This window comes from Streptosporangium sp. NPDC000509, assembly GCF_042898365.1.
In the GTDB taxonomy this organism is placed as follows: Bacteria; Actinomycetota; Actinomycetes; order Streptosporangiales; family Streptosporangiaceae; genus Streptosporangium.
Map to the genome: position 1 here is coordinate 286,503 of NZ_JBIAYX010000003.1, position 55,450 is coordinate 341,952.

Annotated in this window: 62 protein-coding genes (2 of these 62 only partly in view); 10 read left to right on the forward strand and 52 right to left on the reverse strand. The window is 68.3% G+C overall.

Annotation, left to right across the window (positions count from 1 at the left end; all coding sequences use genetic code 11):
* The 7 genes from tsaE to glmS form a co-directional block, all read right to left on the reverse strand.
* Positions 1–238, reverse strand: partial view of a tRNA (adenosine(37)-N6)-threonylcarbamoyltransferase complex ATPase subunit type 1 TsaE gene (tsaE, locus tag ACFY3D_RS07475; RefSeq protein WP_389976138.1) — the 5' portion only. 215 nt of this gene lie to the left of the window's left edge; 238 of the gene's 453 nt are visible here — the first part of the coding sequence; its start codon is at positions 236–238; the stop codon falls past the left edge of the window.
* A gap of 133 nt (positions 239–371) precedes the next feature.
* A complete protein-coding gene (locus ACFY3D_RS07480; protein ID WP_389976141.1) occupies positions 372–1,445 on the reverse strand; it encodes an alpha/beta fold hydrolase in 1,074 nt (357 codons plus the stop codon).
* 20 nt (positions 1,446–1,465) lie between these two features.
* The gene (alr, locus tag ACFY3D_RS07485) at positions 1,466–2,593 is read right to left on the reverse strand and encodes an alanine racemase (RefSeq protein WP_389976144.1); all 1,128 of its coding nucleotides are present in this window, start codon (positions 2,591–2,593) and stop codon (positions 1,466–1,468) included.
* Positions 2,590–4,236, reverse strand: coding sequence for an NAD(P)H-hydrate dehydratase (locus ACFY3D_RS07490; RefSeq protein ID WP_389976147.1), 1,647 nt, complete (start codon positions 4,234–4,236; stop codon positions 2,590–2,592). The genes alr and ACFY3D_RS07490 overlap by 4 nt, the downstream gene beginning before the upstream one ends.
* A gap of 10 nt (positions 4,237–4,246) precedes the next feature.
* A complete protein-coding gene (locus tag ACFY3D_RS07495; protein WP_362502946.1) occupies positions 4,247–4,597 on the reverse strand; it encodes a holo-ACP synthase in 351 nt (116 codons plus the stop codon).
* A 46-nt stretch (positions 4,598–4,643) separates the two neighbouring features.
* On the reverse strand, positions 4,644–6,059 hold the full coding sequence (locus ACFY3D_RS07500; protein WP_389976150.1) for a PhoX family protein: 1,416 nt from the start codon (positions 6,057–6,059) through the stop codon (positions 4,644–4,646).
* Positions 6,060–6,236: 177 nt separating this feature from the next.
* On the reverse strand, positions 6,237–8,084 hold the full coding sequence (glmS, locus tag ACFY3D_RS07505; RefSeq protein WP_389976153.1) for a glutamine--fructose-6-phosphate transaminase (isomerizing): 1,848 nt from the start codon (positions 8,082–8,084) through the stop codon (positions 6,237–6,239).
* 310 nt (positions 8,085–8,394) lie between these two features.
* On the opposite strand from glmS, the gene coaA reads away from it, so the two are divergent.
* Entirely contained in the window at positions 8,395–9,330 is a 936-nt protein-coding gene (coaA, locus tag ACFY3D_RS07510) for a type I pantothenate kinase (RefSeq protein WP_389976157.1), read from the forward strand.
* Between the two features lie 66 nt (positions 9,331–9,396).
* Here coaA and ACFY3D_RS07515 read toward each other — a convergent pair whose 3' ends face one another.
* Both ACFY3D_RS07515 and ACFY3D_RS07520 read right to left on the reverse strand, forming a co-directional pair.
* Positions 9,397–10,176, reverse strand: a complete 780-nt coding sequence (locus ACFY3D_RS07515) for a class I SAM-dependent methyltransferase (RefSeq protein ID WP_350943311.1) — start codon at positions 10,174–10,176, stop codon at positions 9,397–9,399.
* Positions 10,177–10,355: 179 nt separating this feature from the next.
* Entirely contained in the window at positions 10,356–11,555 is a 1,200-nt protein-coding gene (locus ACFY3D_RS07520; protein ID WP_389976162.1) for a cytochrome P450, read from the reverse strand.
* Between the two features lie 552 nt (positions 11,556–12,107).
* Here ACFY3D_RS07520 and ACFY3D_RS07525 point away from each other — a divergent pair.
* The 6 genes from ACFY3D_RS07525 to ACFY3D_RS07550 all read left to right on the forward strand — a co-directional run bounded on the left by ACFY3D_RS07525 (position 12,108) and on the right by ACFY3D_RS07550 (position 17,255).
* Complete coding sequence (locus tag ACFY3D_RS07525; RefSeq protein WP_389976165.1) at positions 12,108–12,689, forward strand: hypothetical protein; 582 nt, start codon at positions 12,108–12,110, stop codon at positions 12,687–12,689.
* Between the two features lie 112 nt (positions 12,690–12,801).
* Positions 12,802–13,752, forward strand: a complete 951-nt coding sequence (locus tag ACFY3D_RS07530; protein ID WP_389976168.1) for a DUF389 domain-containing protein — start codon at positions 12,802–12,804, stop codon at positions 13,750–13,752.
* A gap of 84 nt (positions 13,753–13,836) precedes the next feature.
* Positions 13,837–14,742 carry an ABC transporter ATP-binding protein gene (locus tag ACFY3D_RS07535; RefSeq protein WP_389976171.1) on the forward strand — a complete coding sequence of 302 codons (906 nt, stop codon included), beginning with the start codon at positions 13,837–13,839 and terminating at the stop codon, positions 14,740–14,742.
* On the forward strand, positions 14,735–15,625 hold the full coding sequence (locus ACFY3D_RS07540; RefSeq protein ID WP_389976175.1) for an ABC transporter permease: 891 nt from the start codon (positions 14,735–14,737) through the stop codon (positions 15,623–15,625). Before ACFY3D_RS07535 ends, ACFY3D_RS07540 begins: the two co-directional genes overlap by 8 nt.
* The gene (locus ACFY3D_RS07545; protein WP_350943301.1) at positions 15,622–16,536 is read left to right on the forward strand and encodes an ABC transporter ATP-binding protein; all 915 of its coding nucleotides are present in this window, start codon (positions 15,622–15,624) and stop codon (positions 16,534–16,536) included. The genes ACFY3D_RS07540 and ACFY3D_RS07545 overlap by 4 nt, the downstream gene beginning before the upstream one ends.
* Positions 16,537–16,538: 2 nt before the next feature.
* Positions 16,539–17,255 carry an ABC transporter permease subunit gene (locus ACFY3D_RS07550; RefSeq protein ID WP_362896003.1) on the forward strand — a complete coding sequence of 239 codons (717 nt, stop codon included), beginning with the start codon at positions 16,539–16,541 and terminating at the stop codon, positions 17,253–17,255.
* 203 nt (positions 17,256–17,458) lie between these two features.
* Here the strand turns inward: ACFY3D_RS07550 and glmM are convergent, their stop codons facing one another.
* The 3 genes from glmM to rplM all read right to left on the reverse strand — a co-directional run bounded on the left by glmM (position 17,459) and on the right by rplM (position 19,853).
* On the reverse strand, positions 17,459–18,814 hold the full coding sequence (gene glmM / locus ACFY3D_RS07555) for a phosphoglucosamine mutase (RefSeq protein ID WP_389976178.1): 1,356 nt from the start codon (positions 18,812–18,814) through the stop codon (positions 17,459–17,461).
* Between the two features lie 3 nt (positions 18,815–18,817).
* The gene (gene rpsI / locus ACFY3D_RS07560) at positions 18,818–19,339 is read right to left on the reverse strand and encodes a 30S ribosomal protein S9 (RefSeq protein WP_350943295.1); all 522 of its coding nucleotides are present in this window, start codon (positions 19,337–19,339) and stop codon (positions 18,818–18,820) included.
* 70 nt (positions 19,340–19,409) lie between these two features.
* Positions 19,410–19,853 (reverse strand): 50S ribosomal protein L13, encoded by a 444-nt coding sequence (gene rplM / locus ACFY3D_RS07565; protein ID WP_344746717.1) that lies wholly within the window; start codon positions 19,851–19,853, stop codon positions 19,410–19,412.
* Between the two features lie 564 nt (positions 19,854–20,417).
* Between rplM and ACFY3D_RS07570 the strand changes: the two genes are divergently transcribed.
* From ACFY3D_RS07570 to ACFY3D_RS07580, 3 genes are all read left to right on the forward strand, one after another.
* Positions 20,418–21,167 carry a CAP domain-containing protein gene (locus ACFY3D_RS07570; RefSeq protein ID WP_350943294.1) on the forward strand — a complete coding sequence of 250 codons (750 nt, stop codon included), beginning with the start codon at positions 20,418–20,420 and terminating at the stop codon, positions 21,165–21,167.
* A 35-nt stretch (positions 21,168–21,202) separates the two neighbouring features.
* Positions 21,203–22,141: a hypothetical protein gene (locus ACFY3D_RS07575; RefSeq protein WP_389976183.1), complete on the forward strand. Its 939-nt coding sequence runs from the start codon at positions 21,203–21,205 to the stop codon at positions 22,139–22,141.
* Positions 22,142–22,235: 94 nt separating this feature from the next.
* Positions 22,236–24,776, forward strand: coding sequence for a hypothetical protein (locus ACFY3D_RS07580; protein WP_389976186.1), 2,541 nt, complete (start codon positions 22,236–22,238; stop codon positions 24,774–24,776).
* Here the strand turns inward: ACFY3D_RS07580 and truA are convergent.
* The 40 genes from truA to rpoB all read right to left on the reverse strand — a co-directional run.
* The gene (gene truA / locus ACFY3D_RS07585; RefSeq protein WP_389976189.1) at positions 24,766–25,686 is read right to left on the reverse strand and encodes a tRNA pseudouridine(38-40) synthase TruA; all 921 of its coding nucleotides are present in this window, start codon (positions 25,684–25,686) and stop codon (positions 24,766–24,768) included. The genes ACFY3D_RS07580 and truA overlap by 11 nt on opposite strands.
* A 275-nt stretch (positions 25,687–25,961) precedes the next feature.
* The gene (gene rplQ / locus ACFY3D_RS07590; RefSeq protein WP_362762924.1) at positions 25,962–26,501 is read right to left on the reverse strand and encodes a 50S ribosomal protein L17; all 540 of its coding nucleotides are present in this window, start codon (positions 26,499–26,501) and stop codon (positions 25,962–25,964) included.
* 152 nt (positions 26,502–26,653) lie between these two features.
* Positions 26,654–27,670, reverse strand: a complete 1,017-nt coding sequence (locus ACFY3D_RS07595) for a DNA-directed RNA polymerase subunit alpha (RefSeq protein ID WP_089210160.1) — start codon at positions 27,668–27,670, stop codon at positions 26,654–26,656.
* A 101-nt stretch (positions 27,671–27,771) separates the two neighbouring features.
* Positions 27,772–28,398, reverse strand: coding sequence for a 30S ribosomal protein S4 (gene rpsD / locus ACFY3D_RS07600; RefSeq protein WP_350943285.1), 627 nt, complete (start codon positions 28,396–28,398; stop codon positions 27,772–27,774).
* A gap of 20 nt (positions 28,399–28,418) precedes the next feature.
* A complete protein-coding gene (rpsK, locus tag ACFY3D_RS07605; RefSeq protein WP_012887860.1) occupies positions 28,419–28,823 on the reverse strand; it encodes a 30S ribosomal protein S11 in 405 nt (134 codons plus the stop codon).
* 45 nt (positions 28,824–28,868) lie between these two features.
* Positions 28,869–29,249 (reverse strand): 30S ribosomal protein S13, encoded by a 381-nt coding sequence (gene rpsM / locus ACFY3D_RS07610; RefSeq protein ID WP_306859572.1) that lies wholly within the window; start codon positions 29,247–29,249, stop codon positions 28,869–28,871.
* A 210-nt stretch (positions 29,250–29,459) separates the two neighbouring features.
* Positions 29,460–29,573 (reverse strand): 50S ribosomal protein L36, encoded by a 114-nt coding sequence (rpmJ, locus tag ACFY3D_RS07615; protein WP_003956441.1) that lies wholly within the window; start codon positions 29,571–29,573, stop codon positions 29,460–29,462.
* Between the two features lie 25 nt (positions 29,574–29,598).
* Positions 29,599–29,820: a translation initiation factor IF-1 gene (gene infA / locus ACFY3D_RS07620; protein ID WP_012887858.1), complete on the reverse strand. Its 222-nt coding sequence runs from the start codon at positions 29,818–29,820 to the stop codon at positions 29,599–29,601.
* Between the two features lie 597 nt (positions 29,821–30,417).
* Entirely contained in the window at positions 30,418–30,897 is a 480-nt protein-coding gene (locus ACFY3D_RS07625) for a hypothetical protein (protein WP_350943283.1), read from the reverse strand.
* Positions 30,898–31,008: 111 nt separating this feature from the next.
* A complete protein-coding gene (locus ACFY3D_RS07630) occupies positions 31,009–31,455 on the reverse strand; it encodes a DUF1707 domain-containing protein (RefSeq protein ID WP_389976192.1) in 447 nt (148 codons plus the stop codon).
* Positions 31,456–31,487: 32 nt separating this feature from the next.
* Positions 31,488–32,306, reverse strand: coding sequence for a type I methionyl aminopeptidase (gene map, locus ACFY3D_RS07635; protein ID WP_350943281.1), 819 nt, complete (start codon positions 32,304–32,306; stop codon positions 31,488–31,490).
* Positions 32,307–32,448: 142 nt separating this feature from the next.
* The gene (locus tag ACFY3D_RS07640; RefSeq protein ID WP_389976195.1) at positions 32,449–33,099 is read right to left on the reverse strand and encodes an adenylate kinase; all 651 of its coding nucleotides are present in this window, start codon (positions 33,097–33,099) and stop codon (positions 32,449–32,451) included.
* Positions 33,099–34,418, reverse strand: coding sequence for a preprotein translocase subunit SecY (secY, locus tag ACFY3D_RS07645; protein ID WP_350943279.1), 1,320 nt, complete (start codon positions 34,416–34,418; stop codon positions 33,099–33,101). Before secY ends, ACFY3D_RS07640 begins: the two co-directional genes overlap by 1 nt.
* A gap of 179 nt (positions 34,419–34,597) precedes the next feature.
* The gene (gene rplO / locus ACFY3D_RS07650; protein WP_350943278.1) at positions 34,598–35,053 is read right to left on the reverse strand and encodes a 50S ribosomal protein L15; all 456 of its coding nucleotides are present in this window, start codon (positions 35,051–35,053) and stop codon (positions 34,598–34,600) included.
* Between the two features lie 2 nt (positions 35,054–35,055).
* A complete protein-coding gene (gene rpmD, locus ACFY3D_RS07655) occupies positions 35,056–35,238 on the reverse strand; it encodes a 50S ribosomal protein L30 (protein WP_012887849.1) in 183 nt (60 codons plus the stop codon).
* 3 nt (positions 35,239–35,241) lie between these two features.
* On the reverse strand, positions 35,242–35,874 hold the full coding sequence (gene rpsE, locus ACFY3D_RS07660; protein ID WP_329089955.1) for a 30S ribosomal protein S5: 633 nt from the start codon (positions 35,872–35,874) through the stop codon (positions 35,242–35,244).
* 73 nt (positions 35,875–35,947) lie between these two features.
* Positions 35,948–36,331: a 50S ribosomal protein L18 gene (gene rplR / locus ACFY3D_RS07665; protein ID WP_344913778.1), complete on the reverse strand. Its 384-nt coding sequence runs from the start codon at positions 36,329–36,331 to the stop codon at positions 35,948–35,950.
* 2 nt (positions 36,332–36,333) lie between these two features.
* On the reverse strand, positions 36,334–36,876 hold the full coding sequence (gene rplF / locus ACFY3D_RS07670; RefSeq protein WP_362503034.1) for a 50S ribosomal protein L6: 543 nt from the start codon (positions 36,874–36,876) through the stop codon (positions 36,334–36,336).
* Positions 36,877–36,893: 17 nt separating this feature from the next.
* Positions 36,894–37,292, reverse strand: coding sequence for a 30S ribosomal protein S8 (gene rpsH / locus ACFY3D_RS07675; protein WP_350943276.1), 399 nt, complete (start codon positions 37,290–37,292; stop codon positions 36,894–36,896).
* 146 nt (positions 37,293–37,438) lie between these two features.
* A complete protein-coding gene (locus tag ACFY3D_RS07680; RefSeq protein WP_068896544.1) occupies positions 37,439–37,624 on the reverse strand; it encodes a type Z 30S ribosomal protein S14 in 186 nt (61 codons plus the stop codon).
* Positions 37,625–37,626: 2 nt separating this feature from the next.
* Entirely contained in the window at positions 37,627–38,205 is a 579-nt protein-coding gene (gene rplE, locus ACFY3D_RS07685; protein WP_350943275.1) for a 50S ribosomal protein L5, read from the reverse strand.
* A complete protein-coding gene (gene rplX, locus ACFY3D_RS07690) occupies positions 38,205–38,525 on the reverse strand; it encodes a 50S ribosomal protein L24 (protein WP_350943274.1) in 321 nt (106 codons plus the stop codon). Before rplX ends, rplE begins: the two co-directional genes overlap by 1 nt.
* Complete coding sequence (gene rplN, locus ACFY3D_RS07695) at positions 38,525–38,893, reverse strand: 50S ribosomal protein L14 (protein WP_012887841.1); 369 nt, start codon at positions 38,891–38,893, stop codon at positions 38,525–38,527. The genes rplX and rplN overlap by 1 nt, the downstream gene beginning before the upstream one ends.
* A 184-nt stretch (positions 38,894–39,077) precedes the next feature.
* The gene (rpsQ, locus tag ACFY3D_RS07700) at positions 39,078–39,359 is read right to left on the reverse strand and encodes a 30S ribosomal protein S17 (protein WP_326635528.1); all 282 of its coding nucleotides are present in this window, start codon (positions 39,357–39,359) and stop codon (positions 39,078–39,080) included.
* Complete coding sequence (rpmC, locus tag ACFY3D_RS07705; protein WP_030912909.1) at positions 39,352–39,588, reverse strand: 50S ribosomal protein L29; 237 nt, start codon at positions 39,586–39,588, stop codon at positions 39,352–39,354. Before rpmC ends, rpsQ begins: the two co-directional genes overlap by 8 nt.
* Positions 39,588–40,007 carry a 50S ribosomal protein L16 gene (gene rplP, locus ACFY3D_RS07710; RefSeq protein ID WP_350943270.1) on the reverse strand — a complete coding sequence of 140 codons (420 nt, stop codon included), beginning with the start codon at positions 40,005–40,007 and terminating at the stop codon, positions 39,588–39,590. The genes rpmC and rplP overlap by 1 nt, the downstream gene beginning before the upstream one ends.
* Before the next feature lie 2 nt (positions 40,008–40,009).
* Positions 40,010–40,885: a 30S ribosomal protein S3 gene (gene rpsC, locus ACFY3D_RS07715; protein WP_350943269.1), complete on the reverse strand. Its 876-nt coding sequence runs from the start codon at positions 40,883–40,885 to the stop codon at positions 40,010–40,012.
* The gene (rplV, locus tag ACFY3D_RS07720; RefSeq protein ID WP_030912916.1) at positions 40,885–41,238 is read right to left on the reverse strand and encodes a 50S ribosomal protein L22; all 354 of its coding nucleotides are present in this window, start codon (positions 41,236–41,238) and stop codon (positions 40,885–40,887) included. Before rplV ends, rpsC begins: the two co-directional genes overlap by 1 nt.
* Before the next feature lie 96 nt (positions 41,239–41,334).
* On the reverse strand, positions 41,335–41,613 hold the full coding sequence (gene rpsS / locus ACFY3D_RS07725; RefSeq protein WP_012887835.1) for a 30S ribosomal protein S19: 279 nt from the start codon (positions 41,611–41,613) through the stop codon (positions 41,335–41,337).
* 11 nt (positions 41,614–41,624) lie between these two features.
* Entirely contained in the window at positions 41,625–42,461 is an 837-nt protein-coding gene (rplB, locus tag ACFY3D_RS07730) for a 50S ribosomal protein L2 (RefSeq protein ID WP_350943268.1), read from the reverse strand.
* 91 nt (positions 42,462–42,552) lie between these two features.
* Positions 42,553–42,855 carry a 50S ribosomal protein L23 gene (gene rplW / locus ACFY3D_RS07735; protein ID WP_030912923.1) on the reverse strand — a complete coding sequence of 101 codons (303 nt, stop codon included), beginning with the start codon at positions 42,853–42,855 and terminating at the stop codon, positions 42,553–42,555.
* Positions 42,855–43,502 carry a 50S ribosomal protein L4 gene (rplD, locus tag ACFY3D_RS07740; protein ID WP_350943267.1) on the reverse strand — a complete coding sequence of 216 codons (648 nt, stop codon included), beginning with the start codon at positions 43,500–43,502 and terminating at the stop codon, positions 42,855–42,857. Before rplD ends, rplW begins: the two co-directional genes overlap by 1 nt.
* The gene (gene rplC / locus ACFY3D_RS07745) at positions 43,499–44,152 is read right to left on the reverse strand and encodes a 50S ribosomal protein L3 (RefSeq protein WP_329089937.1); all 654 of its coding nucleotides are present in this window, start codon (positions 44,150–44,152) and stop codon (positions 43,499–43,501) included. Before rplC ends, rplD begins: the two co-directional genes overlap by 4 nt.
* A gap of 14 nt (positions 44,153–44,166) precedes the next feature.
* Positions 44,167–44,475 (reverse strand): 30S ribosomal protein S10, encoded by a 309-nt coding sequence (gene rpsJ, locus ACFY3D_RS07750; protein WP_030912931.1) that lies wholly within the window; start codon positions 44,473–44,475, stop codon positions 44,167–44,169.
* 331 nt (positions 44,476–44,806) lie between these two features.
* The gene (gene tuf / locus ACFY3D_RS07755) at positions 44,807–46,000 is read right to left on the reverse strand and encodes an elongation factor Tu (RefSeq protein ID WP_389976198.1); all 1,194 of its coding nucleotides are present in this window, start codon (positions 45,998–46,000) and stop codon (positions 44,807–44,809) included.
* 161 nt (positions 46,001–46,161) lie between these two features.
* Positions 46,162–48,210 (reverse strand): elongation factor G, encoded by a 2,049-nt coding sequence (gene fusA, locus ACFY3D_RS07760; protein WP_389976605.1) that lies wholly within the window; start codon positions 48,208–48,210, stop codon positions 46,162–46,164.
* 87 nt (positions 48,211–48,297) lie between these two features.
* Positions 48,298–48,768 (reverse strand): 30S ribosomal protein S7, encoded by a 471-nt coding sequence (rpsG, locus tag ACFY3D_RS07765; protein WP_350943262.1) that lies wholly within the window; start codon positions 48,766–48,768, stop codon positions 48,298–48,300.
* 2 nt (positions 48,769–48,770) lie between these two features.
* Positions 48,771–49,142, reverse strand: a complete 372-nt coding sequence (rpsL, locus tag ACFY3D_RS07770; RefSeq protein ID WP_012887826.1) for a 30S ribosomal protein S12 — start codon at positions 49,140–49,142, stop codon at positions 48,771–48,773.
* A gap of 581 nt (positions 49,143–49,723) precedes the next feature.
* Positions 49,724–53,611, reverse strand: coding sequence for a DNA-directed RNA polymerase subunit beta' (locus ACFY3D_RS07775; RefSeq protein WP_350943261.1), 3,888 nt, complete (start codon positions 53,609–53,611; stop codon positions 49,724–49,726).
* A gap of 27 nt (positions 53,612–53,638) precedes the next feature.
* Positions 53,639–55,450, reverse strand: the 3' portion of a protein-coding gene (gene rpoB / locus ACFY3D_RS07780; RefSeq protein ID WP_350943260.1) for a DNA-directed RNA polymerase subunit beta. The gene runs 1,656 nt beyond the window's last position; the window shows 1,812 of its 3,468 coding nt (coding positions 1,657–3,468); its start codon lies beyond the right edge, outside the window — the gene reads right to left on this strand; the stop codon is at positions 53,639–53,641.

A 55,450-nucleotide genomic window follows, 5' to 3' on the forward strand; every position in this document is an offset into this window, starting at 1 on the left:
AGGCGTCGGCGTGGACCAGGGCCGGTCCACCCGAGAGCGAGGGGTGCACCCGGGCGATGACGAAGGTCGGCGAGGTGATCGGGCCGCGCACCTTGAGCCCTTCGGCGATCCCCTGTACCAGGGTCGTCTTGCCCGCGCCGAGCGGGCCCGAGAGCACCGCGAGGTCCCCCGGGCGCAACAGGGCCGCCAACTCCTCGCCCAGCTCCCGCATCTCCTCGGCGGTCGCCACGATTCTCACCGCTTCGTCACTCCTGTTCCATGCCTTCCTGGGCCTCACGAGGGCTTCCAGGACCTTCCAGGGCTCAGCACCGTCTCACGGCCCCAACGCCCCCTCCGGAGGGCTCACCGTACGCCGTACGTGCGCCTCCGGCTCACCGGTCCCCGTCATCGGTGTCGCCCGTGTCCACCCGCTTGAGCAGCTCGTGCAGGGCGTCGTTGACCACGGTAGGCCGCTCCAGCTGGACCAGGTGCGAACTTTCCGGAACCTCGGTGAACCGGGCGCTCGGCAGCGCCGCCGCCATCGCCCTGCTGTGCTCGACGGGCGTGAGCCAGTCCTTGTCGCCGACCATGATGGAGGTCGGGACCCCGTCCAGCACGCGCAGCGCGCTCAGCTTGTCGTGCGACATCAACGCCGGGTAGAACTCGGCGATCACCTCGAAGGGGGTGGAGCGGATCATCGACTCGGCGAAGTCGACGACCGTGGGGCTCACGTTCTTGGAATCGCCGAACCCGAGGTGGCGCAGGGCGAGGAAGGCCACGTCGTTGCCGACCTGGCGGCTCTTGTCGACCAGCGAGCCACCGCGTCTCAGGATCGACACCGTGCCCGGCGTGACCTTGTGCACCGCCTTCGACAGCAGCGCGGGCAGGCCCAGGGAGATCTCACCGAGCTTGCCGGTGGAGGTGGAGATCAGCGCCACCCCCCTGATCCTGTCGCCGAACAGCTCCGGGTGCCTGTCGGCCAGCGCCATGATCGTCATACCGCCCATGGAGTGGCCGACGAGCACGCACGGGCCGGGCACCAGCGCCTCGATCACCTCGGCCAGGTCGTCGCCGAGCCGGTCGATCGAACAGTCCTTCATCGGGATGCGCGGGGAACGCCCGTGGGAGCGCTGGTCCCACAGGACCAGGCGGTGCTCGCCGGCCAGGTCGCGCCGCTGGTAGTGCCAGGAGTCGAGGTTGAGCGTGTAGCCGTGGCAGAACACCACGGTGAGCGGAGCCTCCTCCTGCCCGTCGACCTCGGCGTACAGGGGAACACCGTCGGAGGTGGTGACCGTGGTGGGGCGGCCGCGCAGCTCTCCGAGCGGCTCGCTCGCCTCCAGGTCGGGGCGGAGCCTGATGCGTCCGACGGCGTACCGCTTGGCGAGGGCTCCCGCGGCCACTCCGGCCGACGCGACACCGACGACCGCGCCCGCGATACCGACTCTGCGCCGTCTGGTACTACTCATGCGCCCCCCTGAGCTTCCTTTCACCGGTAAACGCGCGGGACCCGCGAACCGATCCTGGTCACGATCTCATGCGTGATCGTGTCGAGGGAATCCGCCCACTCCTGAGCGGTGGGCTCGCCACGGGAACCGTCGCCGAACAGGATCACCTCGTCACCCTCCGTCAGCGGGTCGTCCCCTACGTCGATCATGAACTGGTCCATGCAGACCCTGCCCGCGATCCGCCGTCTGCGGCCACCGGCCATCACCTCCGCCACGTTGGTGGCGTGCCGTAGGACCCCGTCCGCATACCCGAGGGGGACGAGACCAAGCGTCGTCTCCCGATCCGTGACGTACAGGTGTCCGTAGGAGACGCCCGACCTGGCGGGCACCCGTTTGACCAGAGCGATCCGCGCGACGAGCGTCATCGCCGGATGCAGCCCGAAACCTCCGAGCCGGGGCACGGGGCTCAGGCCGAAGGTCGCGATGCCCGGACGGACCATGTCGTAGCGTGCCTGCGGCAGCGTCAGGATCGCCGCCGAGTTGGCGATGTGCCTGATGACGTGGGAGCCTCCGGCCCCGGCCTTCTCCGCGATGTGCAGCGCCTCGTCGAAGGCCGCCAGCTGGGCCGCGATGGACGGGTCTCCCGGTATGTCGGCGCAGGCGAAGTGGGACCAGAGCCCGACGATCTCGATCACGCCCTCGGCCTGGTGCCGCAACGCCCGCTGGACCAGGGCCGCCCACTCCGCCGCCGTCGCGCCGCCGCGTGACATGCCGGTGTCGACCTTCAGGTGCACCCTCGCCCCCCCACCGGCCTCCGCGGCGGCGTCGGCGATCGCGTCGATCATCGAGACGGAGCTCGCCGACAGCTCGATGTCGTGCCTGACTGCCTGCGCGAGCGGCTCTCCCGGCGGGATGATCCACGCCAGGATCGGCGCGGTGATCCCGGCGGCCCTCAGCTCCAGGGCCTCGCGGATGTAGGCGGTGCCCAGCCGTCCCGCGCCGGCCTCCAGGCAGGCGCGGGCCACGGGAACCAGCCCGTGCCCGTAGGCGTCGGCCTTGACCGCGACCATCATCTCGGCGCCGGGAGCGTGGCTCGCGAGCTGCCTCACGTTCTCACGAATCGCCGAGAGATCCACCCGTGCTTCGGCGGGAGTCATCGGGAAACTCATGACCCCAGTTTGGCAGGTGGGAGGCGATGCCGAGGCCCGTCGAGCAGGGAGCGCGCCACCTCCGGCAGGGCCTCGGCGACGTCCCAGGCGGTGAGAGGGCCCTGACGACCGGCGATTCCGTGCAGATACGCGGCGCAGGAGGCCGCGTCGTACCCGCTCAGTCCCGCGGCCAGCAGCGCGCCGGCCAGACCCGCCAGCACGTCGCCGGTGCCGCCGGTCGCGAGCCAGGGGCTGCCGGTGAGGTTGATCCCGACCGGCCGGTCCTCCTCGGCGACCAGCGTGGTCGAGCCCTTGAGCAGCACGGTCACCCCCAGTTCCGCCGCCGCCCGCCGTACACTCTCCAGGCGCCGCGCCTCGATCCGCTCCCTCGGCACGCCGATCAGGCGGGAGAGCTCGCCCGCGTGCGGGGTGATCAGGACCGGCGCGTCCCTGCGGAGCAGCGCCCTGTCCTGGGCCACCAGGGTGAGCGCGTCGGCGTCGACGAGCACGGGGACCTCGCTCGACAGCACGGAACGGGCGACGGCGCGGGCCTCGTCGCCGGTGCCGAGGCCGGGGCCGAGCACCCACGCCTGCACGCGGCCCACCCTCTCGACCCCCTCCCCGGGGGCGAGCGTGGTGATCACGGCCTCCGGCCAGCGGGCCCGCACCTGGGCCACCGGCTCCGCGCCCCCCGCGTAGCGGACCATGCCCACCCCGGCCCGCAGTGCCCCGCCCACGGCCAGCACCGCGGCGCCGGTGTAGAGCTCGCTGCCCGCCGCGATCCCGACGACGCCCCGGCGGTACTTGTCGGACGAGGCGTCGGGGCTGGGCAGCATCGCGGCCACGTCGGCGTCCGTCGGCGCGACCGCCTCGGGGTCGGGCAGGTAGGGGCCGAGGCCGATGTCCACGAGTTCCGTCCGGCCCGCGTGCCGGGAGCCGGGATCGACGAGCAACCCGATCTTCCACGCCCCGAACGTGACGGTGGCGTCCGCGACGACCGCGGGACCCTCCACCCGGCCGCTGCTCGCGTCCACGCCGCTGGGCACGTCCACCGCGACGACCTCGCCGGGCGCGTCGTTCGCGAGCCGGGCGAGGGTCGCGTACGGCTCCCTGAGTGCCCCGGCCCCGCCGATCCCGAGCATCCCGTCCACGATCAGGTCCGCCGCGTCGAGCAGGCCGCGAACGCGCGCACCCGCGGGATGATCCGCCGTGGCCACCGCGATACCGGGCCCGTTTCCCGCGCCGTGACCGGAACCGGAACCCTGACCGGAACCGAGGTCGGGACCGGAAACGGGATCAGGATCGCGGTCGGGACCGGAGCCGGGACCGTGATCGGGGCCGGGATCGGGGTTGAGCCGGGTGACGCGGCCGCCCGCGCGGCGCAGGGCCTCCAGACCCGCCGCGTGGACGCGCGTACCGGCGAGGAGCGCGTCGACCCTCGCCCCCCTGGCCGCGAGACGGGCCCCGGCGTAAAGGGCGTCACCGCCGTTGTCGCCACCGCCGACGAGCAGCACGACGCGGGAGCCGTACACGCCGCCGAGCATCCTGGCGCAGACCACCGCGAGCCCGGTGGCCGCCCTCTCCATCAGGGCGCCCTCGGGCAACGTCGCCATCAGTGCCGCCTCGGCCGCCCTGATCTGGTCGGAGGTGTACGCGGTCCGCATTCCACCGAATCTATCCCTCGGCGATCACGTAGGCGATCGCGACGCCCCCGTCGTGGGTGAGGGAGACGTGCCACCGGGCCACGCCCAGGGCCTCGGCGACGTCCGCCACCCGGCCGGTCACCCGCAGCTCGGGCCGCCCGTGCTCCCCGCTGAGCACCTCGGCGTCCAGGTGACGCAGCCCGGGAGGGGCGCCGAGGGCCTTCGCGACGGCCTCCTTCGCCGCGAACCTGGCGGCGAGGGACTCCGTGGCCAGCCCGCTCTCCCCCTCGGTGAACAGGCGTCCCCGCAGCGCGGGCGTCCGCACCAGCGTCGCCTCGAACCTCGCCACGTCCACGACGTCGACACCGATACCAACGATCACCCTCCCAGGCTAGTGGCGTCGCGCCGTCGGCCCGCGTTCCCGCCGGTCAGAAGCCGCCGCGCTGCCAGGGGCCCCAGATGGCGAAGCTCGTCCCCTTGGTGGACTGGACGTTGACATAGAGAGTGTGACCGCCGGGGCCGAAGGTCGAGCCGGCGAACTCGGCGCCGGAGTCGCCGCGGACGGGGGCGAGGCGGGAGAAGTCGAAGATCTCGCCCTGGCGGGTGAGGCCGCGCAGGTAGTTGTCACCCGCGCCGTCCTCGCACAGGACCAGGGTGCCTCTGGGGCTGGCGGTGACGTTGTCCGGCAGGTCGAGGGTGACCGCGCCCGGCGACTCGTAGACGAGTTTGAGCCGCCCGCTCCACGTCTCGTACGCCCACACCTGGCCGCGTCCCTTGCCGAAGCCGCCCGGCGGGGTGTCACCGGACGCGGTCGCGCCGCCCTGGGTGGAGACGAAGTAGATCGTGCCGTGGTGGTTGATCGCCCCCTCCAGCCGGGAGAAGAGCGCCGCGCCCTTCGCCCTGCCCTGGTTGCCGACGGCCTGGAGGGCGAGGCTGTTGGCGGGGGTGCCGATGAAGGTGGGGTCGGGGTCGTCGATGTCCACCCAGGTCGTCGAGTACGAAACTCCCCTGGGCTGGCCGAGGGAGAGGTTCTTGCCGGGCGCGCCCCGCACGGCCAGCATCTGGAGCCGGCCGCCGTCGAGGATGCGGCGGGCCGTCAGCGGGTTCTTCGGGGGCAGGTAGCGGTAGAAGCCGGAGGCGAAGCCGAAGTTGTCCTCGGTGAGGTAGAGCGCGCCGGTGAACCCGTCGAACGCGACCGACTCGTGGGCGAACCGCCCGGCGTTCCTGATCGGTCCTCCGGCCTGGCCGTCGAGCGGGACCTCGAAGATGTAGCCGTGCTTGCGCGTGAGCTTGCCGTTGTCCTGGCCGGTGAAGTCGTCGCCCACGTCCGGCCCGTTCACGGTCTCCTCGCAACTCACCCAGGCGCCCCAGGGCATCGGGCCGCCCGAGCAGTTCATCTGGGTGCCGGTCAGGCTGGGGGCGGAGGTGAGCACCTTGCCGTAGCGGGTGACCCTGAGCGTCGAGGTGCCGCCGCCGGCCGCCGGATCGTAGGCCTTGGCCGGGTTTCCGAACGCGCCGACCGGGCCGTTGACCTCGTGGTTGCGGATGAGGATCGCGCTGCCGCCCGGCCCGCGGAACGCGGCCATGCCGTCGTGCCTGGAGGGGACGGTGGATCCGTCGCTGTACTTGTCGCCGGCCGAGCTGAAGGACCGGTAGTGGAAGCCGTCGGGCAGGTGGAGGCGCACCACGCCGTCCCGCTCGTCCTTGACCGGCTTCAGCGGGCCGTACCCGGCCCCCGGGAGAAGCTCCCCGTTCGCCCCCGCCCGCGCGACCCCCGCGAACGGCCCGGCCACCCCCAGCGCGGCCAGTGCGCCACCTCGGGCGAGGAAACGACGACGGTCCATCTTGCGGCTCCCTTGGATCCGGTGGATTCACGCCACGTTGATGCGCCTCAGTAAACCGTTATATGGCATATATCGACACTTAATGGGACAAGAAGAAGGGCAGACCCTATACCCACTTACGGCTGTGGGTAATCCATAGACTTTATCCACAGGCTGTGGACAACGCGCGGGGAGGGCTTACTCCACCGTGACCGACTTGGCGAGGTTGCGGGGCTGGTCGACGTCGTGCCCCTTGGCCGTGGCCAGCTCGCAGGCGAAGACCTGGAGCGGCACCGCGGCGACCAGCGGCTGGAGCAGGGTCGGCACGACCGGGATGTGGATCAGCGTGTCGGCGTAGCGCCCGACCGCGACGTCCCCCTCCTCGGCGACGACGAGGGTCCTCGCGCCCCTCGCCCGGATCTCCTGGATGTTGGACACGATCTTGTCATGGATCATCCGCTGGCCCGACGGCGAGGGGACGACGACCACGACCGGGAGCCCCTTGTCGATCAGCGCGATCGGGCCGTGCTTCAGCTCGCCCGCCGCGAAGCCCTCCGCGTGCATGTACGCCAGTTCCTTGAGCTTCAGCGCCCCCTCCAGCGCGACGGGAAAGCCCACATGCCGCCCGAGGAAGAGCACACACCGCTCGTCGGCGAGCGACCTGGCCAGCGCGCGGACCGGCTCGACGGTCGAGAGGACCTCGCTCACCTTCGACGGCGCCTCCGCCAGCCGGTCGACGATCTGGGTGATCTCGTCGCCGTACTTCGTCCCCCTGACCTGGGCGAGATAGAGCGCCACCAGGTAGCACGCCACCAACTGGGTGAGGAACGCCTTGGTGGAGGCCACCGCGACCTCCGGGCCCGCGTGCGTGTAGAGGACGGCGTCGGACTCGCGGGAGATCGTGGAACCGTTCACGTTGCAGACCGCCAGCACCCGCGACCGCTGCCCGCGCGCGTGCCGTACCGCCATGAGGGTGTCCATGGTCTCGCCCGACTGGCTGATCACGATCACCAGCGTGTCCCGGGTGAGGATCGGGTCGCGGTAGCGGAACTCGCTCGCCACCTCGACCTCGCAGGGCAGCCTCGCCCAGTGCTCGATGGCGTACTTCGCGATGAGCCCGGCGTGGTAGGAGGTCCCACAGGCGACCAGAATGATCTTGTTGATGTCACGTAGCTCCTGGTCGGACAGTCGCATCTCGTCCAGCACCAGCCGGCCGTCCTCGCCGACCCTGCCGAGCAGCGTGTCGGCGACGGCCCGGGGCTGCTCGGCGATCTCCTTGAGCATGAAGTGGTCGTAGCCGTCCTTCTCCGCGGCCGAGGCGTCCCAGTCGACGTGATAGTCGCGCGTCACGGCCGGGAGGCCCTGGAAGTCGGTGACCGTGATCTTCGAGGGACGCAGCTCGACCACCTGGTCCTGGCCCAGTTCCACCGCCTCGCGCGTGTACGCGATGAACGCCGCCACGTCCGAGCCGAGGAAGTTCTCCCCCTCGCCCCTGCCGATGACCAGCGGTGAGTTTCGCCGCGCGCCCACCACCACGTCGGGCTCGTCGGCCGAGATCGCGAGGAGGGTGAACGCCCCCTCCAGCCGCAGACAGACCCGGCGCATCGCCTCCATGAGCCCTCCGGCGGCGAACCGCTCCAGCAGGTGCGCCACCACCTCCGTGTCGGTCTCGGAGACGATCCTGTGCCCCGCGTTCTCCATCTCGGCCCTGAGCGCGGCGAAGTTCTCGATGATCCCGTTGTGGATGACCGCGATCCGTCCCTCGCAGTCGGTGTGCGGATGGGCGTTGCGGTCGGTGGGGGCCCCGTGGGTGGCCCACCGGGTGTGCCCGATCCCCGTCGTCGCCGCGGCCGGCGGTGTGGGACGTGAGACCAGCGCCGAGCGCAGGTTGGCCAGCTTCCCCGCCCGCTTCTCCACGACCAGGCCGTCCGCCCCGACCAAGGCGATCCCCGCCGAGTCGTATCCCCGGTACTCCAGGCGGCCCAGCCCCTCGACCGCGACCTCGATCGCCTGGCGCTGTCCCGTATATCCCACTATTCCGCACATTGTCATACCCCCTCCCTGAGAAGTCGTCCGGCGCGGCTATGGAGAACCCCCAGGACAGACCAAGAATCCCGCCCGGTACCCGTCGGGAACCGCTCCCGACGCACCATGCCCCCGCCGGGAACCGCTGCCGGCACACCATCCCCCCGCCGGGAACCGCTGCCGGCACACCAGCACCCACCGGGAAGCGCTCCGGGCACACCAACGCCCACCGGGAGGCCGCCCCCGGCACAGCGACACCCGCCAGAACCCCGTCCCACGGACCAACACCCGCCAGGAACCCGCTCCCGACGGATCAGTAGGCTCTCTGAACATGGCCCACGGTTTGGACACCGCGACACCGTACGTGCAGCTCAGCCGGGCTCAGTGGAGCGAACTCCGCAAGAACACGCCCCTCACGCTCACCGAGGACGAGCTGAAGGAACTGCGCGGCGTCGACGACCCGATCGACCTGGCCGAGGTCACCGACATCTACCTGCCGCTCACCCGGCTGCTCAACCTCCACTTCACCGGGGCCAGGCAGCGCAGCGCGGCGCTCAACACCTTCCTCGGCGGCGGGCGCAGGACGGCCCCGTACGTCCTGGGCATCGCGGGGAGCGTCGCGGTCGGCAAGTCGACCACGGCCCGGCTGCTGCACACCCTGCTGGCCCGCTGGCCCGAGCACCCCCGGGTGGACCTGATCACCACCGACAGCTTCCTCTTCCCCAACGAGGTCCTCACCGCGAGGGACATCATGCACAGGAAGGGCTTTCCCGAGAGCTACGACCGGCGGGCCCTGGTCAGGTTCGTCGCCGACGTCAAGGCGGGCCTTCCGGAGGTGACGGCCCCGGTCTACAGCCACCTGGAGTACGACATCGTGCCCGGCGCGACCCAGACCGTGCGCCGACCCGACATCCTCATCGTCGAGGGCCTCAACGTCCTGCAGCCCGCACCGCCCACCGCCCTCGCGATCAACGACTACTTCGACTTCTCGATCTACGTGGACGCCAAGGTCGAACACATCCGCGACTGGTACGTGGATCGCTTCCACAAGCTCCGGCGTACGGCCTTCGAGGACCCGAAGTCCTACTTCAAACATCTCGCCGGCCTGTCGGAGGAGGAGGCGACCGACTTCGCCAGAAATATCTGGCGCGACATCAACGAGCGCAACCTCGTCGAGAACATCGCCCCCACCAGAGGCCGGGCCGATCTCGTCCTCCACAAGGACGCCAATCACTCCATCCAGCGCGTCCGCCTCCGCCGCATCTGATCGGAAACGTAGGAAACGACGACCGAGCGGCTCGGACGCGGTGCCGGTTCGGGGTCCGGGGGAGACTCAGTCGGCCCGGCGGGCGACGTACAGGATCCGGTCGTGGTCGTCCTCGTCGGCCGGCTCCCGCGCCGACGTCCCCACCAGCCCGCGGGTGGCCACGACGCGCAGCCCGGCCCGCTCGGCCACCCGGCGCACCGTCCGGTCGGAGCGGTGCCGCTGCACGTGCCGCATCGACACCCGCTCCCAGCCCGCGCCGGCCCGCTCGAACAGGTCGAACTGGGTGACCACGACCGCGTCGGCCTCGATCCGCGGTGACGCCGCGAACCACGCCACGTACCGGTCCCCGCGGTCGGCGACCGTTGGGACGCCGAACGTACGCCGGTAGTAGCCGATGGTGCTCAGGTCGAAGATCAGCACCCCGCCGTCCGCGAGCTGGTCGCGCGCCGACGCCAGCGCCCACCGCAGCTCGTCCGTGCCGGTCAGGTACGCCATCGGCAGGTCCACGCAGGCGACCACGTCGAAGCCGGTCAGCCCCGGCGGGGGCTCCTGCAGCCGTCCCACCAGGAACCGGACGTCCTCGGCTCCGGGTCTGCTCCCGGCCATCGCCACCATCGCCGGCGACAGGTCGTAGCCGGTCACCTCGAACCCCCGCTCGCGGAAGGCCACGCTGCTGCGGCCGGTCCCGCACCCGGCGTCCAGCAGCCGCCGCCCGCCCGTACCGTACAGGCCCGCCATCTCCACGTAGCGGTCCACCAGGGCGGCGGTGTCCATCCGCGCGTTCAGCTCGTCGTACCGTGCCGCGACGCTCTCGTACGCCGCCAGCGTCTCGTCCACATGCGTCATGAGCGCCTCCCTGAGCGCGGACCCGTCGGGGCCGCGCCGGGCCGTCGGAGGCCAGGCGCGGCCGGAGGGGGAGAGAGTCTTACCAGACGAACCATGCCTGCCGGTTGACCCGGCGGCCGGTAACACGGCGCAGCAACTTCCTCATGGAGTTCACCTCCCTTCCTGGTGGCCGCTGGCGGTCAGGGTCTGATGGGGGTCCGGCGCAGTTGGAACGAGGGCGGGGTGATGATGCCCGCGACGTGGGGGCGCCCGTGGCCGCCGCGCACCTCCAGGCGGGCGCCGTCGCTCACGGCGGCGAGCAGGCCGGTGGCCAGGGTCTGCGCGACAGCGGCCCCGGCACAGGTGAACGGGCCGCCGCCGAAGGGCAGGTAGGCCCCGCGAGGGCCGGGGCCGTCGTCCCACCGTCCTGGCCGGAACCGGGCGGCCTGCGACCAGTACCGCTCGTCGCGGTGCAGCAGATAGACGCAGACCGACACGCTCTCCCCCGGCTCCAGCCGCACGCCGCCGATCCGGTGGGCGCGGTGTACCGGGCGGCCCAGCAGCCACGCCACCGGCCACAGCCGCAGCGACTCCCGTACGGCCGATTCCGCGGGCACGTCCGCCAGGTCGACGCCGTGGGCGGCGGCCGCCAGCAGCGCCCAGCCGACCACGTGGCCGACCGGCGCCACCGAGGTACGGAACAGCAGGAGATACACCTGGGCGACCTGCGCGGCGGGCGTGTCGGGCGGGGTGGACCCGAGCACGGCGTCCAGCAGGTCGCCGGGGCGACCGGGCTCCTGACCGGCCGGACCGGTCAGACCGGCCCGGCCGGCCCGGCGGGCGCGCACCTCGCCGGCGACCGCCCGCACCACGCGCGCCCACAGCGCCGCCCGCGCCACGCGTGCCGGCCGGCCGCCGGGACGGATCAGGACGTCACGCTCCACCACCCGCGTCATCAGCTCCCGCAGCGCCGGCGGGCTGTCCGGGCGCAGCAGCGCCTCGGCCAGGAACCGGTGCGCGGCGGTGCGCCCGGCCGACGGCCACTCGCTGACCTCCCCCAGCCCCGCCACGACGGCGGGCAGCCGCTCGCGGTGGGCGGCCAGGTGGGCGCGCACCGTCGCCCGCGCCGCACGCCCGATGGCGACCTGCGTCTCCCGCGGTCCCAGCCGCCCGCCGCGGACATGGAAGAAGTCGGACACCTCGTCGTAGTGACCCTCCTCGTTGTGCAGCACCCGCAGGGCCTCGACCGGGTCGGCCACGCACAGCGACCCGTCGTCGGGCAGCCGGAACACCGGGCCGTGCTCGCGGGCCGCCCACTCGACGAACCCCAGCGGGTCACGGCGGTACCGGCGCGCCGCTCCGCCGGAAGCGGTCCGATCCGACTCACCGGCCGTCGCCATCCCACCCCCATGCCGTCCGTGACCTCGGGTGCACGCGCGGGTGGTGCCGCCCGCGCGCCCCGCCGGGAGAGGGCGCCGCCCGCCACCTTCGCCGGGCGGGCGACCGGATCGTGAGCCCGCCGGCAGGCGGCGACGACGAAAAAGGCCGACACCACACCAGGAACAGCGGAAGCCTATACCTGCGAGTCATTCTCGATGGTCATTGAGTGAACGATGGGGAATATCAGTGTTTTATTGACAGAATTGGTTGAATAAACGCCGCGGAGGTATCCCGTGAATAGGTCGTCCGTTCCCGCTCCGGCGCGGCGAGAACGTACACCCGCCCCTTCCCCGAAACCGTGAACCAAGACGCGACCGGTAACCGTCCGACTACAAATCCGCATGTCAGAGCCATGATCATGACGTAGCGAACCTCCGGCGTCACACCTCGTTACCTTTCCGGGCCCCGTTTCGGCCACTCACCCATCGGAGGTAAAAAACTTCCCCGCCTGCGGTTATGCATGCCGTGACAGCACCAAGCCCTCGCCAGAAGAGGGGATTAGTATCTTATGTGTGAGCATCTCATCTCATGGTCCGCTGAAGCTGAGCGTCGGCGCGAGCACCGGCATGAAGATCGCTGCCATACTCCTCGCCGTCCCCTTCGTCGGTTTCCCGCTGTTCGCGATCTCGGAGATCGGGCGGGCCGTCGAGCTCTCCCTCGACGACCCCTCTCTGATCCTGACGCTGCCCCTCGCCCTGGTCATGGTGGTCTTCCTCATCGTCCTCCTCGGCGTCCTCCGCTTCCGCGCGGAGATGGAGGGAAGCGTCGTGGAGGTCCACGGCGCGTTCACGACGCGCAGGGTGGATCTCGCGCGGGCCCGCGTCTGGCTGGACTCCTTCCCCGAGTGCTCAAGAGCCCGTGACCTGACCGGCCACCGGCTCCCCTACCTGTACCTGTACGCCCAGGAGCCGGGCGGCCGCAAAATCCTGCTGCGGCTGCGCGCGGCGCACGCCTTCCTGCCGCCGCGGGAGCTGGGCGCCCTCGCGGACGCCATCGAGTCGGACCACCGGACCGGCCAGGACGCCGAGCGGGCCTCCCGCACGGCCGACCTGCTCCGGCGCCTGAGCGCCGACCCCGCCCTCAAGGTTCCCTGACGGGCTCCGCTCCCGCACCGGCCCGGGCAGTCGGGAAGCAGGAAAGGGGCGGACGACGACCGTGCGGCTCCCGGGCTTCAGCCGGCCGGGATCCAGGTCCTAGGGTTGGCCCGTGCTGCATCTACGTGTGATCACTCCGGCGGAGCTGACGGACGAGGTGCTGAAGGTGCTCGACGAGTGCGTCGGCGTCCTCAACATCGTCCTGTTCCCCGGTGTCGCGCGCTCCCCGGCAGGGGACCTCGTCCAGTTCGACATCGCCCGTGAGGCCGCCAACCAGGTGATCGAGCGACTCCAGGAGCTCGGCCTCCACACGGAGGGGTCGATCGCGGCCGAGCAGATCGACCTGTCGATCTCACAGGCGGCCGAGCGCGCCCAGGAGGAGGCACCCGGCGACAGCGAGGACGCCGTGGTCTGGGCGGAGTTCGCCCAGCGGGTCGACGAGGACACCCGGCTCACCTGGGCCTTCCTCGCGTTCCTCACGATCGCCACGCTGCTCGCGGCGATCGGCGTGATCGTCAACTCACCGATCCTCATCATCGGCGCGATGGTGCTGGGGCCCGAGTTCGGCGCGATCGCGGCCATCTGCTTCGGCCTGCTCCGCACCGACGGGAACCTCATCGGCCGGGCGGCCGGGACCCTCGTCCTGGGCTTCGCCGCCGCCCTCACGATCACCTTCGTCTGCGCGCTGGCCGCGCGGGGGCTCGGCTGGATCGGCGTGGGCACGCTCGCGACCGGGCACGAGGAGATCGAGTTCATCGTGAAGCCCGACAGGTGGTCGTTCATCGTCGCGCTGCTCGCGGGGGCCGCCGGGGTGCTCTCGGTCACCGCGGGCAAGTCCTCGGCCCTGGTCGGCGTCTTCATCTCGGTCACCACGGTCCCCGCCGCCGGATACTTCGCGATCGCCGCCGCGCTCGCCCGCTGGGGCGACATGGCCGCCTCGGCCGTCCAGCTCGGGGTGAACGTCGCGGGCATGGTGATCTCCGGTGTGGTGACGCTGCTCGTCCAGAGGGCCTACTGGTCCCGGTTCGGCATGCGGCTGCCGGCGCGCCCGGGTGGGAGATAGCGCCTGAGAATTGACCTTTTGGACGAGGGGAGACTCCTTCGCATGACGGAGGTGCGCACCTGCGGCGACGGATAGTGTCCGAGCATGACTATCCTCGCCACCGAGGGACTAACCAGACGTTTCCCCCGGGTGACGGCGCTCGACCAGCTCACCGTCACCGTCGGCTCCGGTGTGACCGGCCTGGTCGGCGCCAACGGCGCGGGCAAGTCCACGCTGATCAAGATCCTCCTCGGCCTCCTCGAACCCAGCGCGGGCGGTGCCCAGGTGCTGGGCATGGACGTGACGACCAAGGGCGCGGAGATCCGCCGGATCGTGGGCTACATGCCCGAGCACGACTGCCTGCCACCCGACCTGTCCGCCACCGAGTTCACCGTGCACATGGCCCAGATGTCCGGCCTGCCGCGCACCGCGGCCCGCGAGCGCGCCGCCGACGTCCTGCGCCACGTCGGGCTGTACGAGGAGCGCTACCGGGCGATGGGCGGCTACTCCACCGGCATGAAGCAGCGCGTCAAGCTCGCCCAGGCCCTGGTGCACGACCCGCGCCTCGTCCTGCTCGACGAGCCCACCAACGGCCTCGACCCTCGGGGCCGCGACGAGATGCTCGCGCTCATCCGCAGGATCGGCTCGGAGTTCGGCATCAGCGTGCTCGTCACCTCCCACCTGCTGGGCGAGCTGGAGCGGGTCTGCGACCACGTCATCGTGATCGACGGCGGCAAGCTGCTGCGTTCCTCCTCCATCGGGGACTTCACCCAGAGCACCCAGACGGTGACCGTCGAGGTCGAGGAGGGCCAGGGCGCGCTGGCGGCCCGCCTCACCGAGCTGGGCGAGACCGTCACCCCGCACGGCAGGATGCTGCTCGTCCACGTCCGCGCGCCGGAGACCTTCGACGTGCTCCGCGACGCCGTCTGCGAGCTCGACCTCTCCCTCGTACGCGTGGAGCAGGGCCGCCAGCGCATCGAGGACGTCTTCAGGGAGCCCGCCAATGTCTGAGTCCGTCTCCGGACCCACGGGTGTCATCCACGACATCGGATACCGCCACTACGAGGGGGCACGGCTCGGTCGACGCCAGGCCGCCGTCGCACTCACCGTGCACAGCCTGCGCGGGATCTTCGGGCTCGGCCGCACCGCCCGCTCGAAGATCATCCCGTTCGTGCTCCTGGGCGTGATGCTCCTGCCCGCGGTCGTCTCCATCGCGGCCATGGCGCTGATCAAGCAGGAGGGGATGCGCTACAGCGAGTACGCCATCGTCATGCAGGCCGTGCTCGCGATCTTCCTCGCCTCGCAGTCGCCGTACACCGTCGCGCCCGACCTGCGCTTCCGGGTGCTGCCGCTCTACCTGTCGCGCCCGGTGACGATCTGGGACTACGTCGGGGCGAAGCTCGCGGCGATGGCGAGCGCGATGTTCCTGCTGCTCGCGGTGCCGCTCACCGTGCTCTACATCGGCGAGGTGGTCATCGACCTGCCCGGCGACACGCACACCTTCGAATACCTCACCGCCATGGTCGGCGCGGTCGGCTACGCGCTGCTGCTCGCCTGCCTCGGCGTGGCCATCGCCTCGTTCACCCCCAGGCGCGGCCTGGGCGTGGCCTCCGTCATCGCCTTCTACCTGCTCGCCTCGGCCGTGTCGACCGTGCTGTTCGCGACGCTGGAGTCGATGGGCGACGACGGCGCCGCCGCGTGGGCCTGGCTGATCAACCCCTTCTTCCTGGTGGACGCCGCCGTCCACGTCGGGATCTTCGGGGCCGAGCCCAGCGCGGGCGTCATCTACCCCGCGAGCGGCGGAACCCTGGTCGCGGGAGCGATCATGGTCGCACTCATCGCCCTGTCCCTCACGGCCCTGATCGCGCGCTACCGTAAGGCGGCCTCCCGATGAAGATCGAACTGGCCCAGGTGTCCCGGTGGTACGGCAACGTGGTCGCCGTCAACGACATCACCATGACCGTCGGCCCCGGCGTCACCGGACTGCTCGGCCCGAACGGCGCGGGCAAGTCCACGCTGCTGCACATGATGGCCGGCTTCCTGCCCCCCTCGAACGGCACCGTCACCCTCGACGGCGACCGCATCTGGCGCAACCACCAGATCTACCGCTCCATCGGCCTGGTCCCCGAGCGCGAGGCCGTCTACGGCTTCCTCACCGGCTGGCAGTTCGTGCTGTCCAGCGCCAGGCTGCACCGCCTGCCCAACCCCGACGACGCGGCGCGCAAGGCCCTCGCCCTGGTCGAGATGGAGAGCGCCAAGGACCGCAGGATCGAGACGTACTCCAAGGGCATGCGCCAGCGCGTCAAGGTGGCCGCGGCCCTCGTCCACGACCCGCAGGTCCTGCTGCTCGACGAGCCGTTCAACGGCATGGACCCGCGCCAGCGCCTGCACCTGATGGACCTGGTCCGCTCCATGGGCACCGCGGGCAAGACCATCCTGTTCAGCTCGCACATCCTGGAGGAGGTGGAGCGGGTCGCCCAGCACATCGAGGTCCTCGTCGCCGGACGCCACGCCGCCTCAGGGGACTTCCGCGAGATCCGCCGCCGGATGACCGACCGCCCCCACCTGTTCAAGGTCCGCTCCAGCGACGACCGCCGCCTCGCGTCCGCGCTGATCGCCGACGCCTCCTCGGGCTCCGTCTCGCTGACCGAGACGGGCCTGGAGGTGCACGCCGTCGACTTCCGGCGCTTCACCTGGCTGCTGCCCAGGGTCGCCAGGGACGCGAACGTCCGGATCATGCAGGTCTCCCCCGCCGACGAAGACCTGGAGAGTGTCTTCTCCTACCTGATCAACAGGAGCAGCTGACCATGAACGGTGTCATCGCCGGAATCTCCTACCGGGCGCTCCTCGGCCGCCGCCGGATCTGGCTGCTGATCATGCTGCCCGTCGTGCTGATCGCCATGGCCGCGCTGATGAGGTTCATCGGCGCCGCCGACGAGCGGACCGCCGTCGCTCTCATGCAGACCTTCGCCATCGGCACCATGCTGCCGCTGCTCGGCCTGATCGCGGGGACCGGGGTGATCGCCCCCGAGATCGACGACGGCACGATCATCCACCTGCTGTCCAAGCCGATCTCCCGCTCGGTGATCGCCCAGACCAAGTTCGTGGTCGCCGCCTCGATGCTCGCGCTCTTCGCCGCCGTACCGACCTTCGTCGCGGCCTATCTCCTGGTCAACCTCGAATCCGGCATCGCGTACGGCTTCGCGCTCGGCTCCCTCATCGGCGGGATCGCGTACGCGGCGGTGTTCATGCTGCTGGGCGTGCTGACCCGGCACGCGGTCACGATCGGCATCGTCTACGCGCTCGTCTGGGAGGGCGTGGTCGGCAACTTCGTCCCCGGCGCCCGCAGGTTCTCCATCCAGCAGTGGGCCCAGACGATCGCCGACCAGCTGTCGTCCTCCGCGTTCTTCTCCACCGAGATCACCCTCGGCTTCGCCGTTCCCGCCCTGATCGTCGTCACCGTCGGCGCGGTCGTCTGGGCGGGCATCCGCCTGCGGAGCTTCTCCCTCACCGGCGACGAGTGACCGGGCGCGTTCCCTGTCGCCGGCGCTGTCACCGGTGGGCGACGGAGGGACGTACGCGCTCCGACCAGGGGTGGAGGCGTGGACGGGGTCGTCGGTGGTTCCGTCTCCACGACATGACAAAAAAGCACGGCCCGCACCGGAGTGCGGGCCGTGCTTTCGTCGTTCCCACCGAGAGCGGTCACTCTCGGACGGTCACCGGCCCCTCAGACGCAGGCCGTACGGACGACCTCGGCGAGGCGACCGGCCAGTTGCTCGGCCTGTTCCGCCGAGGCGGCCTCGACCATGACGCGGATCATCGGCTCGGTGCCGCTGGGCCGGATCAGCACGCGCCCGGTCTCGCCCAGCTCCGCCTCCGCGGCGCCGACCGCGGCGGCCAGCTCGGGAGCCGATGCCTTGGACCGGTCGACGTCCTTCACGTTGACCAGGACCTGCGGCAGGCGCGTCATCACCGAGGCGAGCTCGGCGAGCGGCTTCTTCTCCCGCGCCATGACCGCGAGCAGGTGCAGCGAGGTGAGCAGGCCGTCCCCGGTGGTGGCGTGGTCGAGCATCAGGACGTGGCCGGACTGCTCGCCGCCGAGGTTGTAGCCCCCGGCCCGCATCGCCTCCAGGACGTAGCGGTCGCCCACGGCGGTCTCGACGACGTCGACACCGGCGTTCTTGAGCGCGATCTTGAAGCCCAGGTTGGACATCACCGTGGCCACCACGGTGTCGCCGATCAGCTTGCCCTCGGCGTGCATCGCCATGGCGAGCACGGCCATGATCTGGTCGCCGTCGACGATCTCACCGGTGTGCGAGACGGCGAGGCAGCGGTCCGCGTCACCGTCGTAGGCGATGCCCACGTCCGCGTTCCGGGAGACCACGATCTGCTGGAGCCGATCCAGGTGGGTGGAGCCGACCCCCGCGTTGATGTTGAGACCGTCGGGGCGCGCCCCGATCGTCTCCACGGTGGCCCCGGCCCGCAGCAACGCCTCGGGAGCCACCATGTGGGCGGCGCCGTGGGCGCAGTCGAGGACCACGTTCAGGCCGTCGAGACGACCCTCCACAGTGGACAGCACGTGGGACACGTAGCGGTCGGCCTCACCGTACGCCTCGCGTACACGGCCGACCGAGGCACCGACAGGACGCTCCCACTTCTCGCCGAGCCGCTGCTCGATCTCGTTCTCCACCGTGTCGGGCAGCTTGTAGCCGCCCCGGGTGAGGAACTTGATCCCGTTGTCGGGCGCGGGATTGTGGGAGGCGGAGATCATCACGCCCATGTCGGCTCTGAGAGCCGTCGTCAGATAAGCGACCGCCGGGGTGGGCAGCACGCCGAGCCGGAGAACGTCCACACCAGACGACGCGAGGCCGGCGACCACCGCGGCCTCCAGGAATTCTCCTGAAGCCCGGGGGTCCCGGCCCACGACGGCGACGGGACGGCCTCGCCGCCCGACGCTGGCGTTGAACGCCCCGGCATCGCCGAGGACATGAGCCGCGGCCACGGACAGGTCCATGGCGAGCTCGGCCGTGAGGTCGCGTCCGGCGACCCCACGTACCCCGTCGGTGCCGAAGAGGCGCCCCAACGCTTAACGCTTGCTGTACTGCGGAGCCTTACGGGCCTTCTTGAGGCCGTACTTCTTGCGCTCGGTGGCGCGGGCGTCACGGGTCAGGAAGCCGGCCTTCTTCAGCGGCGGGCGGTTGACCTCGACGTCCAGGGCGGTGAGCGCGCGGGAGAGACCCATGCGCAGGGCACCGGCCTGGCCGGTGACGCCACCACCGTTGATGCGGGCGATGACGTCGAACTGGTCCTCGGCGCCGAGCACCACGAAGGGCTCGTTCACGATCTGCTGGTGGACCTTGTTCGGGAAGTAGTTCTCAAGCGTACGGCCGTTGATCGTCCACTTGCCGGTGCCCGGAACGATGCGCACGCGGGCCACGGACTCCTTGCGACGGCCGGTGCCGTACGAGTTGCCGGTGGTGATGGGCTTGCGGACGGCGGCGTCGCCGCTGGCAGTGGACTCGGAGGTGTACTCGGAGGGGAACTCCTCCGCGGAGTACGCTTCCTGAGCGCCCTCGACGGGCGTCTCGACACCGGTGGGCTCAGCCACGGTTCTCCTCTTAACTTTCCTACTCGGCGTCGGCCGTCGGCCAACGCTGCTGGCGACAAGCAGCTAGTGACTACTGGGCGATCTGGGTGAGCTCGAAAGACACCGGCTGCTGCGCCTGGTGCGGGTGCTCGGAACCGGCGTAGACCTTGAGCTTCTTGATCATCTTCCGGCCGAGGGCGTTCTTGGGAAGCATGCCCTTCACGGCCTTCTCGACGGCGCGGTCGGGACGCTTGTCCATGAGCTCGCCGTAGGTCATGGAGCGCAGACCGCCCGGGTAGCCCGAGTGGCGGTAGGCCTTCTTCTGCTCAAGCTTGTTACCGGTCAGCGCGACCTTGTCGGCGTTGATGACGATGACGAAGTCACCGGTGTCGACGTGGTTGGCGAAGGTCGGCTTGTGCTTACCGCGAAGCAGGATCGCGACGTGGCTGGCCAGCCGGCCAAGCACGATGTCGGTGGCGTCGATGATGTGCCACTGACGCTCGACTTCGGCAGGCTTGGGTGTGTACGTGCGCACGGTCGTATGCCTTCTTTGGTCGCGTCTTCGGCGCTGTCGGAGAGGACAGCAACATGGTCGGTAGGTGCGGGCACACGACAGCCCGGACCTTCCGTCTCCAGATAAAGAGGAGATGACGCCGGACGCGCCGCGTATCGGTCTGCTAGAGGAGACCAATTCGCACACAACGAACTAGCAGGATACCGGCGCGGAGGAGCGCATGCAAAACGACATGACTCTCCGGCGGTTCCCCCGGCAGTCTACCCGCCACCGGCCGGTGCCAGGAAACCGTCACACACCGGGCGCCGAGATGATGATTTATCCCGATGTACAGCGCTATATGCCGAATATCCAAGGTCGCCGCGAGCGGGGCGCCGAGACCCGGACGACCGCGGAAAGGGGCCGGTCACCGCGTCGGAACCTCTCCGGGAGCGGGCCTGAAACCGGGCGGCGCGACGTTCCCCGAGAGGGGGCGCCGAACGACGAGTCAAGGACGATCGCGCCGGAACCTTCACAGAACGGTTCCAACATGTTCTCAGCATTCCCTTCTTCCTCACCGCAAACATCTCTATCTTTGATAGCGGTATGTGGCAGCTTCCTCACCCCGGGCATACCCAGCGAGCGCGCCTGCGCCGCATGGGGGTGTTCGTGTGCCTGCTCGCGGTTCTGCTCGTCGGCTTCATCATCGGCCGGGGCAGCCGCGACGAGAAGGCCGCCGACCAGATCTACCTGAACGACACCGGGCCCGTACGCCCCACACCCAGCGGCGCACTCGCCGGCCAAGTCGAGCGCGCCCCGCTCTCCCGGGTCGCCCGCTCCACCCCCGCCCCCGAGGACCGGCGCCCGCGCCCCACCCCGACCCCCGGCACGTCACTCGGCGACTCCGGCGGCTCCGGCGAGGACGGCCCCTCCCGCCTCCTCCTCAACGGCGACGACGGCGGCGCCACCTCCGCCCTCGGCGCGATGGAGCGCGAGGTCGTCCGGCTCGTCAACATCGAGCGCAGGCGGGCCGGATGCGTACCGCTGCGGATCGACAGGAGGCTCACCGTCTCGGCCAGGAGGCACTCGGCCGGAATGGCGGCCACGGGCCGCCTCTCCCACAACTCCGCCGACGGCACCTCCCCCTGGGAGCGGATGGAGGCGACCGGCTACCGCGACGGCGGCGCGGAGAACATCGGGCGCGGCTACACCTCCCCCGACGACGCGGTGCGCAGCTGGATGGGGACGAGCGGCCACCGGCGCAACATCCTCAACTGCGAGCTCAGGGCCACCGGCGTCGGAGCCGTGCGAGGGTCCGACGGCCCCTGGTGGACCCAGGACTTCGGATACTCCTGAGCCAAGCGGCCCCGATACCGGGCTACGCTCGGCGCATGGGTTTTCCCGTGGAGCCGCCGCGCCGCCAGCCTTACAACCGGCCTGACGCGTCGCCGCCCGCACAGGGCCAGCACTGGTTCGACGCCTCGCAGAACAACCGCCCCCCCGACTCCCCCTCCCAGGCCCCACAGACCCCCCGGCCGCAGGGGCGGCCCATCGAGGCGCCCAATGAGCGGCCTCGCAAGGAGATGTGGAGCCCGTACGACGAGGGGCCTCGCTCACGCCGCCCGATCTACATCGCGGCCGGGGCGTTCGCGGCGCTGGTCGCCGCGGGCATCGGCCTCGCCGTGCTGGCCAACTCCGACCCCGACCCGGTGCCCGGCGCGACGGAGCCCACCGTCGCGGCCCCCCTCATCCCGCCCGCGAACACCGCGAAGGGCAAGTTCGGCTTCGCCTCCTCCCGCGCCAGCGACCCGCACCCTCTCACCCTGAACGAGGTGTTCAAGAACAAGAAGATACGGATCGGCGGGCAGACCTACCTGATGACCACCCGCAGGACCGACAAGAAGTGCGACAAGGCCGTGGTCGGGGAGAAGCTCCAGAAGGCCCTCACCTCGGCGCGGTGCAACCAGCTCCTGCGCGCCAGCTTCCGCGACGCCTCGGGGAAGATCATCGGCACCGTGGGGGTCGCCAACCTCAAGACGTCGGCGGGAGCGTCCAAGGTCGTCTCGGCGAGCACCGGCAAGGAGCGGGAGGAATACATCAAACCGCTGCCAGGTAAGGATAAGGTCACCAAACTTCTCGGCACCGGCGAGGCATTCGTCGGCGAATGGCGCCACGGCCACTACGTGGTAATGGTCTGGTTCCAGTACAAAGACGGCCACATGCCGAAGAAAACCGAGGTCAAGAAGCTGAACCAGGCGGCCTTCGGCGCGGCGGACGCGACCGTCACCCCCGCCCTGGAGTCACGGACACTGACCGGAAAACGTCCCTGACCATGGGGTCATATCCCCACTTCGAGGCATGAATCCGACAGACGATACGGCCATACTCGCATGACGATCTCCGGCTGTCGCTAGGCTGCGTCGTATGCGTGGGCAGGAATCCGGGTCCGAGCACCAACGTGAAGCCGAGGGTTCGGCGACACCGGCGACGCCGCCGCCGAGTTTCGGCCAGCCCTCGCCCCACGTGCTGCGGACCGATCTCACAGACGACGAGCAACCCCCCGGCCCTTCCGGGTGGCCGGAGACGGCCCCGGGCGCGGCTCAGCCGTGGACGGTCCCCGGCGACGGCGCCCCCTACGACTGGTACGCCCAGCCGGAGGACGATCCGCCCGCCCCCTGGCCCGGCCCCGCGCACCCCGCGCCCCAGCCGGGACCGCTCTCATACCCGGAACCCTCCGGCCCCACGCGGCCCGAGTTCTCCTCCGACTCCGCGGGTCCCACCAGGCCCGAGTTCCCGCCCGGCCCCTCGCGGGACCCCCGACCGGATCTCCCCGGCCCGCCCGGCTTCCCCTCCGGCCCGCCGCCCGGGTTCCTCCGGGGTCCCTCGCAGGCCCCCCGGCCGGAGTTCCCCCGCGACCCCTCGGGCCCGCCGCCCGGGTTGCACCCACAGGCATCGGAATCCCTTCCCCGCGATCCCTCCGGACCGCCGGGATCTCCCTCCGGCCCCTCGCAGGCCCCCCGGCCCGAGTTCTCCCAGGACTCGGGTCCGCGACCCGAGTTCTCCCGCGATCCCTCGGGTCCGCGGCCCGAGTTCCCCGCGGGTTCCTCGGGTCCGCGGCCGGAGTCCTCCCCCGGCTCCTCGGGCCCCACCTGGTCCGAGTTCTCCCGGCCGGAACCGGCCCCTCCGGCGTGGATCAACTCCCCCACCCCGCCGGAACCCTCACCTCCCGCCTGGCCCACCCCGGAGAACCCGAACGTCTCACCGCGGCCCGGCGGGACGCACGAGGGCGAGCGCCACGAGCACGGGGTTTCCTCGCCACGGGTCGACCAGCCGCTGTCCACCGCGCCCATCGTGCCGGGGGCACCCCCCTGGCAGCCGCCGCCCGCCTTCACGGCGGCGGCCGCGGGCATGCAGGTCTGGCCCTCCTCAGGTCAAGAGACCCCCTGGCCCGCCGCGACCGGCGAGCCGGTGTGGACCGACCCCGAGGAGAGCACCGCTCGCCCGGGAGAGCCCGGCGACATCGCCGTCTGGCCGCCGGACGCCACTCCCTCGAAGGAGCCGGACGAGAGCGACGACACCACGGCCGACGTCCGCGCCGCCGTGGCCGGCGCGCCCGGACACCCCGAGGAGGGAGACCTTCTCGCCTCCGGTCCTCTCCCCCCGACTCGGCAGAACCCTCAGCAGAGTCCGCCCCGCCAGGAGCCTGCCCAGCAGGCCCTCGCGCAGCCCTCTCCCGGACAGGCCACCCATCAGGTCTCCGTGCCCTCACCGGCCACCGGTCCACGAGACGAGAGCCCTCCCGCCCCGTCCGGTTCCGCCCCGTCCGGTCTCACTCCGTCCGGTCCCGCCCCATCAGGTTCCGCCCCGTCCGGCCCCGCCCCGGGGGCTCCGCCCCCCATGGCCGCGCCCACCACCGCGTCCATGACCCAGCCCTTCACACGCCAGGAACCGGAACCGATCTCACAGGTGCCCGTGCCTCCCTTCGGACAGGACACCCGCGACCGGACACCGTCCGAGGCCGCGCAGCCCTTCCCCCTGTCGGACCACACCCCACCGGGCGGCATCCCCGTCGTGACCGGCATCGCCCCCTCGTTCCCCGTTCTCCCGCCCCCGCCGGTGACCTCCTCACCGGTGGACGAGACCGCGGCGCTCCCCGAGAGCGGACCGGCGACGATGCGCGGGGCGTTCACCCCTCTCTCGGAGTTCACCCCCGAACCACCGCCCTCTCCCCCCGAGCCGACCCGCAGCAGGGCGAGTACGACCCTGCTCGCCGCCGTCGTCGCGGTCGTGGTGGTCGGCATCGGCACCGGGGCCTTCTTCGCCTACCAGTCGTTCAGCGCCAAGCAGTCGGCGAACGCGACGGATCCGATTCCCAGGTCGGGGACCCTCGACCCCACCGACGACCTGGACATCACCGGCGAGCCGGAGCCGATCAACACCACGATGCTCAACTCCGAGAAGACCGACCCCGGCACGATGACCGTGGCCGACGCCTTCGGCCAGAAGGTGTCCGTGGCCGGGACGACGTTCAAGCGGGTCAAGACCGACGTCACCGAGCAGTGTCAGAAGGCCGCGTCCGGCAGGTTCGGCGGGACCCTGCGCAGCCAGGACTGCCGCCGCGTGCTACGGGCGACGTACGTGGACAGCAAGCGGAAGTACGCCGTGACCACGGGGATCGCCGTGCTCCCCACCCGCGAGTCCGCGGTGGCGGCCGACAAGGCCAAGGATCTGGACAGCAACCTCTGGTTCCGCGGCCTTCCCTCCGCCGCCGGTACGGGAGGCGAGCGGGTGCACATCGCGGGCGGCTACGCGGCCGGGATGGTGTGGGGCCGCTACATCGTGTTCAGCTACGCCACCTTCAGCGACGGCCACACGCCGACCGCCAAGGAGAAGTCCCTGGGCAAGGTGAGCGGCGCCTTCCGCGACCAGACCGCGAAGGTCGTGGAGCGCCGCGTCACGAACTGATCGTCCGCACCCGGCGGGTCTCCGCGGCCCGCCGGGCGAGCTCGCCCGGCGCGGGGTAGCGCACCTCCTCCAGGCAGAGCCCGTGCGCGGGCGCGACGTGCACCCCCGAGTCCCGTACGGCCCGCGACAGCACCTCTCCCGGCCAGTCGACCGGGAGCCGGCCCTCACCGACGGGCAGCAGCGATCCGACGAGCGCCCGGACCATGGAGTGGCAGAACGCGTCGGCCATCACCGTCGCCACGACGAGGTCGTCCTCACGAACCCAGTCGAGCCGCTTGAGCTCCCGGATCGTGGTCGCGCCCTCGCGTCTCCGGCAGAACGCGGCGAAGTCGTGCTCACCGAGGAGAGCGGCGGCGGCCGCGTTCAACCTGTCCACGTCGAGGGGCCTGTTGTACCAGACGACCTCGCGGCGGCGGAGCGGGTCGACACCTCCGGGGGCGTCGGACAACCGGTAGGCGTAGCGCCTCGACAGCGCCGAGAACCGCGCGTCGAAGCCCTCAGGAGCCACCGTGACGTGATGGACACGGACATCGGGGGGCAGGACTCCGGCGAGTCTCCTGCGCATGGCAGAGAGCCTCTCGCCGAGCTCCCCCTCGGATCCCGGCTCGGGGTCCTCGCCCGCGGCCCCCCTTCGGCGCCCACGGCCGTCCAGCGCGCCGAGCGCGCCGGGATCCAGGTCGACATGGGCCACCTGGCCTCGGGCGTGCACGCCGGCGTCGGTCCGCCCGGCCACGGTCAGCGACGGAGGCTCGGGAAGCCGCAGGATCCTGCCGAGTGCCCCCTCGATCTCCCCCTGGACCGTACGCCGTCCGGGCTGCTTGGCCCAGCCGGAGAAGTCGGTGCCCTCGTAGGCGAGATCCAGTCTCAGCCGTACCACGATGGTTCCCCATGAGACTTGGCGAGCCGCCATCCGGCGGACTCGGGAAGTGTTGACGTGCTCTTCGGCTCGCCGCGGGCCGGTGGTTGTCCGGCATCGGACGATCAGGTCGCGGGACCCGTAGCCGAAACGGGCGGCGGAGCCGTGAACACCGAGCGTTCCGCCCCCGCCACCGCCGCGACGGATGGAAAAGGCCCGGCGCTCACCGGCGCCGCGATCCTTCGCGGTGGCGGCGCCCGCGACGGACGGAAAAGGGCCCGGCGCTCCCTGTGGAGGGAGTGCCGGGCCCTTTCACGGGGCCTGAGAGATCAGGCGTTGTCCTTCTTGGCCTCGGTCTCCTCGGCGGGAGCCTCGGTCGTCTCCTCGGAGGCCTTCGTCTCCTCGGTGGTCTCGGCCTTGGTCTCCTCGACCTCGGCCTCCTTGGCCTCTTCCGCCTTGGGCTCGGCGGCCTTGGCGGCGGCCGGGGTCCGGCTGGTCGTGACCTTGTTCAGCGGCTCGGACACCAGCTCGATCACGGCCATGGGGGCGGCGTCGCCCTTGCGGAGGCCGATCTTGGTGATCCGGGTGTAGCCACCGGGACGCTCGGCGAAGGTCGGGGCGATCTCGGTGAAGAGGTGGTGGACGACACCCTTGTCCCTGACGATCGTCAGCACCTGGCGACGGTTGTGCATGTCGCCCTTCTTCGCCTTGGTGATCAGCTTCTCCGCCACCGGACGCAGACGCTTCGCCTTGGCCTCGGTGGTCTTGATCCGGCCGTGCTGGAACAGCTGGGTGGCGAGGTTCGCCAGGATGAGCCGCTCGTGGGCCGGGCTGCCGCCGAGACGGGCACCCTTGGTGGGCCTAGGCATAACGTTCTCCTTGGGAGTAAACCCGCCCCGGCCGTACGAGGTACCGGGGTCGGGCCGAGGGCCGCGAGGCCCTCGTCATCGTGAAACGCGGTGACACCCGAGGTGACGGGAGGCCACCCGGTGTCGCGGAGCGCCGTGAGGCGCCCCTGGACTCAGTACTGCTCGGTCTCGACGTAGGCGCTGTCGTCGTCGTCGTAGCCGCCGCCGGCCACCGCGCTCGGGTCGAACCCGGGCGGGGAGTCCTTGAGCGCCAGCGTCATCTCGTGCAGCTTCTGCTTGACCTCTTCGATGGACTTGGCGCCGAAATTCCTTATATCGAGAAGGTCCTGCTCGCTGCGGGCCACGAGCTCACCCACGGTGTGGATGCCCTCGCGCTTGAGGCAGTTGTAGGAGCGGACCGTGAGGTTCAGCTCCTCGATCGGCAGCGCGAGGTCGGCGGCGAGGGCCGCGTCCGTCGGCGACGGGCCGATGTCGATGCCCTCGGCCTCGACGTTCAGCTCGCGGGCGAGACCGAACAGCTCGACGAGGGTCTTACCGGCGGAGGCCACCGCGTCGCGGGGCTTCATGCACGGCTTGGTCTCGACGTCCAGGATCAGACGGTCGAAGTCGGTGCGCTGCTCGACTCGGGTCGCCTCGACCTTGTAGGTGACCTTGAGCACCGGGGAGTAGATGGAGTCGATCGGGATGCGACCGATCTCCTGGCCCGGCTGCTTGTTCTGCGCGGCGGAGACGTAGCCGCGACCGCGCTCGACGGTCAGCTCCATCTCCAGCTTCGCCTTGCCGTTCAGGGTGGCGATGCGCAGCTCGGGGTTGTGCACCTCGACACCGGCCGGCGGCGCGATGTCGGCGGCGGTGACGTCACCGGGGCCCTGCTTGCGCAGGTACATCACCACGGGCTCGTCGTGCTCGGAGGAGACGACCAGGTCCTTGAGGTTCAGGATGATGTCGGTGACATCCTCCTTGACGCCCGGCACGGTGGTGAACTCGTGCAGCACGCCCTCGATGCGGATGCTCGTCACGGCCGCGCCCGGGATGGACGACAGCAACGTGCGACGCAGCGAGTTGCCGATGGTGTAGCCGAAACCCGGCTCCAGCGGCTCGATGATGAACTTGGACCGGGTCTCCTCAAGGGATTCCTCAAGGAGGGAGGGACGCTGAGCGATCAGCATGTGCAAATCTCCCTTGCATGGCGACGCCCGCTATTTGACGCCGCTCGAACAACAGCGTAGGTGCCGTACGGCGAATCGCCGTACGGCACCGACAGGAGCCGCTACTTGGAGTAGAGCTCGACGATCAACTGCTCCTGGACCTGGGTGTCGATCTGCTGACGGACCGGGAGCTGGTGAACCAGGACGCGCAGCGCGTCCGGGATGACGCCGAGCCACGCCGGGTACGTCTTGTCACCGGCGGTGGCGCGGGCCACCTCGTAGGGCAGGAGGTTGCGCGACTTCTCGCGGACCTCGACGATGTCGTGCTCGCGCACCCGGTACGACGGGATGTCGACCTTCTTGCCGTTCACCAGGATGTGTCCGTGACGGACCTGCTGGCGGGCGGCGTCGCGCGACTCCGCGAAACCGGCGCGGTAGACCACGTTGTCGAGACGGCTCTCCAGGATCTGGAGGAGGTTCTCGCCGGTCTTGCCGGTCTTGCGGTTGGCTTCCTCGTAGTAGTTGTGGAACTGCTTCTCGAGGACGCCGTAAATGCGGCGGGTCTTCTGCTTCTCACGAAGCTGGAGCTGGTACTCAGACTCCTTGGGACGGCCGCGGCCGTGCTCACCCGGCGGGTAAGGACGGATCTCGATGGGGCACTTCGCGGACTCACACTTCTTGCCCTTGAGGAAGAGCTTGGTCTTCTCCCTGCGGCAGAGCTTGCAGTCCGCACCCGTGTAACGAGCCATTTTCTATCTTCTCCTGGGCGTCAGACGCGGCGGCGCTTGGGCGGGCGGCAGCCGTTGTGCGGCACGGGGGTGACGTCCTGGATGGACCCGACCTCGAGTCCGGTCGCCTGAAGCGAGCGGATCGCGGTCTCACGGCCGGAGCCGGGGCCCTTGACGAAGACGTCGACCTTGCGCATGCCGTGCTCCATGGCGCGGCGGGCGGCGTTCTCCGCGGCCATCTGCGCCGCGAACGGGGTGGACTTACGGGAGCCCTTGAACCCGACGTGGCCGGCGCTGGCCCAGGAGATCACGTTCCCACTCGGGTCGGTGATCGAAACGATCGTGTTGTTGAACGTGCTCTTGATGTGGGCGTGCCCGTGAGCGACGTTCTTCTTTTCCTTGCGGCGCACCTTCTTGGGTGCACCCTGGCGGCTCTTAGGAGGCATTCTTTGCCTTCACTCCTGAGGTCTTCGGTCCTGCGGCTACGCGGACTACTTCTTACCGGGCTTCTTCTTGCCGGCCACGGTCTTCTTCTTGCCCTTACGGGTGCGCGCGTTGGTCTGCGTACGCTGACCGTGCACGGGAAGGCCACGGCGGTGCCGAATGCCCTGGTAGCACTGAATCTCGATCTTGCGACGGATGTCGGCCTGAACTTCGCGACGGAGGTCACCCTCGATCTTGAAGTTGGCCTCGATGTAGTCGCGCAGCGGCACCAGCTCTTCGTCGGTCAGCTGGTGAACCCGCAGGTCGCCGTTGACGCCGGTGGCCTTGAGGGTTTCGAGCGCACGAGTGCGGCCGATTCCGAAAATGTAGGTGAGAGCGATCTCCAGCCGCTTGTCGCGGGGGAGGTCTACACCAACCAGGCGAGCCATGGTCGGGCATTCTCCTTCGTTATGGCGGAGGTCCTGCGCCTCACTTCCCCTCCCCATGCCCGGGGTGAGGGCCCCGGCCTCCGACCGGGGGTCTCCTGCGGGGTACGGCGTGAGCCGCCTGCGCAGGTGTGAGACGCGATTACGTGAAAGCCCCACATGAATCGAGTCCGCCTCTTGGAGCGGACTCTCATGGGGCCTTGTCTGGAGCGACTAGCCCTGACGCTGCTTGTGGCGCAGGTTGTCGCAGATCACCATGACGCGACCGTGCCGGCGAATCACCTTGCACTTGTCACAGATCTTCTTGACGCTCGGCTTGACCTTCATAGTCCTATTCGTCCCTCAGACGCGCTTACTTGTATCGGTAGACGATCCGCCCACGACTGAGGTCGTAGGGGCTCAGTTCGACGACAACCCTGTCGTCAGGAAGGATTCGGATGTAGTGCATCCGCATCCGCCCGCTGATGTGGGCCAGGACCTTATGGCCGTTATCGAGCTGCACCCGGAACATCGCGTTCGGGAGCGACTCAACCACAGTGCCCTCGATCTCGATGGCGCCGTCTTTCTTGGCCATGTCCCTCGCGTTTCACTGATCGGTCGTCTGAGGCTTCGGAACACTAAGCAGCCGCGACCCAGCGCTTCGATGAGAGCGGCGGTTGCGACACCGCCGATGCGCAATGGTCATAGTGAACCGAAAAAGGAGTGTACGGCACCGGGCGAGGAAATGCGAAACACACGGCCGGTGCCTTGACACAACTGCTACGAAGGATACCGCAGATCCTGAGCGGGCTGGACGACACGACTCGGCACGCGAAACACTCGCGCCCTCATTGTGGCACGTCCGACCAGGTCAGGCCAGCATCCCGGCGACCGGACCGAGCCGAGCGGCCCGACGTCCCGGCGACCGAGCCGGGTAAGCCCGGCCGGTATCCCGTCGGCCGGACCGTGCGGGCGACACGGGAAGGCCCCCGGCGACGCCGCGCCGGGGGCCCGTTCGGCCGACCCTGTCGATCAACGTTCCTCGACCGGTTCTCCTTGATCAAGGCTTCTCGGTCGACGCTCCTCGATCACGTCCCGCTGAAAGGCCCCCCGCCCTCACCGGGCGCCCCCGAGGACCGCCCCCGCGGAAGGCCCCCGAGGGCCACCTCCGCGGAAGGCGCCGGAAGACGCCTCAGAAGGCGTCACCCCAGCGGCCGCAGTCGTCGAACTTGTCGCGGCCCTCGCAGACCCTGATCTTGAAGTCGTCGAAGCCGCTGCTCTTCTTGAACCCGCCGAACTTGGTGAAGCCGGAGCGGCCGAAGGTGCTGAACACCTTGGTGTGCGAGCCGAACCTGTCGTGCCACTTGAACCACACGTAGCTGCGCTCACGATCACGGTCACGGTCGAACAGGTCGCCGTAGAACCAGTAGCGGCCGCCGCTGCTGGTCCAGTAGCCCTTGAAGTACGAGCGCCTGCCGAAGCTCTCGCCACCGCCGAAGCCCGAGTAGTACGGACCGAAGAAGTGCTTGCTCGACGCCTGGGTCTCCTGGGCCGCGACGGCGGACCCCGCGGAGGCCTGCGTGGCGGCCGTCGCCGACGGGGCGGCGACCACACCCGCGGCCAGCGAACCTGCCAGCGCCGCTCCGACCAGGGCTGTACGGATCTTGCTCATTGGATCTTCCTCCTGCGAACCGGGGTCCTGTCGTTCGGACACCGCTCACGTTAGGAAGATTCAACGCCATCATCTGTGGAGGAATGCACACTCAACGCCCAGAGTGCACTATTACCGCTTCCTGTCCCGCCCCTGGCCGCCGGCGATCGTGGCCACCAGCAACACCACGCCCCACGGGCCCATCACCCACAGGGGCCACGGGTAGGGGAAGTCTCCGGTCACCCCGATGATGAGCCAGATCACCCAGTTGATGCCGCTCGCCGTCGCCCAGACGGCCCAGGCCTCCGCCATGCCCTTGCCCTGCTTGTTCTTCCCCTCGACCGCCTTGGAGCGCTCAGGGGCGCGTGAGGGGACCTCGGGGAGCCGGCGCAGGTCGACGTCCGGAAGGTCGGAGGTGAGGACGGCGAGCTCACCGTACGTCTTGCTCGTGTAGAGCTGCTCAAGGCGCTCGTCGAACTCCTCCGTGGTCAGCCGGCCCTGCGCGTAGTGCTCCCTCAGGACCGAGGCGACCTTGTCACGGTCTCCGTCGGAGGCTCGCATCTCCGGACCAGCCGCCATCTCAACCCCATCCGCTCGCCGACGGGCCGAAACTAGCCCGCGTTTCCCAACAGGTCGGCAAGCCGCTCTTTCCCCCCGTCAAGGGCGGTCAATACCCAAGGACCATTATGTGTCACGGCGACGCTGTGTTCGAAGTGCGCGGAGACCTTCCCGTCGATCGTGACCACGGTCCAGTCGTCGGCGAGCACCTTGGTCCTGTCCGTCCCGAGGTTCACCATCGGCTCGACGGCGAAGCACATGCCGGGCTCGAACTTCGGGCCCCGGCCCGGCTTGCCGTGGTTGGCCACCCACGGGTCCATGTGCATCTCGGTGCCGATGCCGTGACCGCCGTACTCCTGCGGGATGCCGTAGCGCCCCTGGGAGCGGATGTACTTCTCCACCTCGTGCCCGATGTCGGACAGGTGACGGCCCACGGTGAGCGCGGCGATCCCGCGCCACATGGCCTCCTCGGTGACCCTCATCAGCTCGGTCAGCTTGGGATCGACCTCGCCGACCGGGACCGTGACGGCCGAGTCGCCGTGCCAGCCGTCCAGGATGGCTCCGCAGTCGATCGAGATGATGTCGCCCTCCCGCAGCGGACGGCGGTCACTCGGGATGCCGTGGACGACCTCGTGGTTGACCGAGGCGCAGATCGTCGCGGGAAATCCCTGGTAGCCCTTGAAGGAGGGGATCGCCCCCTCGTCCCTGATCGCCTTCTCCGCGATCGCGTCGAGGTCCAGGGGTGTCATACCCGGTCGGACGCTCTCCCTGAGCAGCTGCAGGGTACGGCCGACCACGAGGCCTGCCGCCCGCATCTTGTCCACCTGCTCGGGCGTCTTCAGCTGGATTCCGTGCTTGTTCTTCTTGAACACCTGCGCACCCCCTGGGGTGGTTCAACGGGCGGTCCGGGACCCCAATTCCCCCGATTCTGCCCTAAATGACAGCACACCACCCATGGGAAACCCATGGGTGGTGTGCACCGTGTCGTCGTTCGGCCGGCCAGCGAAGGGGTCGCTAGCCGATGAAGGGCCTCAGGGCCTCCATCGCGCGCTGGGTGATCTCTTCCACCGGCCCCGTGGCGTCGACCCCGACCAGGATGCCCTCGTCGGCGTAGAAGGAGACCAGGGGCGCCGTCTGCTCCTGGTAGACCTCCAGGCGGTGCCTGACGGTCTCCTCCTTGTCGTCGTCCCGCTGGTACAGCCGGCCCTCACAGGCGTCGCAGATGTCGTCCTTCTTGTCATCGAAGTCGACGTGCCAGATGCGGCCGCACTGGCTGCAGGTCCGGCGGCCCGCGAGCCTGCGGACGACCTCCTCGTCGTCGACCACGAGCTCCAGGACGATGTCCAGACCGACCTGGAACTCGGCGAGCATCTTCTTCAGGATCTCGGCCTGGGGCACGTTCCTGGGGAAGCCGTCGAGCAGGAAGCCGTCCTGCGCGTCGTTCTCGGCGAGGCGGTCGCGGACCATCGCGATGGTGACCTCGTCGGGCACGAGGTCACCGCGGTCCATGTATTCCTTGGCAAGCTTGCCGAGCTCCGTGCCGCCCGAGACATTGGCGCGGAAGATGTCACCTGTCGAAATCTTCGGGATCGACAGGTTCGATGCGACGAACTGGGCCTGTGTCCCCTTACCCGCTCCGGGGGGCCCGACCAGGACGAGGCGCACTACTTCAGGAAGCCTTCATAATTACGCTGCTGCAACTGGCTCTCGATCTGCTTCACGGTGTCGAGGCCGACACCAACCATGATCAGAATGCTCGTTCCTCCGAACGGGAAGTTCTGACTCGCACCGACGAGCGCCAGCGCGACGATCGGCACCATGGAGATCAGGCCCAGATACAGCGCGCCTGGAGCGGTGAGTCGCGTGAGCACGTAGTTCAAGTACTCGGCCGTCGGGCGACCCGGGCGGATACCCGGGATGAACCCACCGTACTTCTTCATGTTGTCGGCGACTTCAACGGGGTTGAAGGTAATCGACACGTAGAAGTACGTGAAGAAGACGATAAGCAGGAAGAAGGTGATCATGTACGTCGGGGTGGTCCCGCCACCGCCGAACTCCTGCGAGATCCACTGGATGATCGGGTGCGGCTCTTCCTGGGTGTTCGAGAAGAGCGTGGTGATCAGCTGCGGGAGGTAGAGCAGCGAGGAGGCGAAGATGACCGGGATGATGCCGGCCTGGTTGACCTTGAGCGGGATGTAGGTCGACGTCCCGCCGTACATTCTGCGGCCGACCATGCGCTTGGCGTACTGCACCGGGATCCGGCGCTGTGCCTGCTCCACCATCACGACCAGGGCGATCATCGCGATACCGACCACGATGACCACGCCGAAGACGAAGCCACCCTTCTGGCGGGCGATGTTCAGCAGCTCGGACGGGAAGACCGCGATGACCTGCGTGAAGATCAGGATGGACATGCCGTTGCCGATACCGCGATCGGTGATGAGCTCGCCCAGCCACATGACGACGGCGGTGCCGGCGGTCATGGTCAGCACCATCGTGACGATGGCGAAGACGTTGTCCTTGTCGAGAAGGATCTCCTCGCGGCACTGCGGGAAGAGCTGGCCGCTGCGGGCGAGCGCCACGAAGGCGGTCGACTGCAGGACCGCCAGGCCGACCGTGAGGTAACGGGTGTACTGCGTGATCTTGGTCTGCCCGGACTGTCCCTCCTTCTTGAGGGCTTCCAGTCGCGGAATGACCACGACGAGCAACTGAAGAATGATGCTCGCGGTGATGTACGGCATGATGCCGAGGGCGAAGACTGAAAGTTTCAGAAGGGCGCCGCCGCTGAACAGCTGCACCATTCCGTAGATGTTGCCCGCGTCCCCCGCTTGCGCCTGGGTGAGACAACGGCTGATGTTCTCGGTATGCACACCCGGAGTCGGCAGGACCGACCCAAGTCGGAACAGCGCGATGATGCCCAAAGTGAAGAGCAGCTTCTTACGCAGGTCCGGCGTACGGAACGCTCGGGTAAATGCGGTCAGCACGGTCCCTCCTGCGCGCCTGAAAGGCGAGGTCGGTCAGCGATGGTGCGGGGGTGTTCCATCTTTGCCATATCCAGTCAATGAGCCCAAGGAAATGAGTCGAGGCCCACTGTCCAGCGAACTCTAACGCACTACGGGCGCGGGAGCCCATTACGAGCCCCCGCGCCGCGTGATGATAACGCCTACAGCTCGGAGACGGAGCCCCCGGCCGCGGCGATCTTATCCTTGGCGCTGGCCGAGAAGGCATGCGCCTCCACGTTCAACGCCACGGAGATGTCACCGGTTCCCAGAACCTTGACGAGTTGGTTCTTGCGAACCGCGCCCTTCGCGACGAGCGTGTCGACGGTGACGTCGCCACCCTCGGGGAACAGCTCGCCGAGCTTGTCAAGGTTGACGACCTGGTAGGTCGTCTTGAACAGGGCGTTGGAGAAGCCCTTGAACTTGGGCAGGCGCCGCTGCAGCGGAACCTGGCCACCCTCGAAACCGAGGGGGACCGTGTTCCTGGCCCTCGTGCCCTTGGTGCCACGACCCGCGGTCTTGCCCTTGGACGCCTCGCCGCGGCCCTTGCGGACCTTCGACTTGTTGGCGCCGGGAGCCGGACGCAGGTGGTGGATGCGGAGCGGAGTGTTCTCTGCCATGTCTAGTCGACCTCTTCCACGGTGACGAGGTGCGTCACCACGGTGACCATGCCGCGGATCTCCGGGCGGTCCTCCTTGACGACGACATCGCCGATTCGCTTCAGACCGAGCGAGCGCAGCGAGTCACGCTGGTTCTGCTTGCCACCGATCTTGGAACGGACCTGGGTAATCTTCAGGCGTGCCATGGACTAGCTCACCGCCTTCGCGGCCGCGGCCTCCGCGAGGCCCTCGGCGCGAGCCTTGAGCATCCTCTTGGGGGCGACGTCCTCGATCGGGAGGCCGCGGCGGGCCGCGATCTCCTCGGGGCGGCTGAGGCCCTTCAGGGCCGCCACGGTGGCGTGCACGATGTTGATCGGGTTGTCCGAGCCGAGCGACTTGGACAGCACGTCGTGAATGCCGGCGCACTCCAGCACGGCGCGCACCGGACCACCGGCGATGACGCCGGTACCGGGCGAGGCCGGGCGGAGGAAGACGACGCCCGCCGCCTCCTCACCCTGCACGATGTGCGGGATGGTGCCCTGGATACGGGGCACCTTGAAGAAGTGCTTCTTGGCCTCTTCGACACCCTTGGCGATCGCCGCGGGCACCTCCTTGGCCTTGCCGTAGCCGACACCGACCATGCCGTTGCCGTCACCGACGATGACGAGGGCGGTGAAGCTGAAGCGACGACCACCCTTCACGACCTTGGCCACTCGGTTGATCTTCACAACGCGCTCGATGTACGAGACGCCCTTGTCAGCGTTTCCACCGCGGCGATCGTCACGACGACCGTCACGCCGCTCGCCACCGGCGGCGCCACCGCGACGCGGAGCTCCGGCCATTAGTGGTTCCTCTTCTCATTCGTAAGACGGGCCATCGGGTGCGATCCTGGATTGCGATCCTGGGACGGAGTCATCAGAACTCCAGTCCGCCTTCGCGAGCGCTGTCTGCCAGCGCCGCGATGCGGCCCGCGTAGCGGTTGCCACCCCGGTCGAACACGACCGCGGTGATCCCGGCTGCCTTGGCCCGCTGAGCGAGAAGCTCGCCGACCTGCTTGGCCTTGTCGGTCTTGGCGCCCTCCGCCGAGCGCAGGGAGGCGTCCATGGTGGACGCGCTCACCAGCGTGTGGCCCTGGGTGTCGTCGACGATCTGCACGAAGAGGTGCTTCGTGGACCGGTTGACGACCAGGCGCGGACGTGTGGCCGTACCGGCCACCTTCTTGCGGACTCGGCCGTGGCGGCGGGCCCGCGAGACGGCGCGGGCGGCCGTGTGCTTGCCGAACGCAGTCTTGCCAGCCATGCCTACTTACCAGCCTTTCCGACCTTGCGGCGGATAACTTCACCCTGGTAGCGCACGCCCTTGCCCTTGTACGGGTCGGGCTTGCGCAACTTGCGGATGTTCGCGGCGATCTCGCCGACCTTCTGCTTGTCGATGCCGTCCACGTGGAACAGCGTCGGCTTCTCGACGCGGAAGGTGACACCCTCGGGGGCGTCGACGATCACCGGGTGGCTGAAGCCGAGAGCGAACTCAAGCTGAGTCGGGCTCTTGGCCTGCACTCGGTAACCGACGCCCACGATCTCCAGGGTCTTCGAGTAACCCTGGGTGACACCGGTCACCATGTTGGCGACCAGGGTGCGAGACAGACCGTGCAGCGCACGGACCCTGTTCTCGTCGTTGGGACGGGTGACGGACAGATTGCCGTCGTCACCCTTGGCGATCGCGATGGGTTCCGCGACCGTGTGTGAAAGCGTGCCCTTGGGGCCCTTGACCGTGACGTCCCGGCCGTCGATGGCGACGTCCACTCCGTTCGGTACGGGGATGGGCAGCCGTCCGATTCTTGACATGCTGTTCGTTCTCCCCTCTACCAAACGAAGGCGAGGACTTCCCCGCCCACTCCACGCTTGCCGGCCTGCTTGTCCGTCATGAGGCCGCCGGACGTCGAGATGATCGCGACGCCCAGTCCGCCCAGGACTCGGGGCAGGTTGTCCTTCTTTGCATAGACCCGCAGGCCGGGCTTGGAGACCCGGCGCAGACCCGAGAGGGAACGCTCACGGGTCGGCCCGAACTTCAGCTCCACCACGAGGTTCTTTCCGACCTTGGCGTCTTCGACGCTCCAGGACTGGATGTAACCCTCCTGCTGGAGGATCTCGGCGATGTGCGCCTTGATCTTCGAGTACGGCATCGCCACGCTGTCGTGGTACGCCGAGTTCGCGTTTCGCAGACGCGTCAGCATGTCTGCGATCGGGTCGGTCATCGTCATGGCCGGTGGCCTTCCTCACCGCGGTTTCCACAGGGGACCTTCGGTGCGGTCGTGGGCGCCTGTAGGCGGCGCCCGGTGAATACGACTTCTATGTGCGGCCGGTGCCTCGCGCGGGCCCGTGATCGCTCACGGGGCCGCGCGGAGGGCTACCAGCTCGACTTGGTGATGCCGGGCAGCTCGCCCCGGTGCGCCATCTCGCGGAAGCAGATGCGGCACAGGCCGAACTTCCTGAAGACGGCGCGGGGACGACCACAGCGCGAGCACCGAGTGTACGCCCGGACCTCGAACTTGGCCTTGCGAGCAGCCTTGACCTTGAGCGACGTCTTCGCCATGATCAGGCCTCCTTGAAGGGGAAGCCGAGCTGCTTCAGCAGTGCCCGGCCCTGGTCGTCGGTCTTAGCGGTGGTCACGACGGTGATGTCCATACCACGCTGGCGGTCGACCTTGTCCTGGTCGATCTCGTGGAACATGACCTGCTCGGTGAGACCGAAGGTGTAGTTGCCGTTGCCGTCGAACTGCTTGGGCGACAGACCGCGGAAGTCACGGATACGGGGCAGCGCCAGCGAGAGCAGCCGGTCGAGGAACTCCCACATCCGGTCACCGCGCAGCGTGACGTGCGCACCGATCGGCATGCCCTCGCGCAGCTTGAACTGGGCGATGGACTTGCGGGCGCGGACGACCGCCGGCTTCTGACCGGTGATCACGGTGAGGTCGCGGACGGCGCCTTCGATGAGCTTCGAGTCGCGCGCGGCCTCGCCGACACCCATGTTCACCTTGATCTTGGTGATGGTGGGCACCAGCATGATGTTCTCGAACTCGAACTGCTCGTTCAGCTTCGCGATGATCTCTTCGCGGTAGCGCTGCTTGAGGCGCGGGAGGGCCCGCTGTTCGGTCTCAGTGGTGTTCGCGGTCATCAGTTGTCCTCACCCGTCTCCTCGGAAGCGGCCTTGGCCGACTCCTTCTTGGCGGGCTTGTCGTCCTTGGAAGGCTTCTCATCCTTGAGCTTCTTGACGTTGCTCACGTGGATGGGAGCCTCCATGGTCTGCACGCCACCGGCCTTGGCACCGCGCGGACCCTGGTTGGTCTCCTTGCTGTGCTTCTTGACCATGTTGACGCCCTCGACCACCACGCGCTCGTCACGCGGGTGGGCGGCGATCACACGACCCTTGGCACCCTTGTCCTTGCCGGCGATGACCAGGACGAGGTCACCCTTCTTCACATGAAGCTTCGGCATTACAACACCTCCGGCGCGAGCGAGATGATCCGCATGAACTTCTTGTCACGCAGCTCACGTCCGACGGGACCGAAGATGCGGGTGCCCCGGGGGTCGCCACTGTCCTTGATGATGACGGCGGCGTTCTCGTCGAAGCGGATGTAGGAGCCGTCGGGCCGGCGGCGCTCCTTGACAGTGCGGACGATGACGGCCTTGACCACATCGCCCTTCTTCACGGTGCCGCCCGGGATGGCGTCCTTGACCGTGGCGACGATGATGTCACCGATTCCCGCGTAACGTCGGCCCGAGCCACCGAGAACACGGATGCAAAGGACTTCCTTCGCACCGGTGTTGTCGGCGACCTTGAGCCGCGACTCCTGCTGGATCACTTGAACTCCTGTTTGTCTCGCCGGTTCTCACCCGTGGTTTCGGGTGAGCCTTGCGGAACCTGCTGGTCTTTTTCCTCCGGCGACAGCCCTCGCGGACCGCCGTCGCAGGCGGGGCGAAGATCGCTTCGCCCCCTTGGACGCCATCATGGGGGGTGACGGTGTCACCCCCCACGAGGCGCGTTACCTACTTGGCCTTCTCGAGGATCTCGATGACGCGCCAGCGCTTGCTGGCGGACAGCGGCCGGGTCTCCATCAGGAGGACGCGGTCGCCGACACCGCAGGTGTTGGCCTCGTCGTGCGCCTTGTACTTGGTCGTCCTGCGGATGACCTTGCCGTACAGGGGGTGCTTGACGCGGTCCTCGACAGCGACCACGACAGTCTTGTCCATCTTGTCACTGACGACCAGACCCTCACGGGTCTTGCGGTAGTTCCGCGTCTCGGTCGTGGTTTCCGTGGCCTCAGCCATCGATCGACTCCTTCTCTACCGTGACGATTCCGAGCTCCCGCTCGCGCATCACGGTGTAGATACGGGCGATCTCGCGGCGGACGGCGCGCAGCCGCCCGTGGCTCTCCAACTGGCCGGTCGCTGCCTGGAAGCGGAGGTTGAACAGCTCCTCCTTGGCCTCCTTCAGCTTCGTGACCAGGGTGTCCTGGTCTTCCACCCGCAGCTCACCGGCGGTCAGGCCCTTAGCCATCACGCCTCACCCACTTCACGCTTGACGAACCGGCACTTCATCGGCAGCTTGTGCATCGCACGACGCAGGGCTTCGCGAGCCACCGGCTCGGCGACACCCGAAAGCTCGAACATGATGCGACCGGGCTTGACGTTCGCGACCCACCACTCCGGCGAACCCTTACCGGAACCCATGCGGGTCTCGGCGGGCTTCTTGGTGAGGGGGCGGTCCGGATAGATGTTGATCCAGACCTTTCCGCCACGCTTGATGTGACGGGTCATCGCGATACGAGCCGACTCGATCTGACGGTTGGTCACGTAGGAGTGCTCAATCGCCTGAATGCCGAACTCGCCGAACACGACCCTGGTGCCACCCTTGGCGGCGCCGTGACGGTCGGGCCGGTGCTGCTTGCGGTGCTTGACCCTGCGCGGGATCAGCATGGTCAGCTCCCTTCAGCACCCGGCTGCGCAGCCGGGCCGGTCTCGGGGGCGGCCTGCGAGGCCGCCTCGGTCCTGGGGGCGGCGGAGCCACCCGAAGCGCGGTCACCGCGGCCGGCGCCGGCACCACGACGGGCGCCACCGGCGCCACGACGGGGACGGTCGCCGCCACCGGCACCGGGGCCACGACGGTCGTCGCGGTCACGGCGCTGGCCCGCGCGAGCACCGGCGGCGGCCGCCTCGCGCTCGGCGCGGCTGGTCGGAGCCTCACCCTTGTAGATCCACACCTTCACGCCGATGCGACCGAAGGTGGTGCGGGCCTCGTACAGGCCGTAGTCGATGTCCGCGCGGAGGGTGTGCAGGGGCACACGGCCCTCGCGGTAGAACTCCGAACGGGACATCTCGGCGCCGCCGAGACGGCCGGAGCACTGCACCCGGATGCCCTTGGCACCGCTCTTCATCGCCGACTGCATCGCCTTGCGCATGGCACGGCGGAACGAGACACGGCTGGACAGCTGCTCGGCCACACCCTGGGCGACGAGCTGAGCGTCGATCTCAGGGTTCTTGACCTCGAGGATGTTCAGCTGGACCTGCTTCTTGGTCAGCTTCTCGAGGTCACCGCGGATCCGGTCCGCCTCGGCGCCGCGGCGGCCGATGACGATGCCCGGACGGGCGGTGTGAATGTCGACCTGTACCCGGTCGGTGGTCCGCTCGATCTCCACCTTGGAGATGCCGGCCCGCTCCATGCCCTTCTTGAGCATGCGGCGGATCGCCACATCCTCGGCAACGTACGACTTGTAGAGCTTGTCGGCATACCACCGGCTCTTGAAGTCGGTCGTGATGCCGAGGCGGAACCCGTGCGGGTTAACCTTCTGACCCACTAGCGGGTCCTCCCCTTCGGCTCGCGGGACTCCACGATCACGGTGATGTGGCTGGTCCGCTTGTTGATCCGATAGGCACGACCCTGAGCACGGGGACGAAACCGCTTCAGCGTCGGGCCCTCGTCGACCCAGGCACGGCTCACGAAGAGCGTGTCACGGTCGAGCTTGAAATTGTGCTCCGCGTTGGCAATGGCGCTCGAAAGCACCTTGTACACGGTCTCGCTCGCCGACTGGGGAGCGAACTGCAGCACGGCCTGCGCCTCCGAAGCGGGCAGCCCGCGAATGAGGTCCACCACACGGCGGGCCTTCATGGGCGTGTGGCGCGCGAACCGCGCCTGAGCCCTGGCTTCCATCGCTTACTCCTCTTACCCTTCGTTTTGGTCGAGTCCGTCTCACCCGTGACGATCGCTTCCGATCGTTCTCGTCTCGACGTCCTCTTCCTGAGGCGCTTATCGCCGGCTGCGGCGGTCTTCCTTGACGTGGCTGCGGAAGGTTCGCGTGGGAGCGAACTCACCCAGCTTGTGGCCGATCATCGACTCGGTGACGAACACCGGGACGTGCTTGCGGCCGTCGTGAACGGCGATCGTGTGACCAAGCATGTCGGGCACGATCATGGAGCGCCGCGACCACGTCTTGATGACGTTCTTGGTGCCCTTCTCGTTCTGGACATCCACCTTCTTCTGAAGGTGGTCGTCCACGAAGGGACCCTTCTTAAGGCTACGTGGCATTTTGGCTGCTCCTACCGCTTCTTCCGCTTGGTACGACGGCGGATGATCAGCCGGTCGCTGGCCTTGTTCGCCGCACGGGTACGTCCCTCGGGCTTGCCCTTGGGGTTGACGGGGTGACGACCGCCGGAGGTCTTACCCTCACCACCACCGTGCGGGTGGTCGACCGGGTTCATCGCGACACCGCGGACGGTGGGGCGCTTGCCCTTCCACCGCATGCGTCCGGCCTTACCCCAGTTGATGTTGGCCTGCTCGGCGTTGCCGACCTGGCCGATCGAGGCCCGGCAGCGGACATCGACCTGGCGCATCTCACCGGAGGGCATACGCAGCGTGGCGTACTGGCCCTCCTTGGCGAGGAGCTGGATCTGCGCGCCGGCGGACCGGCCCAGCTTGGCGCCACCGCCCGGACGGAGCTCCACCGCGTGGATGAAGGTACCGGTCGGGATGTTGCGCAGCGGGAGGCAGTTGCCCGGCTTGATGTCGGCCGTGGGGCCGTTCTCGATGTGGTCGCCCTGCTTGAGGCCGGTCGGGCAGAGGATGTAGCGCTTCTCCCCGTCGGCGTAGTGCAGCAGCGCGATGCGAGACGTGCGGTTCGGGTCGTACTCGATGTGAGCGACCTTGGCCGGGATCCCGTCCTTGTCGTGACGCCGGAAATCGATGATCCGGTAGGCGCGCTTGTGGCCACCACCCTGGTGACGGGTGGTGACTCGGCCGTGGACGTTACGGCCACCCTTGCTGTGCAGGGGTGCAAGCAGCGACTTCTCGGGCGTGCTGCGCGTGATCTCGGCGAAGTCCGAGACGCTGGCGCCGCGGCGACCCGGGGTCGTCGGCTTGAGTTTACGGATGCCCATCTTTTTCGTTCATCCTTCGTCGGTTAATCCGGTCGAATGCCCCTCACCGGACGGCGAGGGGCTTTCTCCCTGTACTTACTGAGCGAGCGCGTCAGCCGATCTGGCCGAAGATGTCAATCCGGTCGCCCTCGACCAGGCTGACGATGGCTCGCTTGGTGGCCGGGCGCTGGCCGTAGCCGAACCTGGTCCGCTTGCGCTTGCCCTGGCGGTTGATGGTGTTGACGCTGGCGACCTTGACACCGAAGATCTTCTCAACGGCGATCTTGACCTGCGTCTTGTTGGCCGTCTTCCGCACCAGGAACGTGTACTTGTTGTGCTCGTCGATCAGGCCGTAGCTCTTCTCGGAGACAACCGGCTTGATGATGATGTCGCGCGGGTCGGCGATCTTCTCCATCAGGCGTCTTCCTTCCCGCTCTTGCTCAGACGCGCCACGGTCTGGTCGTACGCGTCCTGAGTGAAGACGACGTCGTCGTAGCAGAGCACGTCGTAGGTGTTGAGCTGCCCGGCGTCCAGGAGGTGGACCTCGGGAGCGTTGCGCAGGCTCAGCCAGCTGAGCTCGTCACCCTCGTCGACGACGACCAGGACGCTGCGGGCCTTGGTGAGCCTGCGAAGCGACTCAAGAGCCGCCTTGGTCTTCGGGGTCTCCCCCTCGACCAGACCGCTGACCACGTGAACGCGGCCGCCGGTCGCCCGGTCGGACAGGGCCGCGCGCAGGGCGGCGGCCTTCATCTTCTTGGGAGTCTTCTGCGAGTAGTCCCGCGGAACCGGGCCGTGGACGGTGCCACCACCGGTGAACTGCGGGGCGCGGGTCGAACCCTGGCGGGCGCGGCCGGTGCCCTTCTGGCGGTACGGCTTCTTGCCGCCGCCTCGGACCTCACCGCGGGTCTTCGCCTTGTGGGTGCCCTGCCGGCGAGCGGCGAGCTGGGCCACGACGACCTGGTGGATCAGCGGGATGTTGACCTTCGTGCCGAAGATGTCCTCCGGCAGGTCGACGGTGCCGGCCTTCTCACCGCGTACGTCGAGGACGTCAATGGTGCTCACTTGGCAGCCCCCTTCTTGGCGGCGGTGCGGACCAGGACCAGGCTGCCGTTGGCGCCGGGGATCGCACCCTTGATCAGGATGAGGCCCTTCTCGGCGTCCACGGCGTGAACCTTGAGGCTCTGGACGGTCGTGCGGACGTTGCCCATCCGGCCCGCCATGCGCACGCCCTTGAAGACGCGGCCGGGGGTGGCGCAGCCACCGATGGAACCGGGCGAGCGGTGCTTGCGCTGCGTACCGTGCGAGGCGCCCAGACCCTTGAAGCCGTGGCGCTTCATGACACCCGCGAAGCCCTTGCCCTTGCTCTTGCCCGTCACGTCGACGAACTGGCCGGCCTCGAAGGTGTCGGCGAGGAGCTCCTGGCCCAGGGTGTAGTCGCTCGCGTCGTCGGTGCGGATCTCCGCGAAGTAACGGCGCGGGGTGATGTCGTGCTTGCGCAGGTAGTCGCCGAGCGGCTTGTTGACCTTCCGCGGGTCGACCTGGCCGAAGCCCAGCTGAACGGCGGTGTAGCCGTCCTTCTCGGCGGTGCGGACGCGGGTCACGACGCACGGGCCAGCCTCGACGACGGTCACCGGGACCATCCGGTTGTCCGCGTCGAAGACCTGGGTCATGCCGAGCTTCTTGCCCAGGACGCCCTTGATCTTGTTAGCCATGTCAGTGCGTTCCCTCAGAGCTTGATCGAGATGTCAACGCCGGCGGGAAGGTCGAGTCGCATGAGCGAGTCGACCGTCTTCGGCGTCGGGTCGATGATGTCAATCAGCCGCTTGTGCGTGCGCATCTCAAAGTGCTCGCGGCTGTCCTTGTACTTGTGCGGCGAGCGGATGACGCAGTACACGTTCTTCTCGGTCGGCAGCGGCACCGGGCCCGCGACCTTGGCGCCAGTCCTTGTCACCGTCTCGACGATCTTCTTGGCCGAGACGTCGATGACCTCGTGGTCATAGGCCTTGAGCCGAATGCGGATCTTCTGTCCCGCCATAATGGCCTCGGTGTCCTTCACTGTCGTCTGAAAAAGTTACGTGCGGCCTGTTGCCGCTATGTCGTGGCCGGCCCATCTGGACGGTCCTGCCACGTCGTGCCGGAGCACGTCTCGCCCTGGGGCGGCGTCTCCGCACATGCCCCACGTAGCAGACGCTGTGAGTCCGCGCTTTCTTCCGTGATCTGGCAGTGAGTTCGGTCATCCTTCGGCCGAACCAACTGCGAGATCACGGTTCGTGGGGTCCTGCCGGGGTTCGCGCCCTGCGACGCGGTCCCCTCGTGGTGAGGCGGTCGGCCCTGTTTCGAGGGCCGACCGCCACTCCGCGATCGTACTACTTGATGATCTTGGTCACTCGACCCGCACCGACGGTGCGGCCACCCTCACGGATGGCGAACTTGAGACCGTCCTCCATCGCGATGGGCTGGATCAGCGCGACGCTCATCTCCGTGTTGTCGCCGGGCATGACCATCTCGGTGCCCTCGGGGAGGTTCACCACGCCGGTCACGTCGGTCGTACGGAAGTAGAACTGCGGGCGGTAGTTGTTGAAGAACGGGGTGTGGCGGCCGCCCTCGTCCTTGCTCAGGATGTAGACCTGGGCCTCGAACTCGGTGTGCGGGGTGGTCGTGCCCGGCTTGATGATGCACTGGCCGCGCTCGACGTCCTCGCGCTTGATGCCGCGCAGGAGCAGACCGACGTTGTCGCCCGCCTGGCCCTCGTCGAGGAGCTTGCGGAACATCTCGACACCGGTGACCGTGGTGGTGGTCTTGGTCTCCTTGATGCCGATGATGTCGACGGTCTCGTTGACCTTGACGATACCGCGCTCGATACGGCCGGTGACGACCGTACCGCGACCGGTGATCGAGAAGACGTCCTCGATCGGCATGAGGAACGGCTTGTCGGTCTCACGGGTCGGCTCGGGGACGTTCTCGTCCACGGCGGTCATGAGCTCGATGATCGAGTCGCCCCACTTGGTGTCGCCCTCAAGCGCCTTCAGCGCCGAGACGCGGACGACCGGCAGGTCGTCGCCGGGGAACTCCTGGGCCGAGAGAAGCTCGCGGACCTCGAGCTCGACGAGCTCCAGGATCTCCTCGTCGTCCACCATGTCGGACTTGTTGAGGGCGACGACGATGTAGGGGACGCCGACCTGGCGGGCCAGGAGGACGTGCTCCTTCGTCTGCGGCATCGGACCGTCGGTGGCGGCGACCACGAGGATCGCGCCGTCCATCTGAGCCGCACCGGTGATCATGTTCTTCACGTAGTCGGCGTGACCGGGGCAGTCCACGTGGGCGTAGTGGCGCTTCTCGGTCTGGTACTCGACGTGCGCGATGGAGATCGTGATACCACGAGCCTTCTCCTCGGGCGCCTTGTCGATCTTGTCGAACGGGGTCGCCTCGTTGAGGTTCGGGAAACGCTCGTGGAGCACCTTGGTGATCGCCGCGGTCAGAGTGGTCTTGCCGTGGTCGATGTGCCCAATGGTGCCGATGTTTACGTGCGGCTTGGTCCGCTCGAACTTGGCCTTGGCCACTGCTCTCTCCTTAGAGATTCTGACGTGACTTGCGTCTTCATATTCGGGATTGGGGAGGCCGGTCCCTCTCGGAACCGGCCGGCGAGAAAGCTCTCGCCCCGCACCCCTCCGGTGGCGGGGCGACGATCTCCTCGTTACCCGCACCCGGAATGGTGCTGGACTTACTCGCCCCGCACCTTCGCGACGATCTCCTTGGCGATGTGCGCGGGCACTTCGGCGTAGGAGTCGAATTGCATGCTGTAGCTCGCACGCCCCTGCGTCTTGCTACGGAGGTCTCCCACGTAGCCGAACATCTCAGAGAGCGGCACGAGCGCCTTGATGATCCGGGCGCCGGAGCGCTCGTCCATCGCCTGGATCTGCCCGCGGCGACCGTTGAGGTCACCGATGACATCACCCATGTAGTCCTCGGGCGTGGTGACCTCAACGGCCATCATCGGCTCCAGGATTACGGCGTCCGCCTTGCGCGCGGCCTCCTTGAAGGCCATCGAGCCAGCGATCTTGAAGGCCATTTCGGACGAGTCCACCTCGTGGTAGGCACCGTCCTGCAGGGTGACCTTGACCCCGACCATGGGGTATCCGGCGAGAACACCGAACTCGGCCGCCTCCTGGGCGCCCGCGTCGACCGAGGGGATGTACTCCCTCGGGATGCGGCCACCGGAGACCTTGTTCGAGAACTCGTAACCGTCGTTGCCCTCGCCCAGCGGCTCAATGTCGATGATGACCTTGGCGAACTGGCCGGAACCACCGGTCTGCTTCTTGTGGACGTAGTCGACCTTCTCCACCTTGCGGCGGATGGTCTCCCGGTAGGCCACCTGAGGCCGGCCGATGTTGGCCTCGACCTTGAACTCGCGGCGCATCCGGTCGACGAGGATCTCCAGGTGGAGCTCGCCCATGCCCCAGATGACCGTCTGCCCGGTCTCGTCGTCACGACGGACCTGGAAGGACGGGTCCTCCTCGGCCAGACGCTGGATCGCGGTGCCCAGCTTCTCCTGGTCACCCTTGGTCTTGGGCTCGATGGCGACGCTGATGACCGGCGCCGGGAAGTTCATCGACTCCAGGACCACGGGGTGAGCCGGGTCCGACAGGGTGTCACCGGTGGTGGTGTCCTTCAGACCCATCACGGCGACGATCTGACCGGCCACGGCCGACGCGCGCTCTTCGCGCTTGTTGGCGTGCATCTGGTAGATCTTGCCGATCCGCTCCTTGCGGCCCTTCACCGAGTTGGTCACCGCGGTGCCGGTCTCGAGCGTGCCCGAGTAGATGCGGATGTAGGTGAGGCGGCCGAGGTGCTGGTCGCTCATGATCTTGAAGGCGAGCGCGGAGAACGGCTCGTTCACGTCCGCGTGACGCTCGATGACCTCGTCTTCCTTGCCGACCGCGTGGCCCTTGAAGGCCGGGATGTCGATCGGGGCGGGAAGGTAGGCGACGATCGCGTCGAGCAGGGGCTGAATGCCCTTGTTCTTGAACGCGGTGCCGGTCAGGACCGGGTTGATGGCGCTGGCCAGCGTCGCGCGGCGAATGGCCGCGACCAGCTGCTCCTCGGTGGGCTCGACGCCCTCCAGGAAGAGCTCCATCAACTCGTCGTCGTTCTCGGAGACCGTCTCGATGAGCTTGTCACGCCACTCGCGAGCGGCCTCGGCGTGCTCGGCCGGGATGTCGACGACCTCGTACATCTCGCCCTTGGCCGCCTCGGCGCTCCAGAGCAGACCCTTCATCTTGACCAGGTCGATGACACCCTTGAAGTCGGCCTCGACGCCCCAGGGAAGCTGAAGCACCGCGGGGGTCGCGTTCAGGCGGCTGATCATCATGTCGACGCAGCGGTGGAACTCCGCGCCGACCCGGTCCAGCTTGTTGACGAAGCAGATCCGGGGCACTTCGTAGCGGTCGGCCTGACGCCAGACCGTCTCGGACTGCGGCTCGACACCGGCGACACCGTCGAACACGGCGACGGCACCGTCGAGGACGCGGAGCGAGCGCTCCACCTCGATCGTGAAGTCCACGTGGCCCGGCGTGTCGATGATGTTGATCGTGTGGCCGAGCCATTCGCAGGTCGTGGCAGCGGAGGTGATGGTGATACCACGCTCCTGCTCCTGCTCCATCCAGTCCATCGTGGCTGCGCCCTCGTGGACCTCACCGATCTTGTAGTTGATACCGGTGTAGAACAGGATGCGTTCGGTCGTCGTGGTCTTGCCCGCGTCGATGTGGGCCATGATCCCGATGTTACGGACCTTGGCCAGGTCAAGAGCGGTCGTGGTGGCCACTTCTCTCGCGTCCTCGTCGTCTCGTCGAACCCGCTGTTACCAGCGGTAGTGGGCGAAGGCCTTGTTGGACTCGGCCATCTTGTGGGTGTCCTCGCGCTTCTTGACGCTTGCGCCGAGGCCGTTGCTGGCGTCGAGCAGTTCGTTCATGAGGCGCTCGGTCATGGTCTTCTCGCGGCGGGCGCGGGAGTACTGCACCAGCCAGCGCAGGGCCAGGGTGGTGCTACGCGTCGCGCGCACCTCGACCGGGACCTGGTAGGTCGCGCCACCGACACGGCGGCTGCGGACCTCAAGGGTGGGCTTGACGTTGTCCAGCGCGCGCTTCAGGGTGACGACCGGGTCGTTGCCGGTCTTCTCCTTGGCGCCTTCGAGGGCGCCGTACACGATGGACTGGGCGATGGAGCGCTTGCCGTCCAGGAGCACCTTGTTGATGAGCGCGGTGACCAGGGGCGAGTTGTGAACCGGGTCAGCCATGAGCTGACGACGGCCAGGAGAACCCTTGCGAGGCATTCTTACTTCTCCTTCTTCGCGCCGTAACGGCTACGGGCCTGCTTGCGGTTACGGACACCCTGGGTGTCGAGCGAGCCGCGGATGATCTTGTAGCGAACACCCGGCAGGTCCTTCACACGACCACCACGGACGAGCACGATGGAGTGCTCCTGGAGGTTGTGGCCGACACCGGGGATGTAGGCCGTGACCTCGATGCCGTTGGTGAGCCGGACACGCGCGACCTTGCGGAGCGCGGAGTTCGGCTTCTTCGGGGTCGTGGTGTAAACGCGCATGCAGGTGCCGCGTCGCTGAGGGCTGGCCTTGAGCGCCGGAGTCTTGGTCTTTGTGACCTTGTCCTGGCGGCCCTTGCGGACCAGCTGCTGAATCGTGGGCACCGCGTCTCCGTTCGTGCTAGCCGGTAATTCGAATGTGGTGCATTTTGCAGGTGCTGCCGGTGTCATGACCTGCGGTTCTTTCATCCCCTCCGACCCACGCGGTCGGGCGTGTCGCGTAAGTTTCGCGCCACATCCCGGTTAAGGCCGGTCCGCTGGAGGAGGCCATACGGCGCCTCTGCCGACCCCTCATCGGGAAACTGGCGACGCGCACGCATGAAGACCCATGAAGACATGGGCACGAAGGGAAAGACTACCCAGCCCAACGCAACACGTCAAAACGGCTGCACTCGCCAGGCGTCGGCGTTCGTGTCATGACTCCCGCGATCGGTTTCCGACCGACCGCTTCCGGGTCCGTGTCGAGTTTACCCGGCGCGAAGCACTTCTCCGGCCGTTCTCCGCATTAACGTGTGGCTTTCGCCGCAACATTCCGGTCAAGAAAGGTCCACATCCCCAGCTATCGGGTCGGCGGGCAGGAAAGGCGACGGTACCGGAGGGAAAGCGACGGCGCCCGGCCCCCTTCCGGGGACCGGGCGCCGTCTGCGACCACTCTGCCGTCAGCGACCGCTCAGCGGTCGTGCCGTTCAGCGGTTGTACTGACCGAAGTCGTACTCCTCCAGCGGCACGGCCTCGCCGGAGCCCGAACCGAAGGTGTAGTCGGCCGCGGAGCCGTCGTAGCCGCCGACGGTGTACATGGCGGCCTTCGCCTCCTCGGTGGGCTCGACCCGGATGTTGCGGTACTGGGGCATGCCCGTACCGGCCGGGATGAGCTTTCCGATGATGACGTTCTCCTTGAGACCGAGCAGCGAGTCCGACTTGGCGTGGATCGCCGCGTCGGTGAGCACTCGGGTCGTCTCCTGGAAGGACGCCGCGGACAGCCAGGACTCGGTGGCGAGCGAGGCCTTGGTGATGCCCATCAGCACCGGGCGTCCGGAGGCCGGCGTGCCGCCCTCCGCCACGCACTCGCGGTTGATCCGCTCGAAGCGCGGCCGCTCGACGAGCTCACCGGGCAGCATGTCGGCGTCGCCGGACTCCAGCACGTTCACGCGCTTGAGCATCTGCCGCACGATGATCTCGATGTGCTTGTCGTGGATCGACACACCCTGCGAGCGGTAGACCTGCTGGACCTCCGCCACAAGGTGCAGCTGCACGGCCCGGGGGCCGAGGATGCGCAGCACCTCGTTGGGGTTGACCGCACCGGCGATCAGCTGCTGGCCGACCGTGACGCGCTGCCCGTCGGAGACGAGCATGCGCGACCGCATCGACACGGGGTACGCGACCTCCTCGGAACCGTCGTCCGGGACGATCACGATCTTCCGGGTCTTGTCGGTCTCGTCGATGCGGACCCGGCCCTCGGCCTCGCTGATCGGGGCGACACCCTTGGGGACGCGCGCCTCGAAGAGCTCCTGCACACGGGGCAGACCGTGGGTGATGTCGGCGCCCGCCACACCACCGGTGTGGAAGGTCCGCATCGTCAGCTGGGTGCCGGGCTCGCCGATCGACTGGGCGGCGATGATGCCGACCGCCTCGCCGACGTCCACGAGCTTGCCGGTCGCGAGCGAACGGCCGTAGCAGGTGGCGCAGACACCGATCTTGGCCTCGCAGACGAGGGCGCTGCGGGTCCTGACGGTCTCCACCCCGGCCTCGACCAGCGCGGTGACGTGGATGTCGTTGATGTCGACACCCATCGGCGCGATGATCTTGCCGTCCACCTCCACGTCCTCGGCGAGGATACGGCCGTGCACGTTGCTCTCGGCGTTCTCCGCCTTGACCAGGTTGCCCTGGGCGTCGCGGTCGGCCACGTGCAGCGGGACGCCACGGTCGGTGCCGCAGTCGATCTCGCGGACGATGACGTCCTGCGCGACGTCCACCAGACGACGGGTCAGGTAACCCGAGTCGGCGGTCCGCAGCGCGGTGTCCGCCAGACCCTTCCGCTGACCGTGGGTGGAGATGAAGTACTCCAGCACCGACAGACCCTCGCGGAACGAGGCCTTGATCGGACGCGGGATCGTCTCACCCTTGGTGTTGGACACCAGGCCACGGATGCCGGAGATCTGCCGGACCTGCATCAGGTTTCCTCGGGCGCCCGACTGGACCATCATCCAGACCGGGTTGGTCTTCGGGAACGCCTTCTGCATGTCGTCGGTCACGTCACTGGTCGCGTGCGTCCAGATCTCGATGAGCTCCTGACGGCGCTCCTCGTCCGTGATCAGACCGCGCTCGTACTCACGCTGGACCTTGTCGGCCCTGCGCTCGTACGTCTCCATGATGTCGGCCTTGTTCGGCGGCGCGATGACGTCCTCGATGGAGATCGTCACACCGGCCCTGGTCGCCCAGTAGAAACCGGCGTCCTTGAGGGCGTCGAGCGCCGCGGCGACCTCGACCTTGGGGTACTTCTCGGCGAGCTCGTTCACGATGACCGAGAGCTGCTTCTTGCCGACCTGCGAGTTCACGTACGGGTAGTTCGCCGGCAGGGTCTGGTTGAACAGGCAACGGCCCAGGGTGGTCTCCAGGCGGTAGCTGTCACCCGCCTCCCAGCCCTCGGGAGCGGCCCAGCCGCGGGGCGGCGGGACGTCTCCCTTCATCCGGATCTGGATCAGCGACTGGATGTCCAGCTCGCGGCGGTCGAAGGCCATGAGCGCCTCCGACACCGAGCCGAAGACCCGGCCCTTGCCGACACCGTTCTCGTCCTCGTCCTTGAGCGTGGTCAGCGAGTAAAGACCGATGATCATGTCCTGGGTGGGCATGGTCACGGGCTTGCCGTCGGCCGGCTTGAGGATGTTGTTCGTCGACAGCATCAGGATGCGGGCCTCGGCCTGCGCCTCGGCCGACAGCGGCAGGTGCACGGCCATCTGGTCACCGTCGAAGTCCGCGTTGAACGCGGTGCAGACGAGCGGGTGGATCTGGATGGCCTTGCCCTCGACCAGCTGCGGCTCGAAGGCCTGGATGCCCAGGCGGTGCAGGGTCGGCGCGCGGTTGAGCAGCACGGGGTGCTCGGTGATGACCTCTTCGAGGACGTCCCACACGACCGGCCGGGCACGCTCGACCATCCGCTTGGCCGACTTGATGTTCTGCGCGTGGTTCAGGTCGACCAGGCGCTTCATCACGAACGGCTTGAAGAGCTCCAGGGCCATCTGCTTGGGCAGACCGCACTGGTGCAGCTTCAGCTGCGGGCCGACGACGATGACCGAACGGCCGGAGTAGTCGACTCGCTTGCCCAGCAGGTTCTGGCGGAACCGGCCCTGCTTGCCCTTCAGCATGTCGCTGAGGGACTTCAGGGGGCGGTTGCCGGGACCGGTGACCGGGCGGCCACGGCGGCCGTTGTCGAACAGCGCGTCGACGGCCTCCTGGAGCATCCGCTTCTCGTTGTTCACGATGATCTCGGGGGCGCCGAGGTCGAGAAGTCGCTTGAGGCGGTTGTTCCGGTTGATCACCCGGCGGTACAGGTCGTTCAGGTCCGAGGTCGCGAACCGGCCACCGTCGAGCTGCACCATCGGGCGCAGGTCCGGCGGGATGACCGGGATGCAGTCGAGGACCATCCCGTTGGGCGAGTTGCGGGTGTTCAGGAACGCCGACACGACCTTGAGACGCTTGAGCGCGCGGGCCTTCTTCTGGCCCTTGCCGCTGCGGATCGTCTCGCGCAGGTTCTCGGCCTCAAGAGCGAGGTCGAAGTTGGTCAGACGCTCCTGGATCGCCTGGGCGCCCATGCCACCGCGGAAGTAGCGGCCGAAACGGTCGCGCATCTCGCGGTAGAGCAGCTCGTCGCCCTCAAGGTCCTGGACCTTGAGGTTCTTGAAGCGGCTCCAGACCTCGTCCAGCCGGTCCAGCTCGCGCTGGGCCCGGTCGCGCAGCTGCCGCATCTCACGCTCGGCGCCCTCCCGGACCTTGCGGCGCTGGTCGCCCTTGGCGCCCGCGGCCTCAAGCTCGGCCAGGTCGCTCTCCAGCTTGCGCTGGCGAGCCTCGATGTCGGCGTCACGGCGCTGCTCGATGTGCTGCCGCTCGACGGAGATCTTCGCCTCCAGCGACGGCAGGTCACGCTCGCGCATTTCCTTGTCGACGTGCGTGATCATGTAGGCCGCGAAGTAGATGACCTTCTCAAGGTCCTTCGGGGCCAGGTCGAGCAGGTATCCCAGCCGGGACGGGACACCCTTGAAGTACCAGATGTGCGTGACGGGCGCGGCCAGCTCGATGTGGCCCATCCGCTCACGACGCACCTTGGCGCGGGTCACCTCGACGCCACAGCGCTCACAGATGATGCCCTTGAAGCGGACGCGCTTGTACTTACCGCAGTAGCACTCCCAGTCGCGAGTCGGACCGAAGATCTTCTCGCAGAAGAGTCCGTCCTTCTCGGGCTTGAGCGTCCGGTAGTTGATGGTCTCCGGCTTCTTCACCTCGCCGTGCGACCACTGGCGGATATCGTCGGCGGTCGCGAGGCCGATCCGAAGCTCGTCGAAGAAGTTGACGTCGAGCACTATGTAATCCCCTCCTCAGCTTCTAGATCAGACCTCTTCGACGCTGCTCGGCTCACGCCGGGACAGGTCGATGCCGAGCTCTTCCGCGGCGCGGAAGACGTCCTCGTCGGTGTCGCGCATCTCGATGGACATGCCGTCGCTGGAGAGCACCTCGACGTTCAGGCACAGCGACTGCATTTCCTTGATGAGCACCTTGAACGACTCGGGGATGCCCGGCTCGGGAATGTTCTCGCCCTTGACGATCGCCTCGTAGACCTTCACGCGGCCGAGGACGTCGTCGGACTTGATGGTGAGCAGCTCCTGCAGGGCGTAGGCGGCGCCGTACGCCTCCAGTGCCCAGACCTCCATCTCACCGAAGCGCTGGCCACCGAACTGGGCCTTACCGCCGAGCGGCTGCTGGGTGATCATGGAGTACGGACCGGTCGAGCGAGCGTGGATCTTGTCGTCGACCAGGTGGAGCAGCTTCAGGATGTAGATGTAGCCGACCGAGATCGGGTGCGGGAACGGCTCCCCGGAACGGCCGTCGAACAGCTGGGCCTTTCCGTTCGCGCCGACCATCCGCCCGCCGTCCCTGTTGACCAGGGTGTTGTCGAGCAGACCGATGATCTCTTCCTCGTTGGCACCGTCGAACACCGGCGTGGCCATGTTGGTGCGCGGGTCGACCTCGGCGAAGCCCTTGTCGCGCAGCCGCTCGGCCCACGCCTCCTGGATGCCGCTGATGTCCCACCCTCTGGCGGCGATCCACCCGAGGTGGGTCTCCAGCACCTGGCCGACGTTCATTCGGCCGGGCACGCCCAGGGGGTTGAGGATGATGTCGACGGCCGTGCCGTCCTCAAGGAACGGCATGTCCTCGACCGGGAGGATCTTGGAGATGACGCCCTTGTTGCCGTGCCGACCGGCCAGCTTGTCGCCGTCGGTGATCTTACGCTTCTGGGCCACGTAGACGCGGACCAGCTCGTTGACGCCGGGGGGGAGCTCGTCGCCCTCCTCGCGGCTGAACACGCGCACCCCGATGACCTTGCCCTGCTCACCGTGCGGCACCTTCAGTGAGGTGTCACGGACCTCGCGGGCCTTCTCACCGAAGATCGCGCGCAGCAGGCGCTCCTCGGGGGTCAGCTCGGTCTCGCCCTTGGGCGTGACCTTTCCGACGAGGATGTCGCCGGGGACGACCTCGGCGCCGATGCGGATGATGCCGCGCTCGTCGAGGTCGGCCAGGACCTCCTCGGAGACGTTCGGGATGTCCCGGGTGATCTCCTCGGGGCCCAGCTTGGTGTCACGGGCGTCGACCTCGTGCTCCTCGATGTGGATCGAGGACAGGACGTCGTCCTGCACCAGACGCTGGGAGAGGATGATCGCGTCCTCGTAGTTGTGGCCCTCCCACGGCATGAACGCCACGAGGAGGTTCTTGCCCAGGGCCATCTCGCCCTCGTCGGTGCAGGGACCGTCGGCGACGACCTGGTTCACCTCGATCCGGTCGCCTTCGGCGACGATCGGCTTCTGGTTGAAGCAGGTGCCCTGGTTGGAACGCTTGAACTTGGCGACCCGGTAGGTCGTACGGGTGCCGTCGTCGTTCATCACCGTGACGTAGTCGGCGGAGACCTCCTCGACCACGCCCGCCTTGTCGGCGGTGATGACGTCGCCGGCGTCGGTCGCGGCACGGTATTCCATGCCGGTGCCGACCAGCGGCGCCTCGCTCTTGAGCAGCGGCACCGACTGGCGCTGCATGTTGGAGCCCATGAGCGCGCGGTTGGCGTCGTCGTGCTCCAGGAACGGGATCATCGCGGTCGCCACGGACACCATCTGGCGTGCCGAGACGTCCATGTAGTCGACCTCGGTGGC

Bases quoted from the DNA above. Each gene is read 5' to 3' on its own strand.
- ACFY3D_RS07480 (WP_389976141.1), bottom strand. From the start codon at position 1,445: ATGAGTAGTACCAGACGGCGCAGAGTCGGTATCGCGGGCGCGGTCGTC.
- ACFY3D_RS07500 (WP_389976150.1), bottom strand. From the start codon at position 6,059: ATGGACCGTCGTCGTTTCCTCGCCCGAGGTGGCGCACTGGCCGCGCTG.
- ACFY3D_RS07580 (WP_389976186.1), top strand. From the start codon at position 22,236: ATGCGTGGGCAGGAATCCGGGTCCGAGCACCAACGTGAAGCCGAGGGT.
- ACFY3D_RS07515 (WP_350943311.1), bottom strand. From the start codon at position 10,176: ATGACGCATGTGGACGAGACGCTGGCGGCGTACGAGAGCGTCGCGGCA.
- rplO (WP_350943278.1), bottom strand. From the start codon at position 35,053: ATGGCAGAGAACACTCCGCTCCGCATCCACCACCTGCGTCCGGCTCCC.
- ACFY3D_RS07540 (WP_389976175.1), top strand. From the start codon at position 14,735: ATGTCTGAGTCCGTCTCCGGACCCACGGGTGTCATCCACGACATCGGA.
- rplP (WP_350943270.1), bottom strand. From the start codon at position 40,007: ATGCTGATCCCGCGCAGGGTCAAGCACCGCAAGCAGCACCGGCCCGAC.
- ACFY3D_RS07575 (WP_389976183.1), top strand. From the start codon at position 21,203: ATGGGTTTTCCCGTGGAGCCGCCGCGCCGCCAGCCTTACAACCGGCCT.
- rpmC (WP_030912909.1), bottom strand. From the start codon at position 39,588: ATGGCTAAGGGCCTGACCGCCGGTGAGCTGCGGGTGGAAGACCAGGAC.
- rplQ (WP_362762924.1), bottom strand. From the start codon at position 26,501: ATGCCTAGGCCCACCAAGGGTGCCCGTCTCGGCGGCAGCCCGGCCCAC.
- rplF (WP_362503034.1), bottom strand. From the start codon at position 36,876: ATGTCAAGAATCGGACGGCTGCCCATCCCCGTACCGAACGGAGTGGAC.
- rplB (WP_350943268.1), bottom strand. From the start codon at position 42,461: ATGGGCATCCGTAAACTCAAGCCGACGACCCCGGGTCGCCGCGGCGCC.
- ACFY3D_RS07545 (WP_350943301.1), top strand. From the start codon at position 15,622: ATGAAGATCGAACTGGCCCAGGTGTCCCGGTGGTACGGCAACGTGGTC.
- coaA (WP_389976157.1), top strand. From the start codon at position 8,395: ATGGCCCACGGTTTGGACACCGCGACACCGTACGTGCAGCTCAGCCGG.
- rpsK (WP_012887860.1), bottom strand. From the start codon at position 28,823: ATGCCTCCTAAGAGCCGCCAGGGTGCACCCAAGAAGGTGCGCCGCAAG.
- rpsM (WP_306859572.1), bottom strand. From the start codon at position 29,249: ATGGCTCGCCTGGTTGGTGTAGACCTCCCCCGCGACAAGCGGCTGGAG.
- ACFY3D_RS07595 (WP_089210160.1), bottom strand. From the start codon at position 27,670: ATGCTGATCGCTCAGCGTCCCTCCCTCCTTGAGGAATCCCTTGAGGAG.
- rpsH (WP_350943276.1), bottom strand. From the start codon at position 37,292: ATGACGATGACCGACCCGATCGCAGACATGCTGACGCGTCTGCGAAAC.
- rpsG (WP_350943262.1), bottom strand. From the start codon at position 48,768: ATGCCTCGCAAGGGTTCTCCTGGCCGTCGTCAGCTCATGGCTGACCCG.
- ACFY3D_RS07630 (WP_389976192.1), bottom strand. From the start codon at position 31,455: ATGGCGGCTGGTCCGGAGATGCGAGCCTCCGACGGAGACCGTGACAAG.
- rpmD (WP_012887849.1), bottom strand. From the start codon at position 35,238: ATGGCACGCCTGAAGATTACCCAGGTCCGTTCCAAGATCGGTGGCAAG.
- rplV (WP_030912916.1), bottom strand. From the start codon at position 41,238: ATGGAAGCCAGGGCTCAGGCGCGGTTCGCGCGCCACACGCCCATGAAG.
- ACFY3D_RS07550 (WP_362896003.1), top strand. From the start codon at position 16,539: ATGAACGGTGTCATCGCCGGAATCTCCTACCGGGCGCTCCTCGGCCGC.
- rplR (WP_344913778.1), bottom strand. From the start codon at position 36,331: ATGGCTGGCAAGACTGCGTTCGGCAAGCACACGGCCGCCCGCGCCGTC.
- ACFY3D_RS07520 (WP_389976162.1), bottom strand. From the start codon at position 11,555: ATGGCGACGGCCGGTGAGTCGGATCGGACCGCTTCCGGCGGAGCGGCG.
- rplC (WP_329089937.1), bottom strand. From the start codon at position 44,152: ATGGCTAACAAGATCAAGGGCGTCCTGGGCAAGAAGCTCGGCATGACC.
- ACFY3D_RS07535 (WP_389976171.1), top strand. From the start codon at position 13,837: ATGACTATCCTCGCCACCGAGGGACTAACCAGACGTTTCCCCCGGGTG.
- rpsD (WP_350943285.1), bottom strand. From the start codon at position 28,398: ATGGCTCGTTACACGGGTGCGGACTGCAAGCTCTGCCGCAGGGAGAAG.
- glmS (WP_389976153.1), bottom strand. From the start codon at position 8,084: ATGTGCGGAATAGTGGGATATACGGGACAGCGCCAGGCGATCGAGGTC.
- ACFY3D_RS07570 (WP_350943294.1), top strand. From the start codon at position 20,418: ATGTGGCAGCTTCCTCACCCCGGGCATACCCAGCGAGCGCGCCTGCGC.
- rplX (WP_350943274.1), bottom strand. From the start codon at position 38,525: ATGCCGAAGCTTCATGTGAAGAAGGGTGACCTCGTCCTGGTCATCGCC.
- ACFY3D_RS07490 (WP_389976147.1), bottom strand. From the start codon at position 4,236: ATGCGGACCGCGTACACCTCCGACCAGATCAGGGCGGCCGAGGCGGCA.
- rpsE (WP_329089955.1), bottom strand. From the start codon at position 35,874: ATGGCCGGAGCTCCGCGTCGCGGTGGCGCCGCCGGTGGCGAGCGGCGT.
- rplW (WP_030912923.1), bottom strand. From the start codon at position 42,855: ATGGAGAAGATCGCCGACCCGCGCGACATCATCATCAAGCCGGTTGTC.
- truA (WP_389976189.1), bottom strand. From the start codon at position 25,686: ATGGCGGCTCGCCAAGTCTCATGGGGAACCATCGTGGTACGGCTGAGA.
- ACFY3D_RS07680 (WP_068896544.1), bottom strand. From the start codon at position 37,624: ATGGCGAAGACGTCGCTCAAGGTCAAGGCTGCTCGCAAGGCCAAGTTC.
- rpsQ (WP_326635528.1), bottom strand. From the start codon at position 39,359: ATGGCTGAGGCCACGGAAACCACGACCGAGACGCGGAACTACCGCAAG.
- rpmJ (WP_003956441.1), bottom strand. From the start codon at position 29,573: ATGAAGGTCAAGCCGAGCGTCAAGAAGATCTGTGACAAGTGCAAGGTG.
- rpsS (WP_012887835.1), bottom strand. From the start codon at position 41,613: ATGCCACGTAGCCTTAAGAAGGGTCCCTTCGTGGACGACCACCTTCAG.
- rpsJ (WP_030912931.1), bottom strand. From the start codon at position 44,475: ATGGCGGGACAGAAGATCCGCATTCGGCTCAAGGCCTATGACCACGAG.
- ACFY3D_RS07625 (WP_350943283.1), bottom strand. From the start codon at position 30,897: ATGAGCAAGATCCGTACAGCCCTGGTCGGAGCGGCGCTGGCAGGTTCG.
- rplE (WP_350943275.1), bottom strand. From the start codon at position 38,205: ATGACCGCGAACACCACTGAGACCGAACAGCGGGCCCTCCCGCGCCTC.
- alr (WP_389976144.1), bottom strand. From the start codon at position 2,593: ATGAGTTTCCCGATGACTCCCGCCGAAGCACGGGTGGATCTCTCGGCG.
- fusA (WP_389976605.1), bottom strand. From the start codon at position 48,210: ATGGCCCACATCGACGCGGGCAAGACCACGACGACCGAACGCATCCTG.
- infA (WP_012887858.1), bottom strand. From the start codon at position 29,820: ATGGCCAAGAAAGACGGCGCCATCGAGATCGAGGGCACTGTGGTTGAG.